Source organism: Modestobacter sp. VKM Ac-2978 (assembly GCF_026968025.1).
GTDB lineage: Bacteria > Actinomycetota > Actinomycetes > Mycobacteriales > Geodermatophilaceae > Modestobacter.
The window spans coordinates 278,970-335,288 of record NZ_JAPVBP010000003.1 but is presented as its reverse complement, the minus strand read 5'-3'; the positions used below and the strand labels follow the sequence as shown (position 1 = coordinate 335,288).

The 56,319-nt window shown below is 73.3% G+C and carries 52 protein-coding genes (2 of these 52 running past the window's edge); 23 read left to right on the top strand and 29 right to left on the bottom strand.

Features of this window, described 5'->3' with window-relative positions; all coding sequences use genetic code 11:
* Positions 1-301, bottom strand: partial view of an ABC transporter permease gene (locus O2W53_RS09235; RefSeq protein ID WP_269162762.1) — the start only. It extends 584 nt beyond the left edge of the window; only the first 301 of its 885 coding nucleotides appear in the window; its start codon is at positions 299-301; the stop codon falls past the left edge of the window.
* Between the two features lie 173 nt (positions 302-474).
* On the bottom strand, positions 475-1,464 hold the full coding sequence (locus tag O2W53_RS09230; RefSeq protein WP_269162761.1) for a sugar ABC transporter substrate-binding protein: 990 nt from the start codon (positions 1,462-1,464) through the stop codon (positions 475-477).
* A 288-nt stretch (positions 1,465-1,752) separates the two neighbouring features.
* On the opposite strand from O2W53_RS09230, the gene O2W53_RS09225 reads away from it, so the two are divergent.
* Positions 1,753-2,808 carry a Glu/Leu/Phe/Val family dehydrogenase gene (locus tag O2W53_RS09225; RefSeq protein WP_269163060.1) on the top strand — a complete coding sequence of 352 codons (1,056 nt, stop codon included), beginning with the start codon at positions 1,753-1,755 and terminating at the stop codon, positions 2,806-2,808.
* 199 nt (positions 2,809-3,007) lie between these two features.
* A complete protein-coding gene (locus O2W53_RS09220) occupies positions 3,008-3,223 on the top strand; it encodes a DUF3073 domain-containing protein (protein ID WP_036336377.1) in 216 nt (71 codons plus the stop codon).
* Between the two features lie 122 nt (positions 3,224-3,345).
* Here the strand turns inward: O2W53_RS09220 and purM are convergent, their stop codons facing one another.
* The 4 genes from purM to O2W53_RS09200 all read right to left on the bottom strand — a co-directional run bounded on the left by purM (position 3,346) and on the right by O2W53_RS09200 (position 7,747).
* Positions 3,346-4,410 (bottom strand): phosphoribosylformylglycinamidine cyclo-ligase, encoded by a 1,065-nt coding sequence (gene purM / locus O2W53_RS09215; RefSeq protein ID WP_269162760.1) that lies wholly within the window; start codon positions 4,408-4,410, stop codon positions 3,346-3,348.
* Positions 4,407-5,966, bottom strand: a complete 1,560-nt coding sequence (gene purF, locus O2W53_RS09210; protein ID WP_269162759.1) for an amidophosphoribosyltransferase — start codon at positions 5,964-5,966, stop codon at positions 4,407-4,409. The genes purM and purF overlap by 4 nt, the downstream gene beginning before the upstream one ends.
* 75 nt (positions 5,967-6,041) lie before the next feature.
* Positions 6,042-6,650 (bottom strand): MBL fold metallo-hydrolase, encoded by a 609-nt coding sequence (locus O2W53_RS09205; protein ID WP_269162758.1) that lies wholly within the window; start codon positions 6,648-6,650, stop codon positions 6,042-6,044.
* Positions 6,647-7,747, bottom strand: coding sequence for an S-(hydroxymethyl)mycothiol dehydrogenase (locus O2W53_RS09200; RefSeq protein WP_269162757.1), 1,101 nt, complete (start codon positions 7,745-7,747; stop codon positions 6,647-6,649). Before O2W53_RS09200 ends, O2W53_RS09205 begins: the two co-directional genes overlap by 4 nt.
* 235 nt (positions 7,748-7,982) lie before the next feature.
* Between O2W53_RS09200 and O2W53_RS09195 the strand changes: the two genes are divergently transcribed.
* Together O2W53_RS09195 and O2W53_RS09190 are read left to right on the top strand one after the other, a co-directional pair.
* Complete coding sequence (locus O2W53_RS09195) at positions 7,983-9,398, top strand: OFA family MFS transporter (protein ID WP_269162756.1); 1,416 nt, start codon at positions 7,983-7,985, stop codon at positions 9,396-9,398.
* Complete coding sequence (locus tag O2W53_RS09190; RefSeq protein ID WP_268237702.1) at positions 9,395-9,517, top strand: MFS transporter small subunit; 123 nt, start codon at positions 9,395-9,397, stop codon at positions 9,515-9,517. Before O2W53_RS09195 ends, O2W53_RS09190 begins: the two co-directional genes overlap by 4 nt.
* Before the next feature lie 155 nt (positions 9,518-9,672).
* On the opposite strand, the gene O2W53_RS09185 is transcribed toward O2W53_RS09190, so the two are convergent.
* From O2W53_RS09185 to purS, 4 genes are read right to left on the bottom strand one after another with little or no spacing between them, the layout of a single operon-like run.
* Complete coding sequence (locus tag O2W53_RS09185) at positions 9,673-10,056, bottom strand: sterol carrier family protein (RefSeq protein ID WP_269162755.1); 384 nt, start codon at positions 10,054-10,056, stop codon at positions 9,673-9,675.
* A gap of 2 nt (positions 10,057-10,058) precedes the next feature.
* Entirely contained in the window at positions 10,059-12,380 is a 2,322-nt protein-coding gene (gene purL, locus O2W53_RS09180; RefSeq protein WP_269162754.1) for a phosphoribosylformylglycinamidine synthase subunit PurL, read from the bottom strand.
* A complete protein-coding gene (gene purQ, locus O2W53_RS09175; protein ID WP_269162753.1) occupies positions 12,377-13,048 on the bottom strand; it encodes a phosphoribosylformylglycinamidine synthase subunit PurQ in 672 nt (223 codons plus the stop codon). The genes purL and purQ overlap by 4 nt, the downstream gene beginning before the upstream one ends.
* 10 nt (positions 13,049-13,058) lie before the next feature.
* Complete coding sequence (purS, locus tag O2W53_RS09170; protein WP_036336369.1) at positions 13,059-13,307, bottom strand: phosphoribosylformylglycinamidine synthase subunit PurS; 249 nt, start codon at positions 13,305-13,307, stop codon at positions 13,059-13,061.
* 189 nt (positions 13,308-13,496) lie between these two features.
* Here purS and O2W53_RS09165 point away from each other — a divergent pair, with 189 nt between their 5' ends.
* Complete coding sequence (locus O2W53_RS09165) at positions 13,497-14,162, top strand: PilZ domain-containing protein (RefSeq protein ID WP_269162752.1); 666 nt, start codon at positions 13,497-13,499, stop codon at positions 14,160-14,162.
* 44 nt (positions 14,163-14,206) lie between these two features.
* Here the strand turns inward: O2W53_RS09165 and O2W53_RS09160 are convergent, their stop codons facing one another.
* The gene (locus O2W53_RS09160; RefSeq protein WP_269162751.1) at positions 14,207-15,085 is read right to left on the bottom strand and encodes a phosphoribosylaminoimidazolesuccinocarboxamide synthase; all 879 of its coding nucleotides are present in this window, start codon (positions 15,083-15,085) and stop codon (positions 14,207-14,209) included.
* Positions 15,082-16,389, bottom strand: coding sequence for an adenylosuccinate lyase (gene purB, locus O2W53_RS09155; RefSeq protein ID WP_269162750.1), 1,308 nt, complete (start codon positions 16,387-16,389; stop codon positions 15,082-15,084). Before purB ends, O2W53_RS09160 begins: the two co-directional genes overlap by 4 nt.
* 92 nt (positions 16,390-16,481) lie before the next feature.
* On the opposite strand from purB, the gene O2W53_RS09150 reads away from it, so the two are divergent.
* The gene (locus tag O2W53_RS09150) at positions 16,482-17,930 is read left to right on the top strand and encodes an AI-2E family transporter (RefSeq protein ID WP_269162749.1); all 1,449 of its coding nucleotides are present in this window, start codon (positions 16,482-16,484) and stop codon (positions 17,928-17,930) included.
* 114 nt (positions 17,931-18,044) lie between these two features.
* Here O2W53_RS09150 and purD read toward each other — a convergent pair whose 3' ends face one another.
* Both purD and rsgA read right to left on the bottom strand, forming a co-directional pair.
* Entirely contained in the window at positions 18,045-19,301 is a 1,257-nt protein-coding gene (purD, locus tag O2W53_RS09145; RefSeq protein ID WP_269162748.1) for a phosphoribosylamine--glycine ligase, read from the bottom strand.
* Positions 19,302-19,360: 59 nt separating this feature from the next.
* Positions 19,361-20,299, bottom strand: a complete 939-nt coding sequence (gene rsgA, locus O2W53_RS09140; RefSeq protein WP_269162747.1) for a ribosome small subunit-dependent GTPase A — start codon at positions 20,297-20,299, stop codon at positions 19,361-19,363.
* 179 nt (positions 20,300-20,478) lie between these two features.
* Between rsgA and O2W53_RS09135 the strand changes: the two genes are divergently transcribed.
* Both O2W53_RS09135 and O2W53_RS09130 read left to right on the top strand, forming a co-directional pair.
* Complete coding sequence (locus O2W53_RS09135) at positions 20,479-21,525, top strand: glycerophosphodiester phosphodiesterase family protein (RefSeq protein ID WP_269162746.1); 1,047 nt, start codon at positions 20,479-20,481, stop codon at positions 21,523-21,525.
* A gap of 71 nt (positions 21,526-21,596) precedes the next feature.
* Positions 21,597-21,764 carry a hypothetical protein gene (locus O2W53_RS09130; protein ID WP_269162745.1) on the top strand — a complete coding sequence of 56 codons (168 nt, stop codon included), beginning with the start codon at positions 21,597-21,599 and terminating at the stop codon, positions 21,762-21,764.
* 228 nt (positions 21,765-21,992) lie between these two features.
* Here the strand turns inward: O2W53_RS09130 and O2W53_RS09125 are convergent, their stop codons facing one another.
* Positions 21,993-23,282 carry an adenylosuccinate synthase gene (locus O2W53_RS09125; protein ID WP_269162744.1) on the bottom strand — a complete coding sequence of 430 codons (1,290 nt, stop codon included), beginning with the start codon at positions 23,280-23,282 and terminating at the stop codon, positions 21,993-21,995.
* A gap of 76 nt (positions 23,283-23,358) precedes the next feature.
* Between O2W53_RS09125 and O2W53_RS09120 the strand changes: the two genes are divergently transcribed.
* The 3 genes from O2W53_RS09120 to O2W53_RS09110 all read left to right on the top strand — a co-directional run bounded on the left by O2W53_RS09120 (position 23,359) and on the right by O2W53_RS09110 (position 25,968).
* The gene (locus tag O2W53_RS09120) at positions 23,359-23,976 is read left to right on the top strand and encodes a hypothetical protein (protein WP_269162743.1); all 618 of its coding nucleotides are present in this window, start codon (positions 23,359-23,361) and stop codon (positions 23,974-23,976) included.
* A 178-nt stretch (positions 23,977-24,154) separates the two neighbouring features.
* The gene (locus tag O2W53_RS09115) at positions 24,155-25,150 is read left to right on the top strand and encodes an ABC transporter permease (RefSeq protein WP_269162742.1); all 996 of its coding nucleotides are present in this window, start codon (positions 24,155-24,157) and stop codon (positions 25,148-25,150) included.
* On the top strand, positions 25,147-25,968 hold the full coding sequence (locus O2W53_RS09110) for an ATP-binding cassette domain-containing protein (RefSeq protein WP_269162741.1): 822 nt from the start codon (positions 25,147-25,149) through the stop codon (positions 25,966-25,968). Before O2W53_RS09115 ends, O2W53_RS09110 begins: the two co-directional genes overlap by 4 nt.
* Positions 25,969-25,983: 15 nt before the next feature.
* Here the strand turns inward: O2W53_RS09110 and O2W53_RS09105 are convergent, their stop codons facing one another.
* Entirely contained in the window at positions 25,984-27,456 is a 1,473-nt protein-coding gene (locus O2W53_RS09105) for a helix-turn-helix domain-containing protein (protein ID WP_269162740.1), read from the bottom strand.
* 212 nt (positions 27,457-27,668) lie between these two features.
* Between O2W53_RS09105 and O2W53_RS09100 the strand changes: the two genes are divergently transcribed.
* The 3 genes from O2W53_RS09100 to O2W53_RS09090 are packed head-to-tail and all read left to right on the top strand — an operon-like array spanning position 27,669 to position 30,501.
* The gene (locus O2W53_RS09100) at positions 27,669-28,712 is read left to right on the top strand and encodes an amidohydrolase family protein (protein ID WP_269162739.1); all 1,044 of its coding nucleotides are present in this window, start codon (positions 27,669-27,671) and stop codon (positions 28,710-28,712) included.
* Complete coding sequence (locus tag O2W53_RS09095; RefSeq protein WP_269162738.1) at positions 28,712-29,479, top strand: metal-sulfur cluster assembly factor; 768 nt, start codon at positions 28,712-28,714, stop codon at positions 29,477-29,479. The genes O2W53_RS09100 and O2W53_RS09095 overlap by 1 nt, the downstream gene beginning before the upstream one ends.
* Positions 29,476-30,501 (top strand): NAD(P)-dependent alcohol dehydrogenase, encoded by a 1,026-nt coding sequence (locus tag O2W53_RS09090; RefSeq protein WP_269162737.1) that lies wholly within the window; start codon positions 29,476-29,478, stop codon positions 30,499-30,501. The genes O2W53_RS09095 and O2W53_RS09090 overlap by 4 nt, the downstream gene beginning before the upstream one ends.
* 46 nt (positions 30,502-30,547) lie before the next feature.
* On the opposite strand, the gene O2W53_RS09085 is transcribed toward O2W53_RS09090, so the two are convergent.
* The 7 genes from O2W53_RS09085 to O2W53_RS09055 form a co-directional block, all read right to left on the bottom strand.
* Positions 30,548-30,691 (bottom strand): GPGG-motif small membrane protein, encoded by a 144-nt coding sequence (locus O2W53_RS09085; protein ID WP_164700081.1) that lies wholly within the window; start codon positions 30,689-30,691, stop codon positions 30,548-30,550.
* Between the two features lie 226 nt (positions 30,692-30,917).
* On the bottom strand, positions 30,918-31,325 hold the full coding sequence (locus tag O2W53_RS09080; RefSeq protein WP_269162736.1) for a DUF3151 domain-containing protein: 408 nt from the start codon (positions 31,323-31,325) through the stop codon (positions 30,918-30,920).
* Positions 31,326-31,328: 3 nt separating this feature from the next.
* Complete coding sequence (fbaA, locus tag O2W53_RS09075) at positions 31,329-32,363, bottom strand: class II fructose-bisphosphate aldolase (RefSeq protein WP_036336355.1); 1,035 nt, start codon at positions 32,361-32,363, stop codon at positions 31,329-31,331.
* A gap of 88 nt (positions 32,364-32,451) precedes the next feature.
* Complete coding sequence (locus tag O2W53_RS09070) at positions 32,452-33,813, bottom strand: FAD-dependent oxidoreductase (RefSeq protein WP_269162735.1); 1,362 nt, start codon at positions 33,811-33,813, stop codon at positions 32,452-32,454.
* A gap of 28 nt (positions 33,814-33,841) precedes the next feature.
* Positions 33,842-35,278, bottom strand: coding sequence for an FAD-binding oxidoreductase (locus O2W53_RS09065; RefSeq protein ID WP_269162734.1), 1,437 nt, complete (start codon positions 35,276-35,278; stop codon positions 33,842-33,844).
* Between the two features lie 22 nt (positions 35,279-35,300).
* Positions 35,301-35,858, bottom strand: a complete 558-nt coding sequence (pyrE, locus tag O2W53_RS09060; protein ID WP_269162733.1) for an orotate phosphoribosyltransferase — start codon at positions 35,856-35,858, stop codon at positions 35,301-35,303.
* Positions 35,859-35,925: 67 nt separating this feature from the next.
* Positions 35,926-36,609: a fasciclin domain-containing protein gene (locus O2W53_RS09055; RefSeq protein WP_269162732.1), complete on the bottom strand. Its 684-nt coding sequence runs from the start codon at positions 36,607-36,609 to the stop codon at positions 35,926-35,928.
* Between the two features lie 133 nt (positions 36,610-36,742).
* Here O2W53_RS09055 and O2W53_RS09050 point away from each other — a divergent pair, with 133 nt between their 5' ends.
* A complete protein-coding gene (locus O2W53_RS09050) occupies positions 36,743-37,216 on the top strand; it encodes a hypothetical protein (protein ID WP_269162731.1) in 474 nt (157 codons plus the stop codon).
* A 6-nt stretch (positions 37,217-37,222) separates the two neighbouring features.
* Here the strand turns inward: O2W53_RS09050 and O2W53_RS09045 are convergent, their stop codons facing one another.
* Together O2W53_RS09045 and clpB are read right to left on the bottom strand one after the other, a co-directional pair.
* Entirely contained in the window at positions 37,223-37,879 is a 657-nt protein-coding gene (locus O2W53_RS09045) for a hypothetical protein (RefSeq protein WP_269162730.1), read from the bottom strand.
* Positions 37,880-38,033: 154 nt separating this feature from the next.
* Positions 38,034-40,700: an ATP-dependent chaperone ClpB gene (gene clpB, locus O2W53_RS09040; RefSeq protein WP_269162729.1), complete on the bottom strand. Its 2,667-nt coding sequence runs from the start codon at positions 40,698-40,700 to the stop codon at positions 38,034-38,036.
* Positions 40,701-40,898: 198 nt separating this feature from the next.
* Between clpB and O2W53_RS09035 the strand changes: the two genes are divergently transcribed.
* Positions 40,899-41,360, top strand: a complete 462-nt coding sequence (locus tag O2W53_RS09035) for a MarR family winged helix-turn-helix transcriptional regulator (RefSeq protein ID WP_269162728.1) — start codon at positions 40,899-40,901, stop codon at positions 41,358-41,360.
* Positions 41,361-41,557: 197 nt separating this feature from the next.
* Positions 41,558-41,992, top strand: coding sequence for an OsmC family peroxiredoxin (locus O2W53_RS09030; RefSeq protein WP_269162727.1), 435 nt, complete (start codon positions 41,558-41,560; stop codon positions 41,990-41,992).
* Positions 41,993-42,106: 114 nt separating this feature from the next.
* Here O2W53_RS09030 and O2W53_RS09025 read toward each other — a convergent pair whose 3' ends face one another.
* The 3 genes from O2W53_RS09025 to O2W53_RS09015 all read right to left on the bottom strand — a co-directional run bounded on the left by O2W53_RS09025 (position 42,107) and on the right by O2W53_RS09015 (position 48,088).
* The gene (locus tag O2W53_RS09025; RefSeq protein WP_269162726.1) at positions 42,107-43,771 is read right to left on the bottom strand and encodes an MFS transporter; all 1,665 of its coding nucleotides are present in this window, start codon (positions 43,769-43,771) and stop codon (positions 42,107-42,109) included.
* Between the two features lie 229 nt (positions 43,772-44,000).
* A complete protein-coding gene (locus tag O2W53_RS09020; RefSeq protein ID WP_269162725.1) occupies positions 44,001-46,886 on the bottom strand; it encodes an FAD-binding and (Fe-S)-binding domain-containing protein in 2,886 nt (961 codons plus the stop codon).
* 29 nt (positions 46,887-46,915) lie between these two features.
* Complete coding sequence (locus O2W53_RS09015) at positions 46,916-48,088, bottom strand: pyridoxal-phosphate-dependent aminotransferase family protein (RefSeq protein WP_269162724.1); 1,173 nt, start codon at positions 48,086-48,088, stop codon at positions 46,916-46,918.
* Positions 48,089-48,329: 241 nt separating this feature from the next.
* Between O2W53_RS09015 and O2W53_RS09010 the strand changes: the two genes are divergently transcribed.
* The 3 genes from O2W53_RS09010 (at position 48,330) to O2W53_RS09000 (ending at position 51,920) form a co-directional block, all read left to right on the top strand.
* Positions 48,330-49,841 carry an SLC13 family permease gene (locus O2W53_RS09010; RefSeq protein ID WP_269162723.1) on the top strand — a complete coding sequence of 504 codons (1,512 nt, stop codon included), beginning with the start codon at positions 48,330-48,332 and terminating at the stop codon, positions 49,839-49,841.
* A 97-nt stretch (positions 49,842-49,938) separates the two neighbouring features.
* Positions 49,939-51,153, top strand: coding sequence for a CaiB/BaiF CoA transferase family protein (locus tag O2W53_RS09005; protein ID WP_269162722.1), 1,215 nt, complete (start codon positions 49,939-49,941; stop codon positions 51,151-51,153).
* Positions 51,150-51,920, top strand: a complete 771-nt coding sequence (locus O2W53_RS09000) for an enoyl-CoA hydratase/isomerase family protein (RefSeq protein WP_269162721.1) — start codon at positions 51,150-51,152, stop codon at positions 51,918-51,920. Before O2W53_RS09005 ends, O2W53_RS09000 begins: the two co-directional genes overlap by 4 nt.
* Here O2W53_RS09000 and O2W53_RS08995 read toward each other — a convergent pair.
* Positions 51,901-52,704 (bottom strand): IclR family transcriptional regulator, encoded by an 804-nt coding sequence (locus tag O2W53_RS08995; RefSeq protein WP_269162720.1) that lies wholly within the window; start codon positions 52,702-52,704, stop codon positions 51,901-51,903. The two genes, O2W53_RS09000 and O2W53_RS08995, sit on opposite strands and share 20 nt — an antisense overlap.
* Before the next feature lie 253 nt (positions 52,705-52,957).
* Here O2W53_RS08995 and aceB point away from each other — a divergent pair, with 253 nt between their 5' ends.
* From aceB to O2W53_RS08980, 3 genes are all read left to right on the top strand, one after another.
* Entirely contained in the window at positions 52,958-54,559 is a 1,602-nt protein-coding gene (aceB, locus tag O2W53_RS08990; protein WP_269162719.1) for a malate synthase A, read from the top strand.
* Positions 54,560-54,658: 99 nt separating this feature from the next.
* Positions 54,659-56,215, top strand: coding sequence for an FAD-linked oxidase C-terminal domain-containing protein (locus tag O2W53_RS08985; RefSeq protein WP_269162718.1), 1,557 nt, complete (start codon positions 54,659-54,661; stop codon positions 56,213-56,215).
* On the top strand, positions 56,215-56,319 hold the 5' end (the start) of the coding sequence (locus O2W53_RS08980) for an FAD-binding oxidoreductase (RefSeq protein WP_269162717.1). It continues 1,158 nt past the right edge of the window; 105 of the gene's 1,263 nt are visible here — the first part of the coding sequence; its start codon is at positions 56,215-56,217; the stop codon falls past the right edge of the window. The genes O2W53_RS08985 and O2W53_RS08980 overlap by 1 nt, the downstream gene beginning before the upstream one ends.

The following is a 56,319-nucleotide window of genomic DNA, read 5'->3' as shown; positions in this document are numbered from 1 at the left end:
TCAGCCCCAGGTTCAGCCCCTGCAGCATCAGGAACGTGCCCAGCGTGATGATGAAGCTGGGCAGGCCGGTGCGGGTGACCAGCCAGCCGTTGAAGGCGCCGATCCCCAGCGCCAGCACCAGCGCGGCGCCGATCGCCACCCAGATGTTCTGCTGCAGCTCCACCGCGACGATGCCCACCGTCAGCGCGGTGGTGCCGGTCATCACGCCGGCCGAGAGGTCGAAGTGCCCGCCGATCATCAGCAGCGCGACGGCGACCGCCATGATCCCCAGCACCGAGGCGACGTCCAGCCAGTTGGCCACCCCCGCCAGCGACCGGAAGACGTCGGACTGGGCGGAGAAGAACCCCAGGATGACGACGGCCCCGATGAGCGAGCCGAGCTCGGGCTTGACCAGCAGCCGGCGCCACGGACCGACCCGGGCGACGCGTTCGTCGGCGCGGGCCGGCCCGTCGACGGGCGCCTCCCGGGTCGCGCTCAGCGGGTCCCTGCCGAGGCGAGGTCGGCGATCTCGTCGACGTTCTCGGCGTCGACGATCCCCGGGCCGGTCAGCACGGCCTGGCCACCCCCGACGGTGTTGAGGTTCTCGGCGTACAGCTTGAGCATCACGACGGGCAGGTAGCCCTGCTCGTACTGCTGCTGGTCGACGGCGAAGGAGATCGTGCCGTCCTGGATCGCGGAGATGACGTCGGCGTTGAGGTCGAAGGTGGCGATCGCGGCGTCGGAACCGGCGTCGGCGGCGGCCGAGGCGGCCACCGAGGCGACGGCGGAGTTCAGCGTCAGCACGGCGTCGATCGAGGGGTTGCTCTGCAGCTGCGAGGTGATCGTCGACTGGGCCGCCTGCAGGTCGTTGATGTCCACCTGCAGCAACTGCACGTCGCTGCCCAGCCCCTGGGAGGCGCCGTCGCACCGCTGCTCGAGGCCGATGTTGCCCGCCTCGTGCACCACGCACAGCACGTTCGTCGCGCCGTCCTGGGCCAGCCGCTGCCCGGCGCCGATACCGGCGATCGTCTCGTCCTGCCCGACGTGCCCGATCGCGCCGAACTCCGCGGAACGCTCGGCGCCGGAGTTGATCGTCACCACCGGGATGCCTGCCTCCGTCGCGGCGCTGATCGAGTCCTCGAGCGCGTCGGGGTTGGCCATCGAGACCACGATGCCGTCGACGTCCTGGTTGACCGCGGCCTCGATCAGCTGGGACTGCCGCTGCGGGTCGCCGTCGCTCTGGTAGTCCACACCGACGCCGAGGTCCTCCCCGGCGGCCTCGGCGCCGTTCTGCACCACGTCCCAGAAGGCGTCCCCGGCCGCCCCGTGGGTGACGACCGCGAAGTCGAGGTCACCGGAGGCGGCCGCGCCACCGCCGTCCCCGCCCTCGTCGCCACCGCCATCGCCGGAGTTCTCCGTGGAGCAGGCGCTCAGCAACAGGGGTGCTGCCAGGGCGAGTGCGAGCAGCCGCATGGGTCGAGCCATCGTGTGCGTGTCCTCCTGTGTGGCGGCGCTGCGATGCCCCGCTGGTGTCCTCCACCGGTCGGCCCCGACTCGGGCCACCCAGAGGAGTGTGCGGCACCGGGGTCGGCCGGCGCCTCTGGTCCACCCCTGATCATGCCCGCCGCGGCAGGCGGACACGGCACGGACCTCCTCGACGAGACCCGGCCGTTTGTCGTTGCGCCGTCCACGGAGCGGCAACGCGCGCCCCGCGGGGGCGCGCGCACGCGGCGGACGGGCGTGCGGCTGCCTAGGCTGCCGGTCGTGGACGTGATGGGCTCCGGGCACGAACAGGTCGTCTTCTGCTCCGACCCCGGGTCGGGGCTGCGCGCGGTGATCGCGGTCTACTCCACCGCGCTCGGCCCGGCGCTCGGCGGCACCCGCTTCTTCCCCTACGCCTCCGAGGAGGCCGCGGTGGCCGACGCCCTCGCGCTGTCGAAGGCGATGGCCTACAAGAACAGCCTGGCCGGCCTCGACCTGGGCGGTGGCAAGGCGGTCATCATCGGCGATCCGCACACCGACAAGACCGAGGCGCTGCTGCGCGCCTACGGACGCTTCGTCGAGAGCCTCGGCGGGCGGTACCTCACCGCATGCGACGTCGGCACCTACAACGCCGACCTGGACGTCGTGGCCCGGGAGACCCGCTTCGCCCACGGCCGGTCCGAGGCCTTCGGCGGCTGCGGGGACTCCTCGGTGCTCACCGCCTTCGGCGTCTTCCAGGGGATGCGTGCCGCGGCCCAGCACCGCTGGGGCTCCCCGACACTGGCCGGCCGCACGGTCGCCGTCGCCGGGGTGGGCAAGGTGGGCAGCTGGCTGGTCGACCGGCTGGTCGCCGACGGCGCGTCCGTCGTCGTGACCGACGTCGACCCGGCCGCGGTCGCCCGGGTCCGGGCACGGCACTCCACGGTGCAGGCGGTCGCCGACACCGCGACCCTGGTGCGCACGCCGCACGCCGTCTACGCCCCCTGCGCCCTCGGTGGCGCCCTGGACGACGAGACCGTGGCCGTGCTGCCCGCCGAGATCGTCTGTGGCGGGGCGAACAACCAGCTGGCCCACGAGGGCACCGCCGAGCTGCTGCGCGGCCGAGGCATCCTCTACGCCCCCGACTACCTGGTGAACGCCGGCGGTGTGATCCAGGTCGAGGACGAGCGGCACGGGTTCTCCTTCCCCCGGGCCGAGTCGAAGGCGACCTCGATCTTCGACGTCGCCCTGCGGGTCTTCGCCGCCGCCGATGCCGAGGGCGTCTCCCCGGCCGTGGCCGCCGACCGACTCGCCGAGGAGCGGATGAGCTCCGTGGGGCGACTGGCGACCATCCGACTGCCCCGATGACCGGCTCCTGCAGCCGAAATGGGTGAGACCCCGGTCACATACACCTCCGGATGAGGCAGCCGGGGGGTGGGCTGCGTGCCCGTGACCGATCCGTGTCGTAAGCTCGGCCAAGGACACAGTCACTCAGTCGGGGTCGCCACACGGGCCGTCCAGCCCAGTGCTGGAGACGACCCGCACTCCGTCACGAGGGGGTCGAGCCATGGGGCGCGGCCGAGCGAAGGCCAAGCAGACACGCGTGGCCCGTGAGCTCAAGTACAGCTCACCCAACACCGACCTCACTGCCCTCCAGCGCGAACTGGCTGGACAGCCGTCGTCGTTCCCCTCCCGGGGGCCGAAGGACGACGACGAGGACGACACGCACGTCGGGAGCTGGTCGCAGGACGACGAAGACGACGACTGGGCTGCCAGCCGCTGAACCGGCGACCCAGCCCTCTGTAGCGCAGCGACACCGGTCCTCCCTCGGGGGGAGCGGTGTCGCCGCGCGTCCCGATCCGGCAGGTCCGCCGCGAGCGCGCGGTGGGGGCCGGGGCTCCTCCGTCAGCGGTAGGAGCTGACCAGCCGCGCCGAGGCGTCTCCGTCGTGCGCCCCGACCGTGCCGGCCACCCAGGCCGGGACGCCGCGGGCGAGGAGCAGGTCGACCGCCCGGTCCGCGTGCTCGGGCGCGACCGCGGCCACCATGCCCACGCCGCAGTTGAAGGCCCGTTCGGACTCCGCGCGCGGCACGCCGTGCTCCTCCAGCAGCCGCACCACCGCGGGCAGCGCCCAGGTGCTCCGGTCCAGCACCGCCTCCAACCCGGCCGGGACGACGCGGACGGTGTTGCCGGCCAGCCCCCCACCGGTGATGTGGGCGAAGGCGTGCACCGTCTCCACGCCCAGCTGCTCGACCAGCGTGAGGCAGTCGCGGGCGTAGATCCGGGTGGGCTCGAGGAGTTCGTCCCCGAGCGGGCGGCTCAGGCCGGCCGGCGTGCCGGTGAGGTCCAGCCCCGCCCGGTCGACGACCCGGCGCACCAGCGAGTAGCCGTTGGAGTGCAGCCCGGAGGAGGCCATGGCGACGACGACGTCGCCGGCCCGCACCCGCTCCGGCCCCAGCACCGCATCGGCCTCGACGACCCCGACCGCGGTGGCGGCCAGGTCGTAGTCGTCCGCGCCCATCAGGTCACCGTGCTCGGCGGTCTCCCCACCCACCAGTGCGGCACCGGCCTGCGTGCAGCCCTCGGCGATCCCGGTGACGATGGCGGCGATCCGCTCCGGCACGACCCGACCGCAGGCGACGTAGTCCTGCAGGAACAGCGGCTCGGCCCCGCAGGCGACCAGGTCGTCGACGACCATGGCGACCAGGTCGATCCCGACGGTGTCGTGCCGGTCCAGTGCCCGGGCCAGCGCGATCTTGGTGCCCACGCCGTCGGTCGAGGAGGCGAGCAGCGGCTTGCGGTACTTGGCGGTGTCCAGGGCGAAGAGCCCGGCGAACCCGCCCAGCCCACCGACGACCTCCGGGCGGTTGGTCTTCTCCACCGCGGCGCGCATCAGGGTGACCGCTCGCTCGCCGGCGTCGATGTCGACCCCGGAGGCGGCATAGGTCAGCTCGCCCTCGTGGGCCGTCACGGCCGGCTCAGCGCGTCGTCGGCCCCACCGGGGACCGTCGGACTGCCGGCCTGCTGGCCGGTCCAGCCGGTGACCGCGGAGGCCTCCTCGGTCAGCGCCCGGCGGCCGATGCCCTCGAGGAGGTGCTTGCCCAGCACCTCCGGCTGGCCGAGGGCGATCGGGTACTCGCCGGTGAAGCAGGCGGTGCACAGTCGGTTGGCCGGCTGCTCGGTGGCGGCGATCAGCCCCTGCTCGGAGACGTAGCCCAGCGAGTCGGCGTTGATCGAGGCGCGCACCCCGTCGACGTCCAGGCCATTGGCGACCAGCTCGGCGCGGCTGGCGAAGTCGATGCCGTAGAAGCAGGGCCACTTCACCGGCGGTGAGGCGATCCGCACGTGCACCTCGAGGGCGCCGGCCTCACGGAGCATCCGGATGAGCGCCCGCTGGGTGTTGCCCCGCACGATCGAGTCGTCGACGACCACCAGGCGCTTGCCGCGGATGACGTCGCGCAGCGGGTTCAGCTTCAGCCGGATGCCCAGCTGCCGGATCGTCTGGCTGGGCTGGATGAACGTGCGCCCGACGTAGGAGTTCTTGACCAGGCCCAGGCCGTAGGGGATCCCGGAGGCCTCGGCGTACCCGACCGCGGCCGGCGTGCCCGACTCGGGGACCGGGATGACCAGGTCGGCCTCGACCGGGTGCTCCTTGGCCAGCCGGCGGCCGATCTCGACCCGCGCCGCGTGCACGCCGCGGCCGGAGATCGTGGTGTCCGGCCGGGCGAGGTAGACGTACTCGAAGACGCAGCCCTTGGGGTCCGAGGGGGCGAAGTGCTGGCTGCGCAGCCCGTCCTCGTCGATGGCGATCAGCTCGCCGGGCTCCACCTCGCGAACGAACGAGGCGCCGCAGATGTCCAGCGCCGCCGTCTCGCTGGCGACGACCCAGCCCCGCTCCAGCCGGCCGAGGACCAGCGGCCGCACGCCCTGCGGGTCACGGGCGGCGTAGAGGGTGTCCTCGTCCATGAAGGTGAAGCTGAACGCCCCCCGCAGGCGCGGGAGCACCTCCATCGCCGCCGCCTCGACCGACATGTCGGGCTTGGCCGCGATCAGCGAGGTGACCAGGTCGGAGTCGTTGGTCGCGACGAACGCCCCGGCCACGCCCTCGTCGGCCGCGGCGCTGGCCAGCTCGGCGGTGTTCACCAGGTTGCCGTTGTGACACAGCGCCAGCCCGGTGCCCGCCCCGGTGGTGCGGAACGTCGGCTGGGCGTTCTCCCAGGTGGAGGCCCCGGTGGTGGAGTACCGGGCGTGGCCGACGGCGATGTGACCACGGAGGCTGCCCAGCGTCGGCTCGTCGAACACCTGGCTGACCAGGCCGAGGTCCTTGTAGACCACGACGGAGGAGCCGTCGGACACCGCGATGCCGGCCGCCTCCTGACCGCGGTGCTGGAGGGCGTACAGGCCGAAATAGGTCAGCTTCGCGACCTCTTCCCCGGGAGCCCAGACCCCGAAGACGCCACAGGCGTCCTGGGGACCAGGGTCATGGGGGTCGAGGTCGTGCGTCAGCCGTCCATCACCGCGAGGCACGGGTGCGAGCGTACCGGCTGCGCCGTCCCCTCCCGGGTGGGACCGCTCACTCGGGAGGGGACGGCGGAGGACCGGTCAGGAGATGTTGCCCAGCTCGGCGTTGATCGTGGTGTCGTCGCCGTGACCGGTCCTGACCACCGTGTCACCGTGCAGCGTCATCAGCCGGTCGGTGATCGACCGCAGGATCGTCGGCTTGTCGCTGAACGACCGCCCGGTGGCACCGGGACCACCGCAGAACAACGTGTCGCCGGTGAAGACGGTGCGCAGGTCGGGCGCGTGCAGGCAGGTGCTGCCCGGGGAGTGCCCGGGGGTGTGCAGCGCCTGCAGCTGCACGTCGCCCACGCCGAACCGGGTGCCCTCGACCAGGTCGTGGTCGGGCTCGGTGTCGGGGTGGACGACGTCCCAGAGCATCCGGTCCGCGGGGTTGAGCCAGATCGGTGCCCCGGTGGCCTCACGCAGGGCGACCGCCGCGGTGATGTGGTCGTTGTGCCCGTGGGTGAGCACGATCGCGGTCACCCGGCGGCCGCCGATCGCCTCGATGATGGGGGCGGCGTCGTGCGGCGCGTCGATGACGAGCACCTCGTCGTCGTCCCCGACCAGCCAGACGTTGTTGTCGACGTCGAAGTCCTGCCCGTCGAGGCTGAAGACCCCGCTGACGACGGCCTGCTCGACCCGGGCCCTCACTGTCCGGCCCCCTCGAACACGACCACGGAGCGCAGCACCTCGCCGGCGTGCATCTTGTCGAAGGCCGCCTCGACGTCGGAGAGCCCGATCGTCTCGCTGACGAAGGCGTCCAGGTCGAACCGGCCCTGCAGGTACAGGTCGATCAGCATCGGGAAGTCCCGGCTGGGCAGGCAGTCGCCGTACCAGGAGGACTTGAGCGCGCCACCGCGGCCGAAGACCTCGATCAGCGGCAGCTCGATCGTCATCGTCGGGTTCGGCACGCCGACCAGGACGACGGTGCCGGCCAGGTCGCGGGCGTTGAACGCCTGCTCGTAGACCGCCGGGTGCCCGACCGCGTCGATCGCCACGTCGACCCCGAACCCGCCGGTGAGCGCCTTGATGGCCTCGACCGCGTCGGTCTGGGAGGAGTTGACGGTGTGGGTGGCGCCCATGCCCTTGGCCCACTCGAGCTTCTTGTCGTCGATGTCGACGGCGATGATCGTGCCCGCACCGGCGAGCCGGGAGCCGGCGATCGCGGCGTCACCGACGCCACCGCAGCCGAAGACGGCGACCGAGTCGCCGCGACCCACCCCGCCGGTGTTGATCGCCGCACCCACACCGGCCATCACGCCGCAGCCCAGCAGCCCGGCCGCGGTCGGCTTCGCCGCCGGGTCGACCTTCGTGCACTGCCCGGAGTGGACCAGCGTCTTCTCGGCGAACGCGCCGATCCCCAACGCTGGCGAGAGCTCGGTGCCGTCGGCCAGCGTCATCTTCTGCGCGGCGTTGTGGGTGTTGAAGCAGTACCAGGGCTTGCCCTTGGCGCAGGCCCGGCACTCCCCGCACACCGCGCGCCAGTTCAGCACCACGTAGTCGCCGACGGCCACGTTGGTGACGCCCTCGCCGACCGCCGAGACCAGGCCGGCCGCCTCGTGGCCCAGCAAGAACGGGAACTCGTCGTTGATCCCGCCCTCCCGGTAGTGCAGGTCGGTGTGGCAGACCCCGCACGCCTGGACGTCGACCACCGCCTCACCCGGCCCCGGGTCGGGGACGATGATCGTCTCGATGGTGACCGGAGCACCCTTGCTCAGGGCGACGACGCCCTTGACCTCGTACGGCATGTCGCCAGCCTAGGGAACGAGCCGCCGGTCCGCGCCCCGCTCCCGCACCGTGGAAACGACGGTTGTGCGTGCAACGAATTGGTCTCGCCTCACCCGGCAGGGGGCCGCGATGCAGCCGAAATCGTCACATCGTCGTACGGTGCCCTGCGGTCGCGATCTGTGTCACACGAGTGCACGGGTCGCGGTCGGGTTGCGTCCGTCCGGCCGCGCCGTTCCCGTACTCGGAGGTCGTTCCGTGGCAGTACCCAGCTTCCTGGCCCGGGAGCGCATCATCGCTCGCCCGGGCTTCAACCGGTGGCTCATCCCGCCCGCCGCGCTCGCCGTGCACCTGTGCATCGGCCAGGCCTACGCGACCAGCGTCTACAAGGCCGCGCTCGTCTCGCACTTCGACTCGACCCTGACCGCGATCGGCATCATCTTCTCGATCGCGATCGTCATGCTCGGCCTCTCCGCCGCCGTCTTCGGCACCTGGGTCGACCGCAACGGCCCCCGCGCCGCCATGTTCACCGCCGCCTGCTTCTGGTCGGTCGGCTTCCTGGTCGGTGCCCTCGGCATCTCCACCGAGCAGCTGTGGCTGGTCTACCTGGGCTACGGCGTCATCGGCGGCATCGGCCTGGGCATCGGCTACATCTCGCCGGTCTCCACGCTGATCAAGTGGTTCCCGGACCGGCCGGGCCTGGCCACCGGCATGGCGATCATGGGCTTCGGTGGTGGCGCGCTCATCGCCTCGCCGCTGTCCCGCCAGCTGATGAACTGGTACGACCCGTCCTACGACGGCACCGCCGGCACCACCCCGAGCGGCGCCTCGGTCGCCGGCCTCTTCGTCACCCTGGGCCTGGTCTACCTGGTCTTCATGATGTTCGGCGCCTTCATCGTCCGCGTCCCCGCCGACGACTGGCGGCCCGCCGGCTTCGACCCCTCGACGGTCAAGCAGAGGGCGATGGTCACCACCGAGAGCGTCTCGGCCGGCAACGCCATCAAGACGCCGCAGTTCTGGCTGCTGTGGACCGTGCTGTTCTGCAACGTGACCGCCGGCATCGGCATCCTCGAGCAGGCCGCGCCGATGATCCAGGACTTCTTCCGCAACGGGGAGACCTCCGCGGTCGCCGCCGCTGCGGCCGGCGGCTTCGTCGGGCTGCTCTCGCTGTTCAACATGGCCGGCCGGTTCGTGTGGTCCTCGACCTCGGACTACATCGGCCGCAAGGGCATCTACATGGTCTACCTCGGCGTCGGCCTGGTGCTGTACGTCCTGCTGGCCACCATCGGCAGCAGCGCCGTCTGGCTGTTCGTCGCGCTCGCCGCGATCATCATCAGCTTCTACGGCGGTGGCTTCGCGACCGTCCCGGCCTACCTGCGTGACCTCTTCGGCACCTACCAGGTCGGCGCCATCCACGGCCGCCTGCTGACCGCCTGGGCCGCCGCCGGCATCGCCGGCCCGCTGATCGTCAACGGCGTCCTGGACGCCCAGGGCACCCCGGGTCAGCTCGTCGCCGCCGACTACCGGCCGGCGCTGTTCATCATGGTCGGCCTGCTGGCCGTCGGCTTCGTCGCCAACCTGCTGGTCAAGCCGGTCGCGGCGAAGTGGCACGAGCCGCACGCCACCACCCCCGCCACCGCCCGCGCCAACCCCGAACGGAGCACCACTCGATGAGCGAGCAGAGCAGCACACCGACCGGCCTGGTCGCCTTCGCCTGGGCCCTGGTGGGCCTCCCGCTGGTGTACGGGCTGGTGCAGACCATCCGCACGGCCAGCACCCTGTTCACCGGCTGAGCCACCGCACCACGCAGCACAGCGCCCCCTCTGCCACACGGCAGAGGGGGCGCTGTCGTTCGTGGGGCTGTCGTGGGTGGCGCCGTCGAGTGCGCAGTCTCGGTCGCCCGACACGGCGTGTCCCGCCGTGTCGGCGCCCTCAACTGCTCAGTCGGTCAGCGCAGCGGGGGCAGCGGGAGGTGCTCGGAGAGGTCGGCGCGGTTGCCGCTGGCGCTGACCCTCCCCTCCCCCACCGCCTCTGCCCAGGACAGGGCACCGGTCGCCAGCCGCAGCCAGGTCGCGGCGTCGGTCTCGACCACGTTGGGCGGGGTGCCGCGGGTGTGCCGCGGCCCGGGCACGCACTGCACCGCCACGAACGGCGGCACCCGCAGCTCGACCGAGCGCCCGGGCACGTGCTGGGCCAGCCAGCGGGCCGAGGTCTTCACCGCAGCCCCCAGCACCGCGCGGGGCGGCTGCTCGGCCTCCCCGGCCAGCCAGCCGGCCGTGGGGGCGAGCGCCGCCCGCAGGTCCTCGGCCGAGATCGGCGCGACGCCGGCCACGGTCAGCTCGTCGGGACGGTGCCCGCCGGGACGGTGCCCACCGCGACCTCCGGGCTGCCGAACAGCGCCGGCAGGGTCGCCGTCCACGCCGCCCGCAGCTCGGCCAGCGGCAGCTCCAGCAGACCGTCCAGCACCAGGGCGTCGCCGCCCGTCGTCCCGAGCTCGGTGACCGGCACACCCGATGCCTCGGCGGCGGCGCGCACCGCGGCGGGGTCGGCGGTGGTGACGACGACGCGGGCCACCGACTCGCCGAACAGCGCCGCCGTCGGGTCGCCGGTCACGCTCAGCCGGGCGCCGGTGCCGTACCGCAGCGCCGACTCGGTCAGCGCCTGCGCCAGCCCGCCGTCGGCCAGGTCGTGCGCCGAGCTGACCAGTCCGTCGGCCGACAGGGACACCAGCAGCTCACCCAGGGCCCGATCGGCGGCCAGGTCGAGCCGGGGCGGCAGCCCGCCCAGGTGGCCGTGGACGACCGCGGCCCAGGCCGAGCCACCGAACTCCGGCCGGGTCTCCCCCAGCAGCAGCACGGACTCGCCGTCGGCCCGCCAGCCGGTGGGCACCCGGCGGGTGACGTCGGCGTGCACACCCAGCACCCCGATCACCGGGGTGGGGTTGATCGCGACGTCCCCGGTCTGGTTGTAGAGGCTCACGTTGCCGCCGGTGACCGGCAGGCCGAGCTCGCGGCAGCCGTCGGCCAGGCCCCGGACGGCCTCGGCGAACTGCCACATCACCTCGGGGTTCTCCGGGGAGCCGAAGTTCAGGCAGTTGGTGACCGCCAGCGGCTTGGCCCCGGAGACGGCGACGTTGCGGTAGGCCTCGGCCAGGTTCAGCTGGGCGCCAGTGTAGGGGTCCAGCCGGGCGTAGCGGGCGTTGCCGTCCAGCGACAGCGCGATGCCCAGGTTGCTGGACTCGTCGATCCGCAGGACGCCGGCGTCCTCGGGCTGGGCGAGCACGGTGTTGCCCCGCACGTAGCGGTCGTACTGCTCGGTGACCCAGCTCTTGTCCGCGCCGTCCGGGCTGGACACGACCGCGAGCCAGTCGGCCCGCAGGTCGGCCGAGGACGACGGCGGGGTGTCGGCCTGCAGCGCGTCCAGGTCGGCCGGGCGGGACATCGGACGCTCGTAGCGCGGGCCCTCCAGGGCGACCGTGCGCGGCGGGACGTCGACGATCCGCTCGCCGTGCCAGTCGATGGTCAGCCGGTCGCCGTCGGTGACCTCACCGATGACGGTGGCCAGCACGTCCCACTTGGCGCAGACGGCCATGAACGCCTCGACCTTGCCCGGCTCGACGATGGCGCACATCCGCTCCTGCGACTCGCTCATCAGGATCTCGGCGGGGGTGAGCGTGGAGTCGCGCAGCGGGACGGCGTCCAGGTCGATCGCCATGCCGCCGGAACCGGCCGCAGCCAGCTCGCTGGTGGCGCAGGAGATGCCGGCCCCGCCGAGGTCCTGGATGCCGGTGACCAGGCCGGCGGCGAAGATCTCCAGGCAGGCCTCGATCAGCAGCTTCTCGGTGAACGGGTCGCCGACCTGGACGGCGGGGCGCTTGGCCGGGCCCTCGGCGTCGAAGGTCTCGCTGGCCAGCACCGAGACCCCGCCGATGCCGTCGCCGCCGGTGCGGGCCCCGAAGAGGACCACCTTGTTGCCGGTGCCCTCGGCCTTGGCCAGCTGGAGCTCCTCGTGCCGCAGCACGCCGACGCACAGGGCGTTGACCAGCGGATTGCCGGCGTAGCAGTCGTCGAACAGCAGCTCGCCGCCGATGTTGGGCAGGCCCAGGCAGTTGCCGTAGCCGCCGACCCCGGCGACCACGCCGGGCAGCACCCGGGCGGTGTCGGGGGCGTCGGCGCGACCGAAGCGCAGCGAGTCCATGACGGCGATCGGGCGGGCGCCCATGGTGAGGATGTCGCGGACGATGCCACCGACCCCGGTGGCCGCGCCCTGGTAGGGCTCGACGTAGCTCGGGTGGTTGTGCGACTCGACCTTGAAGGTGACCGCGTAGCCCTCGCCGACGTCGACCACGCCGGCGTTCTCGCCCATGCCGACCAGCAGGGCGTCGCTCTTCGGCAGGTCGCCGAAGCGGCTCAGGTGCACCTTGGAGGACTTGTAGGAGCAGTGCTCGCTCCACATCACCGAGTACATGGCCAGCTCGGCGGTGGTCGGCCGGCGCCCGAGGATCTCCCGGATCCGGGCGTACTCGTCGTCCTTGAGGCCCAGCTCGGCGTAGGGCTGCGCGTCGTCGGGCTGCTCGGTGGCCAGCGCCACGGTGTCCAGCAGGTTCGTCCGGCCCGGGGCGGTGTCCAGCTTGGAGAGGCCCTCGGTGGCGCTCACGCGGCGACCATCGCGGTGAGCACGGAGGTGAAGAAGCCCAGGCCGTCGGTGCTCGGACCCGTGAGGGCCTCGACCGCGTGCTCCGGGTGCGGCATCAGCCCGACCACCCGGCCGTCGGCGCTGGTGACCCCGGCGATGTCGCGGGAGCTGCCGTTGGGGTTGCCGTCGACGTAGCGCACCACCACCCGGCCCTCGCCCTCCAGCCGGTCCAGCTCGGCCGGTGCGGCCACGTAGCGGCCCTCGCCGTTCTTCACCGGGACGACGATCCGCTGGCCCTGCTCGAACGACGACGTCCACGCGGTGTCGGCCCGCTCGACCAGCAGGCCCTGGTCACGGTTGCGGAAGTGCAGGTGGCCGTTGCGGGTGAGCGCACCGGGCAGCAGCCCCGCCTCGCAGAGCACCTGGAAGCCGTTGCAGATGCCCAGCACCGGCAGGCCCTGGCGCGCCGCGGCCACGACGTCGGCCATCAGCGGCGACCGGGCGGCGATGGCGCCGGCCCGCAGGTAGTCGCCGTAGGAGAAGCCGCCGGGCAGGACGATCGCGTCGACGTCCTTCAGGTCGTGCTCGGCGTGCCACAGCGCCACCGGCTCGCCGCCGGCCAGGCGCACTGCGCGCGCTGCGTCGACGTCGTCCAGGGAACCCGGGAAGGTGATGACACCGATGCGCACTGGGTCTCTCTCAGTCGGTGGTACGAGCGGGGAGGTGCAGCTCGACGTCCTCGATGACGGGGTTGGCCAGCAGCGTCTCGGCGATCTGCCGGAGCTCGGCCTCGTCGGGCTCGCCGTCGACCTCGAGGACGAAGTGCTTGCCCTGGCGGACGCTGCGCACGCCGGTGTGGCCGAGGCGCCCGAGGGCGCCGAGCACCGCCTGCCCCTGGGGATCGGAGATCTCTGGCTTCAGGACGACGTCGACGACCACCTGGGACACGCCGATGAGGGTACCGGCCCGGCGATGGGCGCCGACACCACGCCGGTCGGCGGGTGTCCTCCGACCGGGGCTCATCCGAACGGGTCACCGACCTGCACCGTTGTGCTGGACAACCGGCCCCGACTGCCGATGATGGGCCCGGACACGGTCGCCACCGGGCGGTCGGCGAGGTGGACGGAGGAGCACGGGATGGTCGCCGGAGTGCCCAACGTGGACCACCCAGCCGCTGCCACCGCGCTCAGCGTCCTCCCCCTCGGGCAGGACGAGGCGCTCACCGCCCGGGTCCGCCGGGAGGGCGAGACGTACCTCTACCTCAGCGCACCGCGCAACGCCCTCGGGGAGGCCACCCGCTTCGTCGAGCAGGACATGCTCGAGCTGTCCTGGCAGGCCGACGACGGGCTCCGGTCCGTCCCGGCCGACGCGGTCGCGGTCACCGACGACGGCCTGTGGAAGGTGAAGATCACCGGCCCGGCCAGCAAGATCCAGCGCCGCGACGCCGTCCGCGCCCCCATCGGGCTGTCGGTGACCCTCTCCTGGGACCGCGCCACCCTGGTCGGGAGCACCGTCGACCTCAGCGAGGGCGGGCTGCTGGCCGTCTTCCGCCCGCACGGCGACCTGGGCGTGGGCGTCCCGTTCCCGACGCGGAACCAGTCGCTGGCCCTCTCGCTCGACCTCTACTCCGACGAGCTCGTCACCGAGGTGGCGCTGGTCCGCCGCCGACCCCGGCAGGACAACCTGCACGAGTGGTCGCTGCGCTTCGTCGACCTGCCCGACCCGGCCGCCGACCTGATCCGCTCGCACGTCTTCACCGCGCTGCGCAACGCCCGCGCCCGCGGCATCACCGCCATCTACTGAGCCACCTGGGCCACCACAATGGCCATTTTGGTGGCCCAGGTGGCTCAGTTCCAGGGCAGGCCGGTGAGCTGCTCGTAGGCCCTGACGTAGCGGTCGCGGGTGGCGGCGACGACGTCGTCCGGGAGCTCCGGCGGCGGGGACACCCGGTCCCAGCCGGAGGTGGTCAGCCAGTCCCGGAGGTACTGCTTGTCGAAGGAGGGCTGCGGCGCGCCCGGCGACCAGGTCATCGCCGGCCAGAAGCGCGACGAGTCCGGGGTCAGCACCTCGTCGGCCAGCACGAGGCCGTCAGCGGCCGTGCCGAACTCGAACTTGGTGTCGGCCAGCACGATCCCGGCCTGCTCGGCGATCTCCGCGCCGCGGCGGTAGAGCGCCAGGGTCAGCGACCGCAGCGCCTCCGCCCGGTCGGCACCGACGGCGTCGACCACCTGGGCGAACCCGATCGCCTCGTCGTGCTCGCCCACCTCGGCCTTGGTCGAGGGGGTGAACACCGGCTCGGGCAGCCGAGACCCCTCGACCAGCCCGGCCGGGAGCGGGACGTCGACGATCGCACCCGTGCGCTGGTACTCGACCGTGCCCGACCCGGACAGGTAGCCGCGGGCCACGCACTCCACCGGGAGCATCTCCAGCCGGCGGACCAGCATCGACCGGCCGGCCAGCTCGGCCGGGACGCCGGAGGCGAGCAGGTCGTCGCCGGCGGCCAGCAGGTGGTGCTCCGCGCCGTGCTCGGCCAGCACCGGCGCCAACTGCTCGAACCACCACACCGACAGCGCGGTGAGCACCCGCCCCTTGTCCGGGACGGGGGTGGGGAGCACGTGGTCGTAGGCGGAGACCCGGTCGCTGGCGACCAGCAGCAGCCGGTCGTCGTCGACGGCGTAGACCTCGCGGACCTTCCCCTGGGCGACGAGTTCGAAGGGCAGGCTCACGACAGCCCGGCCAGCCGGTCGAACAGCGGGCCCAGGTTCGCCACGTACTGCTCCGGCCGGCAGATCTCGTCCAGCCGGGCCTCGTCGAGGGTCACGCCGTCCTCGGTCGCCCGCTCGCGCAGCGTCTGCCGGAACGGGGTGCCGTCGGACCAGGTGCGCATCGCCGCGGACTGCACCAGCGCGTAGGACTGCTCACGGCTCATCCCGCCCTCGACCAGCTCCAGCAGCACCGCCGAGGTGTAGATCAGCCCGCCGGTGGACTCCAGGTTGGCGCGCATCCGGTCGGCGTCGACGACCAGGTTCTCCACCAGGCCGGCGGTCAGGTCCAGCAGGTAGTCGGTGGTGATCGCCGCGTCGGGGAGGAACACCCGCTCGGTGGAGGAGTGCGAGATGTCCCGCTCGTGCCACAGCGGGATGCCCTCCATCACCGGCACGATCGCCGCGCGCACGACCCGGGCCAGCCCGGCGATCCGCTCGGAGCGGATCGGGTTCTTCTTGTGCGGCATGGCGCTGGAGCCCTTCTGGCCCTTGCCGAACGCCTCGGACAGCTCACGCACCTCGGTGCGCTGGCCGTGCCGCACCTCCAGGGCGATCGCCTCGCACACCGTGGCGATGACGGCCAGCGCGGACACCCACTCGCTGATCCCGTCGCGCAGCACGACCTGGGTGGACGCGTCGGCCGCGCGGAGGTCCAGCGCCTCGGCCACGGCGACCTCGACCGAGGGGTCGATCAGGGAGTAGGTGCCGACGGCACCGGAGATGGCCACCACGCCGACGGCCGCACGGGCCCGGCGCAGCCGGTCCCGGGAGCGGGCCATGGCGAAGGCGAGGTCGGCGACCCGGTGGCCCCAGACGACCGGCTCGGCGTGCACGCCGTGCGTGCGGCCCACCTTGATCGTGCCCCGGTGCGCCAAGCCGTGGTCGCGCAGCGCGGCCACCAGCCGGTCGGCCTTGGCCAGCAGCACGTCGGTGGCGTCGGTGAGCTGGACGGCGAGCGCGGTGTCCAGCAGGTCCGAGGAGGTCATGCCGTGGTGCACGTAGGCCGCGGCCGAGCGCGGCTCGGTGTTGTCGGCCCACGCGGTGAGGAAGGCGATGACGTCGTGCTGCGTCGTCTCCTCGATCTCCGCGACCCGCTCGGGGGTGGGCGGCGGCGCGTTGCGCACCGGCTCGACGACGTCGGCGGGCACCCGCCCGGCGGCCGCGTGCGCCTCCAGCACCAGCGTCTCGACCCGACACCACAGGTCGTACTTGTGCTGATCGCTCCAGACCCGGCCCATCTCCGGCAGGGTGTACCTGTCGATCATGCGGGCACCGCTTCGGACCGGTCAGCTCGTCGCACCACGGCCCCATCCTCTCGCACCGCTGCGAGCGGGCCCCCATCAGCTCGGAGGACTCGATGTTGCAGCGGGCCAGACACCTGGTCGACCGCGCCCGGGAGCGCATCCGGGCCGCGGCCGAACACGATCCGCACGCCTGGCCCGACGGCACCGTGCTGGTCCTGGAGGACGGCAGCCGCGCCGTCGTCGACCACGTCGAGGAGCCGCACCCCGGTGACGGCCACCACGCCGCCGGCGCCCCCGCCCGCGCCGCTGCTCCCCTCGCCCCCGGCAGCCCGCACCCCGACGCCCCGGACGTCGACGTCCCCGGCGGGGTCAGCGGCCCCCCGGCACCGGGTGGTTCACCCCCGGCGCCCGGCCGGGACCGCAGCCGGGGCAGCCTGCTGGCCCCGGAGTCCGCTCCCCGGACCGTCGAGCGGGACGTCCCCTACGGGCTGCGGGTCGCCGCGGCCTGGTCCTGGCGGACGGTGGCCGTCGTGGCCGCGCTCTACCTGCTGTTGCGGGCCGCCGGCTACGTCGCCGTCGTCATCGTGCCGGTCATCGTGGCATTGCTGCTGGCCGCGCTGCTCCAGCCGGGCGCGGTCTTCCTGCGGCGCAACGGCTGGCCGACGTCGCTGGCCGCGCTCACCATGCTCGTCGTCGGCGTGGGCGTGGTCGCCGGGATCGTCACCCTCGTGGTCGAGGAGTTCGCCGCCGGCTACGCCGACCTCGTGTCCCAGGTCGACGAGGGGCTCACCCAGGTCCAGGACTACGTCACCCGCACCTTCGCGGTCACCGACGGCCAGATCACCGACGCGGTCGAGAGCGCCAACCAGGCCATCGCGGACAACCAGGACGTGCTCACCTCCGGTGCGCTGACCACCGCCGCGACCGTCGGCGAGGTGCTCACCGGCGCCCTGCTGACCCTGTTCACCCTGTTCTTCTTCCTGCTGGACGGCCGCCAGATCTGGCTGTGGGTGGTCGGGCTGACCCCGGCGAACTCGCAGGCCTACCTGGACGAGGCGGCCCGCCGGTCCTGGCGCACGCTGATCTCCTACGTGCGGGCCACCGTGGGGGTCGCCGCCTTCGACGCCGTCTTCATCGGCATCGGCCTGGTCTTCCTCGGGACGCCGCTGGTCGTGCCGCTGGCCGCGCTGGTCTTCCTCGGCGCGTTCATCCCGATCATCGGGTCGTTCCTGGCCGGCACGGTCTCGGTGCTGGTCACCCTGGTCGCCGTCGGACCGGTCCGGGCGCTGATCGCCCTGGGGATCATCGTGCTGATCATGCAGCTGGAGAGCCACGTGCTGCAGCCGCTGCTGCTGGGCCGCGCGGTCTCGGTGCACCCGCTGGCCGTCGTCCTCGGCATCGCCGCGGGACTGCTGATCGGCGGGGTCTTCGGCGCGCTCATCGCCGTCCCGGTCATCGCCTGCGGCAACGTGGCGGGCACCTACCTGTCCCGGCGGAACGAGGGGCCACGACCACCCCGACCCGACACCCGCCGCGCCCGCCGACCGGTCACCGCCCGCTGACGCCGCCCGCTCAGCAGGGGTCGAGCCGGTCCAGCGACCGTGCAGCCGCGTCAGGACGCGGCTCAACCGCCGCTGGGGCGGGTCAACCCACCACAGCGGGGGACGGCCGGGCCGTCAGGGGGCGGTGATGCGGCCCTCGACGGCGGCGAGGGCGATGTCGGTGCGCCAGTGGGCGCCGGCCAGCCGGACGGCGGCCAGCCGCTCGTAGACGGTCTGCCGTGCCGCGGCCAGGTCGTCGCCGACCGCGGTGACCGCGAGCACCCGGCCCCCGGCCGAGTGCACCAGGCCGTCGGCGCCCAGTGCCGTGCCGGCGTGCAGCACGCCCTCGCCGTCGGCGCCGGTGACCGGGTCGCCGAGGCGCGGCCGCTCGGGGTAGCCCGAGGCGGCGACGACGACGGTGACCGCCGCCCCGTCCCGCCAGCGCAGCGGCGGCTGCTCGGCCAGCGTGCCGGTGGCCGCGGCGTACAGCAGCCCGGCCAGCGGGGTCTCCAGCAGCGGCAGCACGACCTGGGTCTCCGGGTCGCCGAACCGGGCGTTGAACTCCACCACCCGCACACCGCGCGAGGTGAGTGCCAGCCCGGCGTAGAGCAGACCGCTGAACGGCTCCCCGCGGCGGGCCATCTCGTCGATCGTGGGCTGCAGGACGGTGGTGCGGACCTGCTCCACCAGGCCCTCGGGCGCCCAGGGCAGCGGGGCGTAGGCGCCCATCCCGCCGGTGTTGGGCCCGCCGTCGCCGTCGTCCCGGCGCTTGTGGTCCTGGGCGGGCAGCAGCGGCACCACCGTCGTCCCGTCGGACAACGCGAACAGCGACACCTCCGGGCCGTCGAGGAACTCCTCGATGACCACCGAGTGCCCGGCGTCCAGCACGGCCCGCCCGTGCGCGACGGCCGCCGCGCGGTCGGTGGTGACCAGCACGCCCTTGCCGGCCGCCAGCCCGTCGTCCTTGACCACGTAGGGGGCGCCCGCCTCGTCCAGCGCGGTCTCCAGCTCGGCCGTGCCACCGACGGCCCAGAACTGCGCCGTCGGCACCCCGGCGGCGGTCATCACGTGCTTGGCGAAGGCCTTGGAGCCCTCGACCTGCGCGGCCTGGGCCGACGGGCCGAAGCAGGCGATCCCGGCCTCGCGCACCGCGTCGGCGGCGCCGGCGACCAGCGGCACCTCCGGGCCGACCACGACCAGGTCGGCCTGCCACTCGACGGCGAGGGCGCTGACCGCGACCGGGTCAGCAGCGTCCAGCGGGAAGGCCTGGGCCAGGGTGACGGTGCCGGCGTTCCCTGGCGCGCAGGCCAGCGCCGTGACGGCGGGGTCGGACTGCAGAGCCACGCACAGGGCGTGCTCCCGGGCACCGGAACCGATCACGAGGACGCGCACCGGGCGAACCTACCCAGCGGTCTCCCGCCCCCACCACGACGGCCGTCTCGGTGCGGAGGTCACCGCCCGGGCCGGGCGCGCAGCTGCCGGTGCAGCGCCCGCAGCCGGGCCGACTCGGCCGCGCGGGCCCGGGCGTCGGCGCGCAGCTCCTGCCGGTGCGCCTCGGCCTGGAGCTTGCGCCAGGCGACGAACCGCGCGGGGTCCAGGTCGCCGCGGTCGATCGCGGCCGCCACCGCGCAGCCGGGCTCGGTGCGGTGCGCGCAGTCCCGGAAGCGGCACCCGGCCGCCCAGTCGGCCACGTCGGCGTAGGTCGCCGTCAGCCCCTCCCCGTCGGCCAGCGCCAGCTCGCGCATGCCGGGGGTGTCGATCAGCAGCCCCCCACCGGGGAGCGGGTGCAGCTCCCGCGCCGTGGTGGTGTGCCGGCCGCGCCCGTCGCCGCGGATCCCGGCGACCTCCGCCACCGGCTGGCCGGCCAGCGCGTTGAGCAGGCTGGACTTGCCGACGCCGGAGGGGCCGACCATCGCCGCGGTGCACCCGGCCGGGACGAGCCCCCGCACGGCGGCGAGCCCACTGCCGGTGACCGCGCTGACCGGCAGGACGTCGACGCCGACGGCGTCCTCGGCGACCTGCGCCACCGCGGCCGGCACGTCGGCGCACAGGTCGGCCTTGGTGAGGACGACGACCGGCGTCGCCCCGCTGGCCCAGGCGACGGCGAGGTACCGCTCGATCCGCCGCAGCCTCGCCTCGGCCCCCAGGGCGTCGACCACGAGGACGACGTCGACGTTCGCCGCGACCACCTGCGCAGCGGACCCGCGGCCGGCCGCCGTGCGCACGAAGGCGGTGCGCCGCGGCAGCACCTGCACCGCCTGCTCCCCACGCAGCACCACCCAGTCCCCGACCGCCGGCGCGGTCCCCGCGTGCACCGCGCCGGCACAGCTGACCCGGCGCTCCCCCTCGGCGGTGAGCACGGTGAGCCGGCCGCGGTCGACCCGCGCCACCCGGGCCGCCTCCCCGCCGTCGGGGAGCCCCGTGACGTGCTCTCCTGCGCCTGACCCTGATGAGACATCCCTCACAAGGGTCATGCTCGTCTCCAGGTGAGCGCGTTGTCCCCCGATTTGTCCTCATGACGTCGGCGCGCGTTCAGACCCCGGACAGCGAACTGGGTTTCCCTGGAGCCATGCAGGAGACCGGCCTGAAGGCCGTTCACTCGCCCCGTCTGGAGCGCTCACCGCGCATCATCGGGCACCGCGGTGCCCCCAGCTACCGACCCGAGCACACCGTGGCCAGCTACGAGCTGGCGATCGACCTGGGCGCCGACCTGATCGAGCCCGACGTCGTGGTGACCCGGGACGGCCAGCTCGTGGCCCGCCACGAGAACGAGCTCTCCCGGTCGACCGACGTGGCCCGGCACCCCGAGTTCGCCGACCGCCGCCGCACCCAGGAGGTGGACGGCGAGGAGCTGACCGGCTGGTTCAGCGAGGACTTCACCCTCGCCGAGCTGCGCACCCTGCGCGCCGTCGAACGGCTGCCCGGGATGCGGCCGATGAACACCGCCTACGACGGCCGGTTCGGCATCCTGACCCTGGCCGAGGTCGTGGAGGTGGCCCGTCGCCGCTCCACACCCGGCCGCCAGGTGCGGGTGCAGGCGGAGCTGAAGTGCCCGTCCTGGTTCGCCGCGCAGGGGCTGCCGATGACCGAGCTGGTCGCCGCGGAGCTGCGCCGGCTGGACGCCACCCGGTCCGACGGCTCCGTCGTCGTCATGGCCTTCGAGCAGGCGGCGCTCCGCGAGCTGCGGGCCGACCTCGGCAGCGACGGCCCCCGGCTGGTGCAGCTGATCGAGGAGGAGGGCCGCCAGGACGCCCTCGTCACCCCCTCGGGCCTGCGCGAGGTCTCCACCTACGCCGACGGGATCGCGCCGCACAAGGGCCGGATCCTGCTGCACGGCGCCGACGGCGGGCTGGTCGGTGTCTCGGACCTGATCACCCAGGCGCACCGGGCAGGGCTCACGGTCGAGCCGTGGACGCTGCGGCCGGAGAACGTGTTCCTCCCCAGCCACCTGCGCCGCGGCGGCGACCCCCGCGGGCTGGGCGACGCCCAGACCGAGGCCCGGCTGCTCTTCGCCCTGGGCGTCGACAGCGTGATCACCGACGCGCCGGAGACCGCCCACCGGGCCCGTGCGGAGCTCTCCGCCGCCGCCATGGCCCCGGTGCGCCCCCGGGTCTGACCGCCCCCGCCGGCCGGGCGGACCGGACCTGGTCGATGGCGGAGGCGATCATGCGCTGGTTGACTCGGCTCATGACGTCGATCCCGGAGCCGGACTCCCCCCTCGACCCGGACCAGCCGGTGCCCGACGACGCAGGCGAGCTCCTGCCGGACACCCCGGACACGCTGCCGCCCCCGCCGATCGAGTCGACCCCGGACGACCCCGGCGGCGACCCCGGCAGCGTCCCCGAGCCCGCCTGACACCAACTACGTGACGGGCCAGGCCGGAGACCGGTCGAGCGCCCGGACGACGCGAGCCGGGGACGGCTCGGGTGAGCCGATCCCGGAACGAACCACGGCGTCGCCGAGAGGCGACTGTGGGATGAGGTCGCGGGGGCCGGAGGCTCCCCGACCTCATCCCACGAAACGGCTCAACGTCCGCCGGGCGACCCTCCTGGCCGCGGTGCGGCCCGGAGGGTCGCCATCAGCTCAGTCGATCAGGTCGTGCAGGACGACGTTCTCGTCCCGCCCGGGGCCGACGCCGATGACGCTGACCCGGGCGCCGGAGAGCTCCTCGAGCCGGCGCACGTAGGCCTGCGCGTTGGCCGGCAGGTCCTCGAAGCGGCGGCAGGCGGTGATGTCCTCGAACCAGCCGGGCATCTCCTCGTAGATCGGCTTCGCGTGGTGGAAGTCGGTCTGCGTCATCGGCATCTCGTCGTGCCGCACACCGTCGACGTCGTAGGCGACGCAGATCGGCACCGTCTCCAGCCCGGAGAGGACGTCGAGCTTGGTGAGGAAGTAGTCGGTGATGCCGTTGACCCGGCTGGCGTAGCGGGCGACCACGGCGTCGAACCAGCCGCACCGCCGGTCGCGGCCGGTGGTCACGCCGACCTCGCCGCCGTGCTTGCGCAGGTACTCGCCCCACTGGTCGTGCAGCTCGGTCGGGAAGGGGCCGGAGCCCACGCGGGTCGTGTACGCCTTGAGGATGCCGACGACCCGCTCGATCCGGGTCGGGCCGACGCCGGCGCCGACGGCCGCCCCACCCGCGGTCGGGTTGGACGACGTCACGAACGGGTAGGTGCCGTGGTCGACGTCCAGCAGGGTGCCCTGGGAGCCCTCCAGGAGCACCCACTCACCTGCGTCGAGGGCCTTGCCCAGCAGCAGCCGGGTGTCGACGATCCGGTGCTTGAGCGCCTCGGCGTACCCGGCGTACTCCTCGACCACCTCGTCGACGTCGATGGCCTTGCGGTTGTAGACCTTGACCAGGACCTGGTTCTTCTCCTGCAGCGTGCCCTCGAGCTTCTGCCGCAGGATCGACAGGTCGAGCAGGTCCTGCACCCGGATGCCGGTGCGGGCCACCTTGTCGCCGTAGGCCGGGCCGATGCCGCGGCCGGTGGTGCCGATCTTGCGCTGGCCGAGGAAGCGCTCGGTGACCCGGTCCAGGGCGCGGTGGTGCGGCATGATCAGGTGCGCGTCGGAGGAGATCACCAGGCGCGAGGTGTCGACGCCTCGCTCCTCGAGGCCGGCGAGCTCGCCGATCAGCACCTCGGGGTCGATGACCACGCCGTTGCCGATGACCGGCGTGCAGCCCGGGGTCAGGATGCCGCTGGGGATCAGGTGCAGCGCGTACTTCTCGCCGTCCGGGGTGATCACGGTGTGGCCGGCGTTGTTGCCGCCCTGGTAGCGCACGACGTACGGGACGCGGCCGCCCAGCAGGTCGGTGGCCTTGCCCTTGCCCTCGTCGCCCCACTGGGCGCCGATCAGCACGACTGCCGGCATCGGGGGGTTCTCCTCGTTCGTCGCGTCTGCCCAAGACACCGGCGGTTCCCGGCTGGCCAGGTGGCAGGGTATCGGCATGCCCGCGACTCAGCTCGACCTGCGCGGCCTGGCGGCGGTCCAGCCGCCGTCGCGCCGGCACGTCGCCTCGGTGGTGGACGGCGCCGAGGCGGTGCACGTGCTGGGCCCGGTGCCGGCGCTGTCCGCCGTCCTGACCCGGTTGTGGAAGACCGAGCGGCTGCCCGCGGTGCCGGTGAGCTGGGAACCCGCGGACGACCCGGCGTCCACCGGGCTGGCCCGTTCCCTGGGCGTCGGCACCGGGGCGGAGCGTGAGCTGCCGCTGGTCCGGGACGACCACGGCGGGGTGCTGCTGCACACCGGCCTGGTGACCGCGCACGGCGCGTCGCGCCGTGTCCTCGCCCGCCGGTTCGGCGCCCGGGCGTACTGCGACGACACCCGAGTGGCCGACGGCTCGATCACCCGGATCGACGTCCGACCGGACTGGACGGCGGTGGACCGGATCGGCGTGACGGTGGTGACGCTGCCGCTGCGCCCGGTGCGCCGGGCCGTCGGCCGGGCGCTGCAGCTCGCCTCCGACCCCGCGCAGGTCAGCCGGGACGGCGTCCCGTTCGACCGCCAGGTGCTGAAGTGGACCTGGTACGCCGACGACCGGGTGCGCTGGCGGCTGCGCCCCTAGGCGGACGCCGCTCGGTGCGTCCGACATCGTGGACACTGGGGACTCCGCCCCGCTCGAGAGGTCCCGCTGTCGCCGTGCCACCCCTCCACCCCTTCTCGGCCGCGTCGCCGGTGAGCACCGAGCGCCCACCCGGCTTCGGCCCCGCGGCGCCCGCCGCGCCCCGCTCGGCGGGCGCCGGGTGCTGGACCGGTTGCTCGCCCGCCCGGGCATCGGCGCGCTGGTCGGGGTGCTGGTGCTCGCCGTCTTCTTCGGGCTGCAGGCACCGGGGCTGATCAGCTCCGGCGGCCTGGCCACCGTGCTCGACGTCGCCGCCCTGCTGGGCATCGGCGGCGTGGCGGTCGCACTGCTGTTGGTCGCCGGCCAGTTCGACCTGTCCATCGGGGTCGTCGCGGTGGGCAGCAGCCTGGTCACCGCGCTGCTGGTGACCCAGCTCGGCCTCGGCATCTGGCCGGCCCTGCTGGTGTCGCTGCTCGCCGCCCTGCTGGTCGGGGCCGCCAACGGGCTGCTCGTGGTCACCACCGGGCTGCCCAGCTTCCTGGTGACGCTGGCGACGTTCCTCGTGCTGCAGGGCACCTCGCTCGCCGGGGCCGCCGCGATCGCGGGGTCCTCGCGGATCACCGGGCTGGCGGACGCACCGGGCTGGGAGTCGGCGCTGGCGGTGTTCGGGGCCACCGCGCAGCTGGGTGACGGACGGTTCCGCATCTCGCTGCTCTGGTGGCTGCTGGCCACCGCCCTGACCACCTGGCTGCTGTGGCGCACCCGCTTCGGCAACGCCGTCTTCGCCAGCGGCGGCGCCAGCCGGGCGGCCCAGGAGCTGGGCGTGCCGGTCGCGCGCACGACGGTCCTGCTGTTCCTGGGCACCGCTGCGGCCGGCTGGCTGATCGGCACCCTGACCCTCGTCCGGCTCGGCGGCGTGCAGGTCGACCCGGCCCTGGGCGAGGAGATCGAGTTCATCGTGGTCGCGGTGATCGGCGGCTGCCTGCTCACCGGCGGGTACGGCTCCACCGTGGGCGCCGCGCTGGGGGCGCTGCTGTACGCCGTGGCCCGGGAGGGCATCTCGCTGGCCGACTGGGACCCACGTTGGTTCCAGGCCTTCCTCGGGATGCTGCTGCTGGTGGCCCTGCTGGTCAACGGCGTGGTCCGCCGCCGGCTCCGCTCGGTGCCCCGCTCATGAGCACGGCCGCCCACCTGTCCCCGCACGGCTCCCCAGCGCCGGTCCTGGAGCTGCGCGGGGTGACGGTCCGCTTCGGCAGCGTGCCGGCGTTGTACCGGGTGTCGCTGGCCCTGCGGGCCGGCGAGGTGGTCTGCGTGCTCGGGGAGAACGGCTCGGGCAAGTCGACGCTGGTCGCCGTCCTCTCCGGCCTGCAGCAGCCGGTCGAGGGCGAGTTGCTGGTCGACGGCCGGCCGGAGCGCTTCCGGTCGCCGCAGCAGGCTCGTGCCTTCGGGATCGCCACGGTCTGGCAGGACCTGGCGATCGCGCCGCTGATGTCGGTCTGGCGCAACTTCTTCCTCGGCGCCGAACCGACCCGCGGGCTGTGGCCGTTCCGGCGGCTGGACGTCGGGCGGGCCGAGGAGATCACCACCCGGGCCATGGCCCGGGTGGGCGTCCCGGGGCTCGACCCCGGTCAGGCCGCCAGCGCGCTGAAGGCCGGGGAGCGGCAGAGCCTGGCGATCGCCCGCGCCCTGCACTTCGGTGCCCGGGCGCTGGTCATCGACGAGCCGACCGCACCGATGACGGTGGCCCAGCGGGCGCTGGTGCTGGAGTCGGTGGTGGCCGCCCGCGAGGCGGGGCTCGCCGTGCTGTTCGTGACCCACAGCCCGCAGCACGCGCACCTGGTCGGCGACCGCTTCCTGCTGCTCGGCGGTGGGCGGGTGGCCGGTGACCTGACCCGGGAGGACGTCGACGTGCACGACCTGACCCGGCTGGTCGCCGGCGGGGACGAGCTCTCCCGGCTGGGCGACTCGCTGCGGGCCGCCCGGCGCGACCGCTGAGCGGGCGCCCGCGGGCTACACGGTGATCCGGTACTGGGCGATCTTCCGGTAGAGGGTGGCCCGGGACAGGCCCAGTTCGGTGGCGGCGTGCACCACCGTCGTCCCGGGGCGGCTCAGGCAGCGCACGATCTCGTCCCGCTCCAGCTGCTCCAGCCGGCCGAGCGTCCGGCTGCCGTCGGACAGCACCCCGGGCGGCAGGTGCGCGACGTCGACGAGGTCGGTCCGGGCGGCGGCCGCGCGCACCGCCGCCCGCAGCTCCCGCACGTTGCCCGGCCAGGCGTGCGCGGCCAGTGCCCGCAGCGCACGCGCGGTGAACTCGACGTCGCGGTGCCGGAGCTGCCGGGCGAAGGCCCGGGCCAGCGGCTCGACGTCGGCGGGCCGGTCGCGCAGGGCGGGGACCTCGGCGACCGCCTCCACCAGTGCGGCCAGCGGGCCGGGGAGGGCGGTGAAGGAGGAGCCGGTGAGCACCAGGGGGCCCGGCGCCCCCGCGGTGATCGGGACGGCGGCCACCTCCGCGGCCAGCTGCTCGGCCGCCCAGACCGGGAGGGTGTCGGCCTCGGCGACCACGACACAGGTGTCCGGCGCGTGCAGCTCCGGCGTCCACAGGGTGAGCCACTCGCCGACCTCGGCCGGCTCGGGTGGCCGGGCGACCAGCACCCGTTCCCGCAGGCCGGTGGCGCGGCGGGCCAGCGAGGCCGCCGTCGTCCGCCCGGCACCCGGCTCGCCGACCACGGCGACCAGCCGGCCGCCGGTGACCGCGTCGCGGACCGCGCCCACGGCCGCCTGCCAGGCCGGGGACACGCAGGGGTCGTCGGCGACGCCGTCGACCAGCCGGCCGGTCAGCACGTGGAACACCTCCCCGCGCGGCGTCGCACGGAGCAGCTGGCCACCGGCCCGCACCTGCATCAGCGCCGCGGTGTTCCCCGCGGCGGCCTGGGCCAGCGCCAGCAACAGCTCCGAGGAGGCATCGGACCAGGTGGTGAGGTTGATGCTGCCCACCAGCCCACCGGTGCGCGGGTCCAGCACCGGCACGGCGGCACAGGTGTAGCGGCGCAACGGTGCGACGTAGTGCTCGGGGCCGTGGACCAGGGTCGGCACCCGGTCGGCGAGGGCCAGGCCCAGACCGTTGGTGCCGGCGGTCTGCTCGCCGAAGTAGAAGCCGGGCGCCAGGTGCACCCGGTCCAGGGAGCGGTTGATCGTCTCGTCGTCGCACCAGCGGGCCAGCACGAGACCCTGCGGATCGGTGAGCATGAAGCCGACCGGCTCGCCGGCCAACGTGCCGTGCAGCCCACGGACCACCTCTGCACCGCACTCGTAGAACAGCGAGTCGGTCGGCACCCCGTCGACGTAGACCGGCACCACCTCCTCCGGGGTGACCCCGTAGCGCTCGCTGCGCTGCCAGGAGGCACGCACCCGGGCCGGGCTGCTCGGCCGGTCGAGCCCGGCGGCACCGGCCGGCCGCAGCCGGCCCGGAGGCGGAGGTGACACGGCGACCCTCCTCGGGACGCTGGCGGGCGGACCCGCAGGTGTCGGCCGGGCGACGGGCCTCGGGCGCGGCTGTGGCCGGCGGGGACCCGGGCCCGAGGTGTCTCAAAGTGAGACAGCAGACCCCCTCATTGTGGTCCACGCCACACCTACCGTCGATCCCGAGGTGCTCCGGCCCGCAACGACGCGGGCGGGAGGGAGTCGAGGAGGACCCCATGTACAGCAAGGACGGCGTCGACTACTTCGTGGTCGACGCGCACATCGCCCTCTGGGACGCGCGGCCGGAGAACCAGCGGAACGTGCACGGTGAGCAGTTCATCGACTGCTTCTACGACTACCACCGCAACCTCAGCCCGGAGTCCGAGGTCTGGCCCTACGAGGAGTACCTCTACCAGGGCGGCGAGCGGCTGATGCGCGACGTCTTCGCCGGCGGCATGGTCGACCACGCCATCTTCCAGCCGGCCCGGCTCGGCGAGTTCTACCACCGGGGGTTCGGGCAGACCGAGGAGGCGTTCGCGCTCACCCAGCAGCACCCGGACAAGCTCACCTACAACCACTGGTGGGACCCCCGGGACGGCGAGAACGGGCTGGACCAGCTGCGGGCGGACGCCGAGCGCTTCGGGCTCAAGGGCGTGAAGCTCTACACCGCCGACTGGCACGGGGAGTCCCGCGGCTGGAAGCTCACCGACCCGATGGCCTACCGGTACCTCGAGCTCTGCCGGGAGCTCGGGATCACCAACATCCACGTCCACAAGGGCCCGACGATCCGCCCGCTGGACCGGGACGCCTTCGACGTCGCCGACGTCGACCACGTGGCGACGGACTTCACCGACCTGCAGTTCATCGTCGAGCACTGCGGCCTGCCCCGGCTGGAGGACTTCTGCTGGATCGCCACCCAGGAGCCCAACGTGCACGCCGGCCTGGCGGTGGCGCTCCCGTTCATCCACACCCGGCCGCGGTACTTCGCCCAGATCATCGGCGAGCTCGTCTACTGGCTCGGGGAGGACCGGATCCTCTTCTCCAGCGACTACGCGCTCTGGACGCCGACGTGGCTGGTCGAGCGCTTCGTGGACTTCCAGATCCCCGAGGACCTGGCCGAGTACGCACCGCTGACCACCGAGGTGAAGAAGAAGGTGCTCGGGCTCAACGCCGCGAAGCTCTACGACATCCCGGTGCCCGAGCACCTGCGGCTGCCCGACGCCGACGAGCCGGCCACCGGGCCCCGCGAGCCCGGCGCCGCGGACCTGGCGATGTCCTGATGACGGCGACCCTGCTGACGCCGGTGACGGAGGCGCAGGTCCGTGCTGCGCTGGGCACCGTCGTCGACCCCGAGCTCGACGAGCCGATCACCGACCTGGGCTTCGTCCGGTCGGTGGCCGTCCAGGGGCCGGCGGTGGCGGTGCACCTGCGGCTGCCCACGTCGTTCTGCGCGCCGAACTTCGCCTGGCTGATGTGCTCCGACGCCCACGACGCGGTCTCCGCCGTCCCCGGGGTCGAGCGGGTGGTGGTGGAGCTCGACGACCACCACGACTCCGACCTGATCAACCGCGGCCTCGCCGCCGGGGCCGGGTACCGGGGCACCTTCGGGCACGAGGCCGAGGAGTCGCTGGACGAGCTGCGGGCGGTCTTCGTCCGCAAGGGGCACACCGCGGCGATGGAGCGCGCGCTCACCGCCCTGCTCCGCGCCGACCGGTCGCTCACCGAGGCCGACCTGCAGCGCACCACGCTCGGCGACCTGCCGGCCGACGAGCCGACCACCGGTGCGCTGCTGCGCCGGCGGGCCACGCTCGGCCTGCCGATCGACCCGGACGCCGCGGTGCTGGTCGCCGCCGACGGCACCCGCCCGTCCCCCGGCGAGGCCGCCCTGTTCCTGCGCCGGGCCCGGTCGGTGCGGATCTCCGTCGACGGCAATGCGCACTTCTGCCGCGGCCTGCTCGCCACCCGCTACCCCGGCGCCGAGGCCGACCAGTCGCCCCGGCCGGACGCCGACTCCCGTTCACTGCTCCCCCTGGAGGTCCTGTCATGAGAGCCGTCCGCGTCACCGGGTACCACGAGCCGCTCCGGCTGGACGACGTCCCGCAGCCGGAGGTCACCGGCCCGCACGACGTCGTCGTGAAGATCGGCGGCGCCGGGGTCTGCCGCACCGACCTGCACATCCTGGAAGGGCAGTGGGCGGAGAAGTCCCAGGTCACGCTGCCGTACACGATCGGGCACGAGAACGCCGGCTGGGTGGCGGCCGTGGGCAGCGCCGTCAGCCACGTCGCCGAGGGGGACAAGGTGATCCTGCACCCGCTGGTCACCTGCGGGCTGTGCCGCGCCTGCCGGTCCGGGGACGACGTGCACTGCGAGAACTCGCAGTTCCCCGGCATCGACAGCGACGGCGGGTACGCCGAGTACCTGAGGACCACGGCCCGCAGCGTGGTGCGGATCGACGACTCGCTGGAGCCCGCGGACGTCGCGGCCCTGGCGGACGCCGGGCTCACCGCCTACCACGCGGTGGCCAAGGCGGCCCGCCGGCTGCGGCCGGGGTTCCGGTGCGTGATGATCGGCGCCGGCGGGCTCGGGCACATCGGCATCCAGGTGCTCAAGGCGCTCTCGCCGGCCGAGCTGATCGTGGTCGACCGCAACCCCGAGGCGGTGAAGCTGGCCGAGTCGATCGGTGCCGACCGGGGGATCGTCGCCGACGGTAGCCAGGTCGAGCAGGTGCGGCAGCTCACCGGTGGACACGGCGCCGAGGTGGTCATCGACTTCGTCGGCGAGGGCGGCTCGACGAAGGAGGGCCTGTCGATGACCCGGAGGGCCGGGGACTACCTGGTGGTCGGGTACGGGGAGAACGTCGACGTCCCGACGATCGACCTGGTGTCCGCGGAGATCAACGTGCTGGGCAACCTGGTCGGGAGCTACAACGACCTGGTCGACCTGATGGCGCTGGCGGCGCAGCAGAAGGTCACGCTGCACACCGCGAAGTACGCGCTGGCGGACTTCCAGTCGGCGATCGACGACCTCGACGCCGGCCGGGTCCGCGGTCGCGCGATCCTGGTGCCCTGACGCCCCCTGGTGGGGCCGAGTGGTTCTCGGCTCCACCAGGGGCAGCTCAGTTGAAGATGCTGACGCCTCCCGGGCCGACCAGCAGCCCGAGCACGATCAACACGACCCCCCACACGATCTGCTTGCGGACGACCGCGACGATCCCCGCGACGACCAGGACGACGGCGAGGATCCAGAGCAGGGTGACCATGGCTTGCCTCCTTCTCTAGGCGGCACCCCGTGGCGCCGACTGGATCTTGACGCTAACGAGACCGCCGAGTCTCGGCATCAGGACGATCATGATCCGTATCTCGGCCGGGGCGGCCTGCCACTGGCCGCGCCGACTGAGCAGTCGCGGTCGCCGACTCGCGCGGACACGCCGCGGGGAGCGACCAGAACTGCTCAGTCGGCAGCGGGATGCTGCGCAGACCGACTGGTCAGGGCACCAGCGTGGGGTCGCAGTCGCGCAGCAGCTGGGTGCAGCGCTCCTGCTCGTCGACCTCGCCGATCCGACCGGCCGCCGTGGCCAGCACGGTGACACAGCGCAGGAAACCGCGGTTGGGCTCGTGCGACCACGGCACCGGGCCGTAGCCCTTCCAGCCGTTGCGGCGCAGCGCGTCCAGCCCGCGGTGGTACCCGGTGCGGGCGTAGGCGTAGGCCTCGATGGTGCGGCCGGCCTCCAGCGCGGTCTCGGCGAGCGCGGCCCAGGCGGCGCTGGAGGTGGGGTGCCCCGCCGCGACCTCGGCCGGGTCGGCGCCGGCAGCCAGCGCGTCGTCGGCCTCCGGGATGCCCGGCAGCAGGGTGGCCGGCGGCTCGCCGAGCAGGTTGTGGTGTGCGTGGGTCATGGCTCAGGCCGCCTGCGACCGGCCGGCGGACAGCAGGTGCTCGCAGGCCTCCACGATCCGGTCGGCCATGCTCGCCTCGGCAAGCTTCATGTAGGTGCGCGGGTCGTAGGTCTTCTTCACGCCGACCTCGCCGTCGACCTTCAGGACGCCGTCGTAGTTGCTGAACATGTGCCCGGCGATCGCCCGGGTCAGCGCGTACTGGGTGTCGGTGTCGACGTTCATCTTGACCACGCCGTAGGAGAGCGCCTCGCGGATCTCCTCGAGCGCGGAGCCGGAACCGCCGTGGAAGACCAGGTTGAACGGCTTGGCGCCGTCCCCGAGGCCGAACTGCTCGGCGACGACGGCCTGGCCGCGCTCGAGCACGTCGGGGCGGAGCTTCACGTTGCCCGGCTTGTAGACCCCGTGCACGTTGCCGAAGGTCGCCGCCAGCAGGTAGACGCCCTTCTCCCCGAGCCCGAGGGCCTCGGCGGTGCGCACGAAGTCGCCGTCGGCGGTGTAGAGCTTCTCGTTGATCTCGTGGGCGACGCCGTCCTCCTCGCCGCCGACGACGCCGATCTCCACCTCGAGCACGATCTTGGCCGCCGCGCACTTCTCGATGAGCTCCTGGGCGATCTCCAGGTTCTCGGTGAGCTCGACGGCCGAGCCGTCCCACATGTGCGACTGGAACAGCGGCTCCTTGCCGGCGTCCACCCGCTCCTGGGAGAGGGCGATCAGCGGCCGGACGTAGCTGTCCAGCTTGTCCTTGGGGCAGTGGTCGGTGTGCAGCGCCACCTGGACGGGGTACTTGTCGGCGACCACGTGGGCGAACTCGGCCAGCGCGACCGCACCGGTCACCATGTCCTTCACCCGGGTGCCCGAGCCGAACTCCGCACCCCCGGTGGAGAACTGGATGATCCCGTCACTGCCGGCGTCGGCGAAGCCGCGCAGCGCGGCGTTGATCGTCTCGGACGAGGTGCAGTTGATCGCCGGATAGGCGAACCCGCCCTCCTTCGCCCGGGCGAGCATGTCGGCGTAGACCTCGGGTGTCGCGATCGGCATGCCCGCACCTTAGTGGAGCCGACCGCCACCGGGCGCACCGCTCATCGGCCTCTCCGGGGCACCGCCGTGAAGGTGAGGAGGAGGGCCCTCAGCCCTGCTCGATGCGGCTGACGGCGCGGGCGGCCACCACCACCGGGTCGTAGGTGGGCGAGAACGGCGGGGCGTAGGAGAGGTCGCTGCCGGCCAGCTCCTCGGCGGTCATCCCCGCCCAGATCGCGGTGGCCAGCACGTCGATCCGCTTCGCCGACCCCGGCCCGCCGACCACCTGCGCCCCGAGCAGCTGCCCGGAGCCCGCCTCGGTGACCAGCTTCACCGCGATCTCCTCGGCACCGGGGAAGTAGCCGGCCCGGGTGCTCGCCTCGATGACGTCGGTGCGGTAGGCGAACCCGGCCTCCTCGGCCTGGGTGGTGCACAGACCGGTGCGGCCGACTTCTAGCTCGCGCACCTTGGTCACCGCGGTGCCGAGCACCCCGGCGAACCGGGCCGGCCGGCCACCGATCACCGAGCCCGCGACCCGGCCCTGCTTGTTGGCGTGCGTGCCCAGCGCGACGTGCGCGACCTCGCCGGTGACCCGGTGGAACGTCTGCGCGCAGTCACCGGCGGCGAAGACCTCCGGGTGGTCCCGGCAGCGCTGGCTCCGGTCGACGTCGACCGCGCCGGTCGGCCCGATCGCCAGCCCGGACTCGGCGGCCAGGGACGCCTCCGGCCCCATGCCGAGCCCGAGGACGATCAGGTCGGTCTCGTACGTGCCGACGTCGGTGCGCACCCCGCAGGCCCGGCCGTCGGCGTCGACGAGCACCTCCCGCACCGCCTGGTCGGCGTGCACCGTCATGCCCATCGCCCCGAGAGCGGCGCAGACCCGCTCGCCCATGTCGGTGTCCAGCAGCGCCATCGGCAGCGGGTCGGCCAGGACGACGGTGACCTCCAGGCCCCGGTCCTGCAGGGCCTCGGCCATCTCCAGCCCGATGTAGCCGCCGCCGAGGACCAGCCCGCGCCGCGGGCCGTCGGCGGGCAGCCGGTCGATCGCCGCCCGGATGGCCGCGCCGTCGTCCAGCCGGTGCACGCCGAACACCCCGGGGGCGTCCAGGCCGGGGATCGGGGGCCGGCTCGGCCGGCCGCCGGTGGCGACGACCAGCCGGTCGTAGCCGAACCGCGCGCCCCCGCGGGCGTGCACCACACCGGCGTCCAGGTCGATCCCCTCGGCCCGCGTGCCGATGTGCACGGTGATGTCGGAGGCGGCGAACTGCGCCGGCGTCCGGGCGATCAGGTCGTCCCGGTCGCTCACCTGCCCGGCGACCCAGTAGGGGATGCCGCAGGCGGAGTAGGAGACGACGTCGCTCTGCTCCAGGACGACGATCTCCAGCTCGGCCGCCGTGCGCAGCCGCCGGGCCTGGGCGGCCGCCGACATCCCGGCCGCGTCGCCGCCGACCACCACCAGTCGCTCGGTCATGCCCTGCAGCCTCCCACCGCCGGACGTCTCAGGCGCCGATGAGGCCGGAGACGGCGGCCAGGTCGCCGCCGGAGGCCCGGCGGAACATCTTCCCGGGGTTGAGGAGCCCCGCCGGGTCCAGCGCGTGCTTGATCGCCTGGTGGACCGAGAGGGAGACCGGGCCGATCTCCCGCTCCAGCCAGTCGGCCTTGATCGTGCCCACCCCGTGCTCACCGGTGATGGTGCCACCGAGGGAGAGGCCGAGCTCCAGGATCGCGTCGAAGGCGGCGTAGGCCCGGGTGCACTGGTCGGGGTCGGCACCGTCGAAGACGACGGTGGGGTGCATGTTGCCGTCGCCGGCGTGCCCGACGACCCCGACCACCAGCCCGGCGGTGGCGGCGATCGCGTCGCAGCCGTCGATGAACGTGGCCACCCGCGACCGCGGGACGGCGACGTCGTCGAGCAGCAGGCTGCTGCCCAGCCGCTCCAGGGCCGGCAGCGCCATCCGCCGGGCGGTCATCAGCAGGTCGCCCTCGGCCGGGTCGTCGGTGGAGTGCACGAAGTCCGCCCCGGCCTCCTCGCACAGCCGGGTCAGCGCCGCGATCTCGGCGAGCGCCACGTCTCCCCCGCTGTCGGACTGGGCCAGCAGCAGCGCCGCCGCGTCCCGGTCCAGGTCGGCCTTCATCAGGTCGTCGACCGCGCGGATGCAGGTGCGGTCCATCACCTCGAGCATGCTGGGCACCAGGCCGCTGGTGACCACCCGCTCGACCACCTGGCCGGTCTGCGCGCTGGTGCCGAAGCTGGCGACCAGGGTGACCGGCGGCTGCGGGGCGGGGCGCAGGGCCAGCGTCGCCTCGGTGATCACGCCCAGCGTGCCCTCGGAGCCGACGAACAGCCGGGCCAGGTCGTAGCCGGCGACGCCCTTGACGGTGCGCCGTCCGGTGCGCAGCACCCGCCCGTCGGCGAGCACGACCTCCAGGCCGAGCACGTAGTCGGTGGTGACGCCGTACTTCACGCAGCACAGCCCGCCGGAGTTCATCGCCAGGTTGCCGCCGAGGGTGCACCAGTCGTAGCTGGCCGGGTCCGGCGGGTAGAACAGCCCGTGCTCCCGGACGGCGTCGCGCAGCGTCTTGTTCACCACGCCGGCCTGGACCACGGCGAGCCGGTCGGCCGGGGCCACCTCCAGGACGGCGTCCATCCGGGTCAGCGCCAGGGTGATGCACCCGTCGACGGCGTTGGCCGCGCCGACCAGCCCGGAGCCGGCGCCCCGCGGCACCACCGGCACCCCGTGCCGGCTGGCCAGCCGCAGCACCGCCGACACCTCCTCGGTGCTGCGCGGCAGCGCCACCGCGGCCGGCAGCCCCGCCTCGGCGAGCATCGCCTGGTCGCGTGCGTAGGCGGCGGTGACGTCAGGGTCGGTGAGCACGCTGTCCGGGCCCAAGGCGTCCTGGAGCTCGCGGACCCACGTCGTCGTGAGGGCGGTCACACGGTCACCGTACGTCTCTCCTTCAGGAGAGGCCGAGATCCGCCAGCTCGAACGCCGCGCGGTACTCCAGGCCGGCGGCCTCGACGGCCGCGCGGGCGCCGCGGTCGACGATCACGGCCACGCCCAGCACCTCGGCGCCTGCCTCCTGCAGCGCCTCGACGGCGGTGAGCGGGCTGCCGCCGGTGGTGGAGACGTCCTCGACCACCAGCACCGTGCGGCCGGCCACGTCGGGCCCCTCGATCCGCCGCTGCATCCCGTGCGCCTTGGTCGCCTTGCGCACCACGCAGGCGTCCAGGAAACCCTCGCCGCCCGAGGCGGCGTGCAGCATCGCGGCCGCGACCGGGTCGGCGCCGAGGGTGAGCCCGCCGACCACGTCGTAGCGCAGGTCCCCGGTGAGCTGGCGCATCACCCGGCCCACCAGCGGGGCGGCCTCGTGGTGCAGCGTCACCCGGCGCAGGTCGATGTACCAGTCGGCCTCCTGGCCGGAGGAGAGGGTCACCTTCCCGTGCACGACGGCGAGGTCGACGATGAGCTCGAGCAGCCGGTCGCGGTCGGGGTGGGCCGAGGCAGGGGCGTTCATCCCGCCGACCCTACTGAGGCCGGTGGAGCGGGCGCCGGTGACCGGGACCCGCCCAGCCCGGCACGGCTCAGCCGGCGGGGGCGAGCACCTGGTCGATGACGTAGACCGTGGCGTTCGCCGTGGGCACGTTGCCGCAGACCACGGTCGCCGGGGCGGCGCCGGCCAGGGTGCCCTCGACGGCGACCGTCGGCGCCTCGGCCGTCCCGACGACGGTGATCGGGTCCCCGTTGAGCGTGACGTGGTCGCCGACGAGGTCGGCCGGCGCCAGCCGACCGGGCAGGACGTGGTGGGTCAGCAGCGAGGTCAGCCGCGGGACGTCCCCGAGCAGCGCGGGCAGGGCATCCGGGCCCAGCGCGTCGAAGGCGGCGTTGGTCGGGGCCAGCACGGTGACCTCCTCGCGGGTGTTGAGCACGTCGACCAGGTTGGCCGCGCCCACGGCGGCGGTGAGGGTGCTCAGCTGGGGGTTGGCGCCCACCGCCGCGCTCACCGGCTGGGCGGCCAGGTCCGCCGGCGCGCCGGCGGCCGCGGGGAAGGCCTGCTCGCAGCCCGGTCCGATCGGACCGGTGGGCGCCGCAGTCGCCTCCGGTGTCGGTGCGGCGCTCGTCTCGGCCGCCGTGGCGCTGGGGGTGGCGCGCGCGGTCGGTGCGTCGTCGGACCCGCTGCAGCCGGCCAGCCCGGCCAGGAGCACCGGGACGGCGAGGAGCCCACCGATCCGGGACGGGACGACGGCTCGGGTCTGCCGGGGGGCCATCACTGCGGCTGTCCTCCTGGTCTCGGTCACCACACGCTCACGGTGGTCCTGGCCCGCTGGTCAGGCCGCTGTCAGCATCGCATCCGGCACGGCAGGCGACCGAGCTGCCGTCCCGGCGTGCCACCCTGTCGCGGTGAGCAGCAGCCCTCCGCCCTCCGGCCCGGCCCGCCCGGAGACCCCCGCCTCGGTCAAGGTCTCCATCGGGGTGCTCGCCGCGCTCGCCCTGCTGCTCCTGCTGAACGCGCTGCTCACGTTCGTCGTCCGGGACACCGTGATCGACACCCTCGCCGATGCCCAGCCGGGCTCGCCCCGCTCCGACGCCGAGCGGGCCGTGCTCCTGAACCTGGTCCAGGCCGTGGTGTTCGGGGTGCTGGCCGCCGTCTCCGCGGTCGCCCTCAGCCGCGGCCGGGCGTGGGCGCGGTGGACCGGGCTGGCCGTCAGCCTGCCACTGGGGCTGCTGACCCTCGGCGCGACCTTCCTGACCGGTGGCGTGGCGGCCTCGTCGCTGCTGGTGCTGGTGCTCTGTGCGGCCGCCGGCACCAGCCTGCTGGCCCGGACGACGGCTGCGTGGGCCTCGTCCGGCCCACGCAGCCGCTCCTCCCGCTGACGGGGGTCAGAAGCGGTTCCGGCGCTGCGTCTCCGCCTTGTACCAGTCGCTGGAGGGCTTGAGCGCCAGGAGCACGATCCCGGCGATGGTGAGCAGCAGGCCGAGGATGCCGAGGAAGCCGAGGGCTCCTGCCCCCAGCAGGCTGAACAGCACGCTCAGGCCGCCCAGCACCCAGAGGACGATGCGCGCCCAGTTGCGACCCTTCCAGGCGAAGAACAGCACCAGCAGGTAGGCCGCCGTCAGGAGCAGGCCGATGCCCGCGCCGATGGTGAGCGCCGCCGAGGCCTCGTCGCGGGTGAGCGCCTGGTCGGCGACCAGGTCGTTGATCTGCGAGTCGAGGCTGGTGAAGGTGATGATCGAGGCGATCAGCCCGAGGATCGTGTTCGCCAGGAACGCACCGATCCCGGCCTTGACCGTGGTCGGTCGCTCCGTCGGGACATCCGGGGCGCCGCCGTACTGGGCGCCGGGTGCGGCGGGGTAGGCGTACTGGCCGGGCTGCTCCGGCCCGCCCTGCCCGTAGCCGGGCTGCTGCCCGTAGCCGGGCTCCTGGCCGTAGCCGGGCTGCTGGCCGTAGCCGGGCTGCTGGCCGTAGGGGGGCTGCTGGCCGTACGGGGGCTGCTGTCCGGAGCCGCCCTGCTGGGGGTCCTGCGGTCCTGACGTCATGACGCTCCTCGGATCACTGCTGTACGCGAATTCCTGATCATGGCGCATCCCGGCGTGCCAGGTGCCGACCCTGCCGCGCGGTCACCCCTTCTTCACCCTCCCGCGCCAGGCCCGGCGGCGCCCGTGCCCGCCGTCGGGACGGCGGGCACGGGCCTCACTCCCCGGCGCCGGGGCCGAGCGCCGGCGGGGTCGGTGCCGGGCTCGGACCCGCGGTCGGCTTCCCGGGCACCGTCCCCGTGGTGACCGTCAGCCCCACGTCGCCGTCGGCCACGTCGGCCGCCCAGTCGACGACGACGTCGTCGCCGTCGCGGATCTCCCCGGCGAGCAGGGCCCGGGCGAGCTGGTCACCGATGGCCGACTGCACCAGCCGGCGCAGCGGCCGTGCCCCGTAGACCGGGTCGAAGCCGTTGAGCGCCAGCCACTCCCGGGCGGCGTCGGTCACCCGCAGGGTGAGCCGGCGGGCAGCCAGCCGGCGGGCGAGCACCTCGACCTGGATGTCGACGATCCCGACGAGCTCGTCGGAGCCGAGCGCACGGAACGTGACGACGTCGTCGAGCCGGTTGAGGAACTCCGGCTTGAAGTGCGCCCGCACCACGTCCTGCACTGCCCGCTGCTTCTGCTCGTCGGGGACCGACTGGTCGGCGATCACCTGCGACCCCAGGTTGGAGGTCAGCACGAGCAGCGTGCTCCGGAAGTCGACCGTGCGGCCCTGCCCGTCGGTGAGCCGGCCGTCGTCGAGCACCTGCAGCAGCACGTCGAAGACGTCGGGGTGCCCCTTCTCCACCTCGTCGAGCAGCACCACCGTGTACGGGCGCCGGCGCACCGCCTCGGTGAGCTGGCCACCCGCCTCGTAGCCGACGTACCCGGGCGGGGCACCGACCAGCCGGGCCACCGAGTGCTTCTCGGAGTACTCGCTCATGTCGATGCGGACCATCGCCCGCTCGTCGTCGAACAGGAACTCCGCCAGCGCCTTGGCCAGCTCGGTCTTGCCGACGCCGGTGGGGCCCAGGAACAGGAAGGAGCCGGTAGGCCGGTCCGGGTCGGCGACGCCGGACCGCGCCCGGCGGACCGCGTCGGAGACGGCGCGGACGGCGTCGGGCTGGCCGACGACCCGCTTCGCGAGCTCCTCCTCCATCCGCAGCAGCTTCTGCGTCTCCCCCTCCAGCAGCCGGCCGGCGGGGATCCCGGTCCAGGCCTGGACGACCTCGGCGATGTCGTCGGCGCCGACCTCCTCCTTGAGCATCGAGTCGCTGGCCGCGACCGACGCCTCGGCCTCGGACAGCGCCCGCTCCAGCGCCGGCATCCGGCCGTAGCGCAGCTCGGCGACCCGGGCCAGGTCGCCGTCCCGCTCGGCGCGCTCGGCCTCCAGCCGCGCCCCCTCGAGCTCCTCCTTGGTGTGCTGGATCCGGTCGATCGCGGTCTTGTCCTGCTGCCAGCGGGCGGTCAGCTCGCCGAGCGCCTCGCGGCGGTCGGCCAGCTCCTCGCGGAGCGCCGCCAGCCGCTGGAGGGACGCCGGGTCGTCCTCCTTGGCCAGCGCCATCTCCTCGATCTCCAGCCGGCGCACGACCCGCTCGACCTCGTCGACCTCGACCGGCCGGCTGTCGATCTCCATCCGCAGCCGGCTCGCGGCCTCGTCGACCAGGTCGATCGCCTTGTCGGGGAGGAAGCGGGCCGTGACGTACCGGTCCGACAGGGTGGCCGCAGCGACGATCGCGCCGTCGGTGATCCGCACCCCGTGGTGCACCTCGTAGCGCTCCTTGAGGCCGCGCAGGATGCCGATCGTGTCCTCGACCGACGGCTCCCCGACGTAGACCTGCTGGAAGCGGCGCTCCAGCGCCGGGTCCTTCTCGATGTGCTCGCGGAACTCGTCGAGCGTGGTCGCGCCGACCATCCGCAGCTCACCGCGGGCCAGCATCGGCTTGATCATGTTGCCGGCGTCCATCGCCGAGTCGCCGCTGGCGCCGGCCCCGACGATGGTGTGCAGCTCGTCGATGAAGGTGACGACCTGCCCCTCGGCCTCGGTGATCTCCTGGAGCACGGCCTTGAGCCGCTCCTCGAACTCACCGCGGTACTTGGCCCCGGCGACCATGGCGCTCAGGTCCAGCGCCATGAGCCGCTTGCCCTTGAGGCTCTCCGGCACGTCGCCGGCGACGATCCGCTGGGCCAGGCCCTCGACGATCGCGGTCTTCCCGACGCCGGGCTCACCGATCAGGACGGGGTTGTTCTTGGTGCGTCGGGACAGCACCTGCACCACCCGGCGGATCTCCGTGTCCCGCCCGATGACCGGGTCCATCCGGCCCTCGCGGGCGCGGGCGGTCAGGTCCACGGCGTACTTCTCCAGCGCCTGGAACGTGCTCTCCGGGTCGGGGCTGGTGACCTTGCGGTTGCCGCGGACGGTGCGGAACGCCGCGACGAGCGCGTCGCGGGTGGCCCCGGCACTGGTCAGGACGGCGCCGGCCTCACCGTCGGTGGTGGCCAGGCCGACCAGCAGGTGCTCGGTGGAGACGTACTCGTCGCCCAGCGCACTGGCCTGCTCCCCGGCGGCGTTGATCGCCCGGAGCAGCTCCCGGGACGGCGCGGGGGCGGCCACGGTGGACCCGCTGACGCTCGGCATCCGGCGCAGCGCGGCGTCGGCCTTGGCGCGGACGTCGGCCGGGTCGGCGCCGGTGGCCTGCAGGAGTGGCCCGGCGATGCCGTCGGCCTGCTCGAGCAGGGCGGCCAGCAGGTGCAGGGGCTCGAGGGCCGCCTGGCCCCGGTCGACCGCCAGCCGCTGAGCGGCGGCGACGGCCTCCTGCGAACGGGTGGTGAGCTTGCTCTGCATGGCGGGTGGGCCTGTCCTCTCCTGCGACACGGGACGGTTCGTGCAGTCCAACGGAGCAGGACTTGAGTCTGTTCCACTCAACCTGAACACGTCCAGGGCCGCCCCGCAGGCCCGCCCGGGACCTCCGCCCCTGGCAGAAAAGCTGACGAGAGGGACCACATGGCTGCCTGCCGCCGGATCGCGCCCTACTCTTGCCCCATGACAGACATCCCGTCGCCGAGCGTCGCTCTCGACGATCAGCTCTGTTTCGCGCTCTACGCCGCCTCGCGGGCGGTCACGGCCCGCTACCGGCCCATGCTGGACGAGCTGGGGGTCACCTATCCCCAGTACCTGGTCCTCATGTTGCTGTGGGAGGAGGACGGGCAGACCGTAGGCCAGTTGGGCACCCGCCTGGCGCTGGACTCCGGCACCCTGTCCCCCCTGCTCAAGCGGCTCACCGCCGCGGGGCTGGTGACCCGGCACCGCCGGGCCGACGACGAGCGGTCCGTCTCCGTCCGGCTCACCGACGCGGGCCGGGCCCTCGAGGCCCCGGCGTGCGCGATCTCCGGGCAGATGATCGACGCCCTGGCGCTGAACCAGCAGCAGTTCGACGAGCTGAAGAGCCAACTGCGGCTGATCACCGAGCGGGTCGCCGACACCCGCGCGGTCGCCTCCGCCTGAAGAAGGACCCCGCTGCCCCCCACCGCTCGCGAGCTCGCGGCGGGACCCTGCAGCGGGGCCGGACGGGCAGGGGTCGGCTGCGGGGCCGGTCCGGTGGCGGGAACACCGGCGGCCAGGAACGGTTGACCCCGTCAGAACCGGTGTCCGGTCGCGACGCAGACCTGCGCCGCGACCGCCACCGACGAGGAGGAGGTCCGATGCCCACCCGTACCGCACGCACCGCCTGGAACGGCTCCCTGCAGGAGGGCTCCGGCCAGGTCGAGCTCTCCAGCTCGAAGGTCGGCACGTTCGACGTCAGCTTCCCGAAGCGGGCGGCCGAGGAGGCCGGGGGCACCACCAGCCCCGAGGAGCTCATCGCCGCCGCACACTCGTCCTGCTACGCCATGGCGCTGTCCAGCGAGATCGGCAAGGCCGGCGGCACGACGCAGTCGCTCGAGGTGAGCGCCGACGTGACCCTGGGCCAGGAGGACGGCGCCCCGACGATCACCGGCATCGCGCTGACCGTGCGCGGCGAGGTCGACGGGCTCGACGCCGCCGGGTTCGACAAGGCAGCCCAGGCCGCCAAGGCCGGGTGCCCGGTGAGCAAGGCGCTGGCCGCCGTGGACATCACGCTGGACGCCGCCCTCGCCTGACGAAGGACCCCGTGCCCCCAACCGCTCGCGAGCTTGCGGCGGGACCCTGCAGGGGGCCGAACGCACGAGGCCCGTCTCCCCGGTGGGGGGACGGGCCTCTGCGCGTCCTGGCGGTCAGCCGCGTCGGCCCGCGAGCTGGGCGTCGACGTCGGCGGTCGTGCCCCCCGAGGTGGCAGCGCGCTCGCTCTGCAGCCGCTCGTCCCCCGTCTCGGTGCGCAGCGCGACCTCCCGGATCAGCAGGACGGCCACGATCGTGATCAGCGACAGCAGCGCCGCGATGAGGAAGACCCGCCCGGTGGCGTCGCCGTAGGAGACCTGGATCAGCGCGCGGACCGGCGCCGGGGCGTCGGCCAGGTCGGCGAGCCCGATCTCCTGGGAACCGGCCGCCGCGGAGGCGCCCGGGACGTCGGACAGCCCGGACTGGATCAGCGTGCCCACCCGGCTGGAGAGCACCGCACCGAGCACCGAGACGCCGATCGTGCCGCCGAGGCTGCGGAAGAACGCGACCGCCGAGCTCGCCGCCCCCAGGTCGGTGGCGGCGACGGTGTTCTGCACGGCCAGCACCAGGTTCTGCATGGTCATCCCGATGCCGACACCGAGCACGGTGAGGAAGACGCCCAACACGACCATGTCCGTGGCGTGGTCGATCGTGGCCAGCAGGCCGAACCCGAGGGCCACCAGCAACGAACCGGCGACCAGGTAGCGCTTCCAGAACCCGGTGCGGGTGATCAGGATCCCGGAGACGGTCGAGGAGACCAGCAGGCCGCCGACCATCGGGATGGTGAGCAGCCCGGCCGCCGTGGGCGAGTAGCCGCGGGAGATCTGCAGGTACTGGCCGAGGAACACCGTGGAACCGAACATCGCGACACCGATCGCGACGCTGGCGATGATCGCCAGGGTCGTCGTCCGGTCACGGAACAACCGGAGCGGGACCATCGGCTCCTCCGCACGCAGCTCGGTGACCACGAACGCGACGAGGGCGAGCACGCCACCCCCGACGAACAGCACGGTCTCCAGGGAGGCCCAGGCGAAGCTGTCCCCGGCCAGGGTCACCCAGATCAGCAGCGCCGAGACGCCGGCGGTCAGGAACGTCGCGCCCAGGTAGTCGATGGAGACCGCGCGCCGGGTGACCGGCAGGTGCAGGGTCCGCTGCAGCAGCACCAGGGCGACGAGGGCGAACGGGACGCCGACGAAGAAGCACCACCGCCACCCCAGCCAGCTGGTGTCGACCAGCAGGCCACCGATCAGCGGGCCACCGACGGTGGCGACCGCCATCACCGAGCCGAGCAGGCCGGAGTACCGACCCCGTTCCCGCGGGCTGATCATCGCCGCCATCGCGATCTGCACCAGCGCCTGCAGCCCACCCAGGCCCAGGCCCTGCAGCACCCGCCAGCCGATCAGCGTCGGCAGCGACTGCGAGAGCCCGGCCAGCATCGAGCCGACGACGAAGACCACGATCGCGATCTGGATGAGCAGCTTCTTGCTGAACAGGTCGGCGAGCTTGCCCCAGATGGGCGTGGACGCGGTCGAGGCCAGCAGGGTGGCGGTGACCACCCAGGTGTACTGGCTCTGCGAGCCGCGGAGGTCGGTGATGATCGTCGGCAGGGCGTTGGAGACGACGGTCGAGGACAGGAACGCCACGAACATCGCCAGCAACATCCCCGACAGCGCACTGAGGATCTGCCGGTGCGTCATCCGGCCCTGCTGCTCGGCGGGGCCGAGCGGCGCTGGGCCGGCGGTCGCCCCGGCGGCCGGCCGGGTCGGTGCGGAGCTGCTCATCGGTGGTTCTCCTGGACGTTGCGAGTCCGAGTGCGAGCGCCGTCCGGTGGCCGATCGGCCCCGCGCGCCGGGAACCCGGTACATGTAGACAGCAACCATCTTGCACCCGTTTGTTGCGGTCTGCAACGACCAATCCGGGTGAACCGCGTCTCCCGGATGCAGGACGGGCGGCGACCGGACCTCTGGGGTCCGGTCGCCGCCCGTCCGGCGGTACGTGCTCAGCCTGGGGTCAGGCCGGCACCTGCAGCGCCTCGAGCACCAGCTCCGCCGGGTGCCAGGCGGTGCGCTGCGTGCCGTGGAAGATCTGCTGGCGGCAGGACACCCCCGTGGCGGCGATGACCGCGTCGGGCGCGGCGGCCCGGACGGCGGGGAACAGCCGGTCCTCCCCCACCTGCAGGGACACGTCGTAGTGCTCGGACTCGAATCCGAACGACCCGGCCATGCCACAGCAGCCGGCGTCCAGCTCCTGCACGGTGACGCCGGGGATCCGCGACAGCAGGGCCACCGTGGCCGCCGTCCCGGCCTCGGCCTTCTGGTGGCAGTGGCCGTGGAAGACCACCGTGCGCCCGGCCAGCCAGCTGTCCTCGCGCAGCTGGAGGCGACCGTCGTCGATCGCCTCGACCAGCAGCTCCTCCGGCAGCTTCACCCGCGCCGCGACGTCCCGGACGTTCGGGTCGTCGGGGAGCAGCTCCACGTGCTCGGCACGCAGCGTGAGGATGCAGGAGGGCTCGCAGCCCACGATCGGCGAACCCGGCTCGGAGCCCTCGCAGAGGTTCGCCGCCAGCTTCTGCGCCTTGCCCCGGGCGTCGTCCAGCAGGCCCTTGGAGATGCTCGCGCGGCCGCAGCAGCCCTTGCTCTCCAGCCGCACCGGGTGCCCGGCGGCCTCCAGCAGCCGCACCACGGCCTGGCCGATGCCCGGCTCGGTGTAGCTGGTGAACGAGTCGGCCAGCATCGTGACCGGCTGCTGGGTCAGTGCCGCCGGCGCCTCGTGCCGCTTGAACCAGCGCATCAGCGTCGTCCGGTGGAAGACCGGCAGGTCCCGCTGGCGCGCGATGCCGAGGCGGGAGTCCATCAGCGCCCGCAACGGCTTGATCTTCAGCGGCAGGTTCGACAGCGGCGCCGTCGCCGAGCCCAGCCGGTTGAGGGTGCGGATGGCCCCGAACGCCCGCGACCGCAGCGGCGTGCCGTGCACGTCGTGCTTGGCCGCCAGCGCCTCGCTCTTCATCGCCGAGACGTCGACGCCCAGCGGGCACTCGCTCTTGCACGCCTTGCACATCAGGCACAGGTCGAGCACCTCGTGCAGCCGCTCGTCGGCCAGCGCGGTGTGCGGGTCGCCCTCGCTCAGCGCCTTGACCAGCGCGCCGGCGCGGCCGCGGGTGGAGTGCTCCTCCATCCGGGTGGCGATGTAGGACGGGCACATCGCCCCGGTCGTGGACTTGCGGCACAGCCCGATGTTCATGCAGCGGTCGGCCGCGCCGAACATGCCGCCGACGACGTCGAACTGCAGCCGGGTGCGCAGCGGGCCGGGCTGCGGCGGATTCTCGTCCCGCAGGTGCTCGGTCATCGCCGGCGAGTCGACGATCTTGCCGGGGTTCAGCGTGCCCTGCGGGTCGAAGATCCCCTTGACCTGGCGCATCGCCTCGTAGAGGTCGTCGCCGAACAGCTCGCGGTTGAACTCGCTGCGGGCCAGCCCGTCGCCGTGCTCGCTGGAGTTCACCCCGCCGTACTCGCGCACCAGGTCCTTGACCTCGACCGCGACCGAGCGCATCACCTCGACCTGGCCCGGCTGGGAGAGGTCGACGAACGGGCGGATGTGCAGGCAGCCGACCGAGCAGTGACCGTAGAACCCCGCCTCGAGCCCGTGCCGGTCCAGCACGTCGCGGAACCGGGCGGTGTACGCGGCCAGGTGCTTGGGGTCGACGGCGGTGTCCTCGACGAACGCCAGCGGCCGGCGGGCGCCCACGGAGTTGGCCATCAGCAGGCCCAGCGCCGACTTGCGCACCTTCAGCAGCGCGCCCTGCTGGGCCGGGGTGACCGCCCGCAGGGTGTGGTAGCCGTGCCCGTTGCGCTCCCACAGCTCGACGAGGGAGTCCATCGACTCGACCAGCTGCGCCTCGTCGTCCCCGGTGAAGGAGACGAACAGCAGCGCCTCCGGGTCGCCCTGCAGGATCCTGCCCAGCCCGGCGTACTCGATCTTCTGCCGGGAGAGGTCCAGGATCGTGCGGTCCAGCAGCTCCACCTGCGCCGGGTCGACCGACAGCGCGTCCTCGGTGGCGTTGATCGCCGCCTGCACGGTCTCGAAGTGGCCCACCGCGAAGACCTGCTTCGAGGGCTTGGGCACCAGCCCGACCCGGGCAGCGGTGATGATCGCCAGCGTGCCCTCGGAGCCGACCAGGAACTTCGCCAGGTCGAACGGCTGCCCCTCGGCGAGCCGGTCCAGCCGGTAGCCGCCGGCCCGCCGCCAGAAGGACGGGAACCCGGTGGCGATCGCCTCCGCGTTCTCCGCCACCAGCTCGGGCAGCCGGCGGTAGATCTCCGCCTCGAGCGTGTCGCCCTGCGCCCGGCGGGCGCGCTCGGCCTCGTCGACGACCCCGAAGGTGGCCGTCGACCCGTCGGCCAGGACGACGTCGACCTCCTCGACGTGGTCGATCGTCATGCCGAAGCGCACCGAGCCGCTGCCGGCGGAGTTGTTGCCGATCATCCCGCCGATGGTGGCGCGGTTGGACGTCGAGGTGTCCGGCCCGAACATCAGCCCGGCCGCGGCGGCGGCCCGGTTGAGGTCGTCCTGCACGACGCCGGGCTCCACCCGGGCGCTGCGGCCCTCCGGGTCGAGCTCGGTGATCCGGTGCATGTGCCGGGAGAGGTCCAGCACCAGCCCCGGTCCGACGGTCTGCCCGGCCAGGCTGGTGCCCGCCCCGCGGGCGAGCACCGGGATGCCGGCCTCGCGGGCCAGCCGCACGGCGGCGACCACGTCGGCGGTGTGCGCCGGGTAGGCGACCCCGACCGGCGTCATCGTGTACATCGAGGCGTCCTGGCTGAAGATGTGTCGGGTGTAGTCGTCGAAGGCGACCTCGCCGTCCAGCGCCCGGGTCAGCTCCTGCTCGAGGTCTGCCACCCCCACACGGGGGCGCTCCGGGGCCGCTGTCATGCCTGCTGCAGGCGCTCGAGGGCCGCCTGGATCCCGTTCGGGTCGATCTGCACACCACTGCGGACCAGGCCCATCTGCACGCCACCCAGGGTGCCGACGAGGGTCAGGTCGTTGAAGTGGCCCAGGTGTCCGATCCGGAACACCTTGTCGGCCAGCTTGCCCAGCCCGGCACCCAGCGACATGTCGTACTCGCGCAGGATCGTCGCCCGGACGGCGTCGGCGCCGCCGTCCGGCATGTAGATGGCGGTGAGCGAGCCGGAGTACTCCCGCTCGTCCAGGGCCAGCACCTCCAGGCCCCAGCCCCGGACGGCGGCCCGGGTGGCCTCGGCGTGCCGGGTGTGCCGGGCGTAGACGTTGGCCAGGCCCTCGTCGTCCAGCATCTCCAGCGCGACCTTCAGCGCGTAGAGCAGGTTCGTGGCCGGCGTGTAGGGGAAGAAGCCGCGCTCGTTGGCGGTCAGGATCGGCTCCCAGTCCCAGAAGGAGCGGGGCAGGCCTGCGGTCTTCGACGCCTGCAGCGCCTTGTCGCTGACCGCGTTGAAGCTCAGCCCCGGCGGGAGCATCAGCCCCTTCTGCGACCCGGCGACGGTGACGTCGACGCCCCACTCGTCGTGCCGGTAGTCGATGCTGCCCAGCGAGGAGATCGTGTCGACCAGCAGCAGGGCCGGGTGCTCGGCGGCGTCGATGGCCTTCCGCACCTCGGGCACCCGGCTGGTCACGCCGGTGGAGGTCTCGTTGTGGACCACCATGACGGCCTTGATCTCGTGCCCGGTGTCGGCGGCGAGCCGCTCCTGGGCGGCGGCCGGGTCGGCGCCGTGCCGCCAGTCGCCGGGGACGAACTCGACCTGCAGGCCGAGCCGGCTGGCCATGTCCTGCCAGAGGGTGGCGAAGTGGCCGGTCTCGAAGGCCAGCACCTTGTCGCCCGGGGAGAGCGTGTTGGTCAGCGCCGCCTCCCACGCCCCGGTGCCCGAGGCCGGGTAGATGACCACCGGCTGGGTGGTGCCGAAGACGGGCTTGACGGCCTCGAGGACCTCCAGGCCGAGCGCGGCGAACTCCGGGCCGCGGTGGTCGATGGTCGGGGCCGACATCGCCCGCAGCACCCGGTCGGGCACGTTGGTCGGCCCCGGGATCTGCAGGAAGTGGCGCCCGCCGGTCGTCGTCGTCACTGACATTCCCGTGCCTCCATGGGTGTGGCCCTCTCGTCCGGATCCCCGGCTCGACACCGGAAGTCCACCATGCGGGAGGCTACTACCGGCAGGCGGATTGGCGCAGAGACATCTCGGACGTCCTGTGACCCTTGACACTGACGGGCAGCAGACCTTCTAATCCCCGCTAGCGAAAAGGCGGTTCCGCATCGCGGAAGCGCTTGACCGGCGGGTGGCACACCCGCCTCGACCAACCCTGGGGACGCCGGTGTCCGTACAGCTCGTCTTGATCTCGATCTTGCTGGTGGTCTTCCTGATCGCCACGGTGCTGCCCGTGCACATGGGTGCGTTGGCCCTGGTGGCGGCGTTCATCGCCGGCTACTTCATCTACGGCACCGACGGCGACCCGACGTACGACGACGCGGTCTTCGGCTTCTTCCCCGGGTCGCTGTTCGTCGTCCTGGTCGGGGTGACGTACCTGTTCGCCATCGCCAAGAACAACGGCACCGTCGACTGGCTGGTGCACGCCGCGGTCACCGCATCCGGCGGCCGGCTCGCAGCCATCCCGTGGGCGATGTTCACCGTCACCGGCGTGCTCACCGCCATCGGCGGCGTCGTGCCGGCGGTGGTGGCGATCATCGCCCCGGTCGGCATGTCCTTCGCGCGGCGGTACCAGATCAACCCGGTGCTGATGGGCCTGTTCATCATCAACGGCGCCACCGCCGGCGGGTTCTCGCCGCTGTCGATCTTCGGTGTCATCACCAACACCGTGGTCGCCGACAACGGCCTGGAGGGCAGCCCGCTGTTCCTCTGGGGTGCCTCGATCGTCATCAACATCCTGCTCTCCATCGCCGTCTTCTTCCTGTTCGGCGGCCGCAAGCTGCTCGGCGGCGGGCGGGTCGACCTGACCGACAACCGCAGCGACGACTTCGTGGCGGCCTCCGTCGCCGGGGACGCCACCGAGGACACCGGCGAGGACATCCCCGGCGGGCCTGCCCGCGGCGTGGCCGTCGGCAGCACCGGCACCGCCGGTGCGGCGGTCTCCGGCGGCCGGGTGACCGAGGCGCGGCACGGCGAGCCGGGCCACCAGCACTCCCACGTCGAGGACCGCGCCGACCAGAAGGCGCTGCAGACCACCGCGCTGGCCGTCGACAACGCGCCCGACCCGGTCACCACGCTCGACCGGGACCGCTCGCTGACGCTGATCGGCCTGGTCATCCTGGTCGTCGGGTCGCTGCTCCCCCTGGGCCTGGACATCGGCCTGATGGCCATCACCGTCGGCGTCATCCTGTCGGTGGTCGCGCCCCGTGGCGCCAAGGGCGCCGTGGGCCAGATCGCCTGGCCGACCGTGCTGCTGATCTGCGGCATCGTCACCTACGTCGGTCTGATGCAGGACCAGGACGTGCCCGGCTGGCTCGGGGACAACGTGGCCCAGCTCGGCCTGCCGCTGATCGCCGCCCTGCTGATCTGCTACATCGGCGCCGTCGTCTCGGCCTTCGCCTCCACCACCGGCATCCTCGGTGCGCTGATCCCGCTGGCCGTGCCCTTCCTCCAGGGCGACAACGCGATCGGGGCCATCGGCCTGATCACCGCCCTGGCGATGTCCTCCTCGATCGTCGACTCCAGCCCGTTCTCCACCAGCGGGGCACTCGTGGTCGCCAACGCCACCGAGGCCGAGCGGGAGCGGACGTTCAAGAACCTGACCGTCTGGGGCTTCTCGATGGTCGCGCTCATCCCGCCGATCACCTGGCTGGTCCTGATCGTGCCCGGCTGGCTCTGAGCAGCACCCGCACCACCCGCGCCCCGGTCGGCACCCAGCCGCCGGGGCGCGGTCACGTCCGGACCACATCGAGACGACGCCACCCCCGGAGGCAGACGTGAGCACACCCGCACCGCCCGACCAGCCGCCCCTGACCGGCATCACCGTGCTGGAGGTCGGCGTCTTCATGGCGGCCCCGTACGCCGCGATGCAGCTGGCCGACCTGGGCGCCCGGGTGGTCAAGGTCGAGGACCCCCGGTCCGGCGACCCGGTCCGGGCCAGCGGGCCGTTCGTCGACGGCGAGAGCTCGCCGTACCTGCGGCTGAACCGGAACAAGGAGTCCGTCGCGCTGGACCTGAAGTCGGCCGCCGGCAAGCAGGCCTTCCTCGACCTGGTCGCCTCCGCCGACGTGGTGATCGAGAACCTGCGGCCCGGCGCGATGGCCCGGCTGGGGCTGGACGCCGAGGCGATCTGGGCGGTCAACCCGCGGGTGGTGCACGCCTCCGGGTCCGGCTGGGGGCAGGACGGACCGCTCGCCCCGCTGCCCGGGCTGGACATCATGGCCCAGGCGCGCAGCGGGATCATGAGCATCACCGGCACCCCCGGCGGCGAGCCGGTCAAGGTCGGCGTCCCGGTCTGCGACCTGGTCTGCGGCCTCTACCTGGCGCTCGCGGTCACCGCGGCGCTGCGCGAGCGGGACCGCACCGGCGTCGGCCAGTCGATCGATGTCTCGCTGTTCGAGGCCGGGGTCAGCCTCGCGGTGTGGGAGGCCGGCAAGTGGTTCGCCACCGGCGAGGTGGGCGGCCCGCTGGGCTCGGCGCACCAGAGCCAGGCGCCCTACCAGGCGTTCCAGACCGCCGACGGCTGGGTGACCATCGGCGCGAACACCCCCAACACCTGGGCCGGGCTCTGCGCGACCCTGGACATGGCCGACGAGCTCGCCGACCCCGGCTACGCCGACGCCAGCCGCCGGCACGCCCGCCGCGGCGAGCTGCTGGACGTCGTGGAGAGCCGCACCCGGGCCCGCACCACCGCCGACCTGCTCGCCGCGCTGGGCGCGGCCGGGGTGCCGTGCGCCCCGATCAACGACTACGGCGAGGTGTTCACCGACGAGCACCTGAACGCGCGGGAGTTCTTCTGGGACGCCCCGCACCCCACGCTCGGGCCGGTGCGGCAGATCGGCTCGCCGATGAGGTTCTCCCGCACCCCCGCCGTCCGCGGCGTCGCCGGCCCCCCACTGGGCGCCGACACCCGCGCGGTGCTCACCCGGTACGGCGTCCCTGCCGACGTCGTCGACGCCGTCATCCCATCCAGTCGAGAGGACGACGCATGAGCGAGCTCGAGGTCACCCAGGACGGCGCGGTGCTGACCGTGCTGTTCAACCGACCGGAGGCCCGCAACGCGATGACCTTCGCGATGTACGAGGGGCTCGAGGAGGCCTGCGCCCGGGCCGACGCCGAGGAGTCGGTGCGGGTGCTGGTGCTGCGCGGCGCAGGCGGCCGGGCCTTCGTGGCCGGCACCGACATCGCCCAGTTCCTGGAGTTCACCAGCGGGGACGACGGGATCGCCTACGAAGCGCGGATCGAGCGGGTGGTCAACCGCCTGGAGGACGTCACCGTGCCGACCGTCGCCGCGGTCGAGGGCGCCTGTGTCGGCGGCGGGCTCGCCCTGGCCGCCGCCTGCGACCTGCGGGTGGCGACGGCGTCGTCGCGGTTCGGCGTCCCGATCGCGCGCACGCTGGGCAACTGCCTGTCGATGAACACCTACTCGCTGCTGGTGCACCACCTGGGCCCCGGTCGCACGCTGGACATGCTGCTGCGGGCGAAGCTGCTGTCCGCCGCCGACGCGGCCGCCGCCGGCTTCGTCGGCGAGGTGGTGCCCGACGGCGAGCTGGACCCGGCGCTGGCGTCGCTCACCGAGACGCTGCTCGGGCACGCGCCGCTGAGCATGAAGGCCGCCGGCCAGGCGGTGGCGCGGCTGCGCCGGGCCACCCTCCCCGACGGGGACGACCTGGTGCGGGAGGTGTTCGGCAGTGCGGACTTCCGAGCCGGCGTGCGGGCGTTCGTGGACCGTGGACAGGTCAGCTGGACCGGCCGCTGAGCGCGCGGGCGCCGTCCTCCCGCAGCTCGGCGGCCAGCCCGGCGGCGGTCCGCTGCAGCAGCGCCACGATCGCCGGCACGCTCTCCATCGGCACCCGCCCCTCCGGGCCGGAGACCGAGATCGCGGTCTGCGCCGGGCCGCCGGGCACCGGGACGGCGACGCAGCGGACGCCGATCTCCTGCTCGCCGTCGTCCAACACGTAGCCCTGCGCGGCGATCTGCGGCAGCAGCGCCAGCAGCTCGTCGGGGTCGGTGACCGTCTTGTCGGTGCGGCGGGGCATGCCGCCGCGCTCCAGCAGCTCGCGGGCGGTCGAGACGGGCAACTGGGACAGCAGCGCCTTGCCGACCCCGGTGCAGTGCAGGTGCACCCGGCGGCCGACCTCGGTGAACATCCGCATCGAGTGCTTGGAGGGCACCTGGGCGACGTAGACCACCCGGTCGCCGTCCAACATCGCCAGGTTCGCCGTCTCCCCGGTGGAGTCGACCAGGTCACTCAGGTGCGGCCGGGCCCAGGTGCCGAGCGTCCGCGAGGAGCTCTCGCCGAGGTGGATCAGCCGGGGGCCCAGCACGTACCGCCGGGAGGGGAGCTGGCGCACGTACCCGCGGGCGACCAGGGTGCGGACCAGCCGATGGATCGTGGACAGCGGCAGGCCGCTGTCCACCGCGAGCCGGGAGAGCGCGACCTCGCCGCCGTCCTCCGCCATCAGCTCCAGGAGCAGGAAGGCCCGCTCGAGGGACTGCACGCCCCCGTCGGAACCGCTGATCGCGCCGCCGGTCTCGGCCATGCCACTCCTCCGTCGTCCCGCGCACCCGGGGCCGCCACCGTGCCCGCTCCTCGGGAGCCCGGGGCCGCACGGCCGCCGGGCACCGGAGCGCCCGCGGTCGTCTTGACCCCACTGGTGACCGAGGATACGTTTTCCACATCACAGATGGAACCTTCCGCTTCTCGGAAGGTGACACCACACGTACGGCCCGTCCCGCCGGCCCGGGGAACGCCCCGGTACCGCTGCCGGACGGCACCGACCCCCAGGGAGAGCAATGAGCAGCGTCGACGGCGTGGAGATCACCGGCCCGATGGGCCCGCGGTTCGACGAGGTCCTGACGCCTCGGGCTCTGGAGCTCATCGCACTGCTGCACCGCGAGTTCAACGGCCGCCGGCTGGAGCGGCTGCAGGCCCGCACCGAGCGGGTGCAGGCGCTCGCCGACGGCGGCACGCTGGACTTCCTGCCGGAGACGGCCTCGATCCGCGAGGACGACTCCTGGCGGGTGGCCCCGCCGGCCCCCGGCCTGGTCGACCGCCGGGTGGAGATGACCGGGCCGACCGACCGCAAGATGACCATCAACGCGCTCAACTCCGGCGCCAAGTGCTGGCTGGCCGACCAGGAGGACGCCAACTCCCCGCTGTGGGAGAACGTCGTCAACGGCCCGCTCAACCTGATGGACTCGATCGACCGCACCATCGACTTCACCAGCCCGCAGGGCAAGTCCTACGAGCTCAAGCCAGACGACGAGCTGCCGACGATCATCGTCCGCCCCCGCGGCTGGCACCTGCCGGAGAAGCACATCACCGTCGACGGTGAGCAGACCTCCGGCAGCCTGGTCGACTTCGCGCTCTACCTGTCCGCCTGCGGGCAGAAGCAGATCGACCGCGGTCAGGGCCCGTACTTCTACCTGCCGAAGATGGAGAGCCACCTCGAGGCGCGGCTCTGGAACGACGCCTTCAACCTCGCCCAGGACCAGCTGGGCATCCCGCGCGGCACCATCCGGGCCACCTGCCTGATCGAGACCTACCCGGCGGCCTTCGAGATGGAGGAGATCCTCTACGAGCTGCGCGAGCACTCCTCGGGCCTCAACGCCGGCCGCTGGGACTACCTGTTCAGCGTGATCAAGACGTTCCGCACCCGCGGTGAGGACTTCACCCTCCCCGACCGGAACTCGATCACCATGACCGTGCCGTTCATGCGGGCCTACACCGAGCTGCTGGTGCGCACCTGCCACAAGCGCGGCGCACACGCGATGGGCGGCATGTCGGCGTTCATCCCGAGCAAGGACCCGGAGAAGAACGAGTTCGCGTTCAACAAGATCACCGATGACAAGAGCCGCGAGGCCAACGACGGCTTCGACGGCTCCTGGGTGGCCCACCCGGGCATGGTCCAGACCGCGATGGACGCCTTCGACAAGGTCCTCGGCGAGCGGCCGAACCAGCTGGACAAGCTGCGTGCGGACGTGTCGGTCAGCGCCGCCGACCTGCTCAACGTGAAGGCCACCCCCGGCGAGGTCACCGAGGCCGGTCTCCGGGCCAACGTCAGCGTCGGCATCCAGTACGTGGAGTCCTGGCTGCGCGGCTCGGGTGCCGCCGGCATCAACGGCCTGATGGAGGACGCCGCCACCGCCGAGATCAGCCGCAGCCAGGTCTGGCAGTGGCTGCACAACGGGGTGTCGCTCAACGACGGCCAGCAGGTCACCACCGAGCTCGTGCAGCGGGTGATCGAGGAGGAGGTCGCCGCCATCGCGGAGGCCAAGGGAGATGCGTACTCCTCCGGCCGATGGGACGATGCCCGTGCGCTCTTCACCGAGATGGCCCTGGGCGACGAGTACAACGACTTCCTGACCGTCCCGGCCTACGAGCGCATGCCCTGATCCACTCCCCGCTGACCACCAGGATGGCCATCTTGGTGGTCAGCGGGGGCCGCACCACCTCGCACGTCACAGCAGGTCCGGCAACGAAGGCGGAACCTCATGAGCGGCACGCACGGCACCCAGACGACGGCCGGCCCGGTCCTCGGCGACACCCCACCCGAGGCCACCTCGGCCACCGGTGAAGCAGGGGACAACGCCGCGGGCATCGCGGCCGTGGGCCGGGTGGCCCGCGAGCTGATGCCCGAGACCGGGGTGATCGCCGACCCCACCCAGCTGCGCACCTACGAGTGCGACGGCCTGGCCCACTACCGGGTCACCCCCGCACTGGTGGTCCTCCCCGAGACGACCGAGCAGCTGGCCGGGGTGGTCAAGGCCTGCTCGGAGCACGGCGTCCCGTTCGTCGCCCGCGGCTCGGGCACCGGACTGTCCGGCGGCGCACTCCCCCGGGCCGACGGCGTCCTGCTGGTCACCTCCCGGATGCGCACCATCCACGAGGTCCGCCGCGCCGACCAGCGCGCGATCGTGGAGCCCGGCGTCATCAACCTCGACGTCACCCGGGCCGCCACGCCGGAGGGCTACTACTACGCCCCCGACCCCAGCAGCCAGCAGATCTGCTCCATCGGCGGCAACCTGGCCGAGAACTCCGGCGGCGCGCACTGCCTGAAGTACGGGTTCACCAGCAACCACGTGCTCGGCACCGAGCTGATCACCCCGCAGGGCGACGTCGTGCAGCTGGGCGGCCTGGCGCCGGACTCCCCCGGCTACGACCTGCTCGGCACCGTCGTCGGGTCCGAGGGCACCCTCGGCATCGCCACCACCGCCACCGTCCGGCTGGTGCGGCTGCCCGAGGAGGTCCGCACCCTGCTCGTCGGGTTCCACACCACCGACGACGCCGGGGCCGCCACCTCGGCGATCATCAGCGCAGGCGTCCTGCCCGCCGCGATCGAGATGATGGACGCGCTGGCCATCGAGGCCGCCGAGGCCGCGGTCCACTGCAACTACCCGGACGGCGCCGGCGCGGTGCTGGTCATCGAGCTCGACGGCGCCGCGGCCGAGGTCGAGCACGAGTACGCCCTGGTCGAGCGGTTCTGCCAGGAGAACGGCTCCTTCGAGCTGCGGCTGGCCACCGACGCCATGGAGCGCGCGCTGATCTGGCGGGGCCGCAAGTCCGCCTTCGCCGCGGTGGGCCGGATCAGCCCCGACTACATCGTGCAGGACGGCGTCATCCCGCGGACCGCGCTCCCCGAGGTGCTCCGGGCGATCGCCGAGCTCTCGGAGTCCTCCGGCGTCCGGGTGGCCAACGTCTTCCACGCCGGCGACGGGAACCTGCACCCGCTGGTGCTCTTCGACGGGGAGAAGGAGGGCGCCGGCGAGGCCGCGGAGAAGGTCAGCGGCGCGATCCTGGACCTCTGCATCACCCACGGCGGGGCGATCACCGGCGAGCACGGGGTGGGCGTGGACAAGGCCGCCTACATGCCGAAGATGTTCACCGACGACGACCTGGACACCATGCAGCTGGTCCGGTGCGCCTTCGATCCCGGCAACATCTCCAACCCGGGCAAGATCTTCCCGACGCCCCGACTGTGCGGCGAGGTGCCCGGCAAGCGGAAGCACGCGCACCCGCTGGTCGAGGCCGGTCTGGCGGACGCGTTCTGATGACCACCGTCGACCTCGACACCGCCCGTACCGCCCTCTCCGACGCCTGCGGGGAGGTCACCGACGCCACCCCCGCCGACGCCGTCGACGGGGTGCCCGCCGCG

Excerpts from the sequence above, each read along its gene's own strand:
- O2W53_RS09025 (WP_269162726.1), bottom strand. The coding sequence starts at position 43,771 with ATGAGCAGCTCCGCACCGACCCGGCCGGCCGCCGGGGCGACCGCCGGC.
- O2W53_RS09080 (WP_269162736.1), bottom strand. The coding sequence starts at position 31,325 with ATGACCCACGCACACCACAACCTGCTCGGCGAGCCGCCGGCCACCCTG.
- O2W53_RS09135 (WP_269162746.1), top strand. The coding sequence starts at position 20,479 with ATGCAGGAGACCGGCCTGAAGGCCGTTCACTCGCCCCGTCTGGAGCGC.
- O2W53_RS08985 (WP_269162718.1), top strand. The coding sequence starts at position 54,659 with ATGAGCGGCACGCACGGCACCCAGACGACGGCCGGCCCGGTCCTCGGC.
- O2W53_RS09125 (WP_269162744.1), bottom strand. The coding sequence starts at position 23,282 with ATGCCGGCAGTCGTGCTGATCGGCGCCCAGTGGGGCGACGAGGGCAAG.
- purB (WP_269162750.1), bottom strand. The coding sequence starts at position 16,389 with ATGATCGACAGGTACACCCTGCCGGAGATGGGCCGGGTCTGGAGCGAT.
- O2W53_RS09085 (WP_164700081.1), bottom strand. The coding sequence starts at position 30,691 with ATGGTCACCCTGCTCTGGATCCTCGCCGTCGTCCTGGTCGTCGCGGGG.
- O2W53_RS09190 (WP_268237702.1), top strand. The coding sequence starts at position 9,395 with ATGAGCGAGCAGAGCAGCACACCGACCGGCCTGGTCGCCTTCGCCTGG.
- O2W53_RS09200 (WP_269162757.1), bottom strand. The coding sequence starts at position 7,747 with ATGCCGTACGAGGTCAAGGGCGTCGTCGCCCTGAGCAAGGGTGCTCCG.
- O2W53_RS09000 (WP_269162721.1), top strand. The coding sequence starts at position 51,150 with ATGAGCGAGCTCGAGGTCACCCAGGACGGCGCGGTGCTGACCGTGCTG.
- aceB (WP_269162719.1), top strand. The coding sequence starts at position 52,958 with ATGAGCAGCGTCGACGGCGTGGAGATCACCGGCCCGATGGGCCCGCGG.
- O2W53_RS09230 (WP_269162761.1), bottom strand. The coding sequence starts at position 1,464 with ATGGCTCGACCCATGCGGCTGCTCGCACTCGCCCTGGCAGCACCCCTG.
- O2W53_RS09100 (WP_269162739.1), top strand. The coding sequence starts at position 27,669 with ATGTACAGCAAGGACGGCGTCGACTACTTCGTGGTCGACGCGCACATC.
- O2W53_RS09225 (WP_269163060.1), top strand. The coding sequence starts at position 1,753 with ATGGGCTCCGGGCACGAACAGGTCGTCTTCTGCTCCGACCCCGGGTCG.
- O2W53_RS09220 (WP_036336377.1), top strand. The coding sequence starts at position 3,008 with ATGGGGCGCGGCCGAGCGAAGGCCAAGCAGACACGCGTGGCCCGTGAG.
- O2W53_RS09150 (WP_269162749.1), top strand. The coding sequence starts at position 16,482 with ATGTTGCAGCGGGCCAGACACCTGGTCGACCGCGCCCGGGAGCGCATC.
- O2W53_RS09165 (WP_269162752.1), top strand. The coding sequence starts at position 13,497 with ATGGTCGCCGGAGTGCCCAACGTGGACCACCCAGCCGCTGCCACCGCG.
- O2W53_RS08995 (WP_269162720.1), bottom strand. The coding sequence starts at position 52,704 with ATGGCCGAGACCGGCGGCGCGATCAGCGGTTCCGACGGGGGCGTGCAG.
- O2W53_RS09015 (WP_269162724.1), bottom strand. The coding sequence starts at position 48,088 with ATGTCAGTGACGACGACGACCGGCGGGCGCCACTTCCTGCAGATCCCG.
- O2W53_RS09130 (WP_269162745.1), top strand. The coding sequence starts at position 21,597 with ATGACGTCGATCCCGGAGCCGGACTCCCCCCTCGACCCGGACCAGCCG.
- O2W53_RS09090 (WP_269162737.1), top strand. The coding sequence starts at position 29,476 with ATGAGAGCCGTCCGCGTCACCGGGTACCACGAGCCGCTCCGGCTGGAC.
- O2W53_RS09110 (WP_269162741.1), top strand. The coding sequence starts at position 25,147 with ATGAGCACGGCCGCCCACCTGTCCCCGCACGGCTCCCCAGCGCCGGTC.
- O2W53_RS09030 (WP_269162727.1), top strand. The coding sequence starts at position 41,558 with ATGCCCACCCGTACCGCACGCACCGCCTGGAACGGCTCCCTGCAGGAG.
- O2W53_RS09095 (WP_269162738.1), top strand. The coding sequence starts at position 28,712 with ATGACGGCGACCCTGCTGACGCCGGTGACGGAGGCGCAGGTCCGTGCT.
- O2W53_RS09120 (WP_269162743.1), top strand. The coding sequence starts at position 23,359 with ATGCCCGCGACTCAGCTCGACCTGCGCGGCCTGGCGGCGGTCCAGCCG.
- O2W53_RS09070 (WP_269162735.1), bottom strand. The coding sequence starts at position 33,813 with ATGACCGAGCGACTGGTGGTGGTCGGCGGCGACGCGGCCGGGATGTCG.
- fbaA (WP_036336355.1), bottom strand. The coding sequence starts at position 32,363 with ATGCCGATCGCGACACCCGAGGTCTACGCCGACATGCTCGCCCGGGCG.
- O2W53_RS09055 (WP_269162732.1), bottom strand. The coding sequence starts at position 36,609 with ATGGCCCCCCGGCAGACCCGAGCCGTCGTCCCGTCCCGGATCGGTGGG.
- O2W53_RS09035 (WP_269162728.1), top strand. The coding sequence starts at position 40,899 with ATGACAGACATCCCGTCGCCGAGCGTCGCTCTCGACGATCAGCTCTGT.
- pyrE (WP_269162733.1), bottom strand. The coding sequence starts at position 35,858 with ATGAACGCCCCTGCCTCGGCCCACCCCGACCGCGACCGGCTGCTCGAG.
- O2W53_RS09045 (WP_269162730.1), bottom strand. The coding sequence starts at position 37,879 with ATGACGTCAGGACCGCAGGACCCCCAGCAGGGCGGCTCCGGACAGCAG.
- clpB (WP_269162729.1), bottom strand. The coding sequence starts at position 40,700 with ATGCAGAGCAAGCTCACCACCCGTTCGCAGGAGGCCGTCGCCGCCGCT.